General features: G+C 69.9%; 37 protein-coding genes, 1 tRNA gene and 1 pseudogene. 21 read left to right on the top strand and 18 right to left on the bottom strand.

The features are described from left to right. On the top strand, positions 1-522 hold a 522-nt coding region (locus AC5P09_RS22915), incomplete at its 5' end, for an FG-GAP repeat domain-containing protein (protein ID WP_493875677.1). A gap of 59 nt (positions 523-581) precedes the next feature. Here AC5P09_RS22915 and AC5P09_RS22910 read toward each other — a convergent pair. Both AC5P09_RS22910 and AC5P09_RS22905 read right to left on the bottom strand, forming a co-directional pair. Continuing rightward, positions 582-1,961 (bottom strand): MFS transporter, encoded by a 1,380-nt coding sequence (locus AC5P09_RS22910; protein ID WP_493875676.1) that lies wholly within the window; start codon positions 1,959-1,961, stop codon positions 582-584. 174 nt (positions 1,962-2,135) lie between these two features. Next, the gene (locus AC5P09_RS22905) at positions 2,136-3,068 is read right to left on the bottom strand and encodes an intradiol ring-cleavage dioxygenase (RefSeq protein WP_493875675.1); all 933 of its coding nucleotides are present in this window, start codon (positions 3,066-3,068) and stop codon (positions 2,136-2,138) included. A gap of 35 nt (positions 3,069-3,103) precedes the next feature. On the opposite strand from AC5P09_RS22905, the gene AC5P09_RS22900 reads away from it, so the two are divergent. Beyond that, a complete protein-coding gene (locus AC5P09_RS22900) occupies positions 3,104-3,313 on the top strand; it encodes a twin-arginine translocation signal domain-containing protein (RefSeq protein ID WP_493875674.1) in 210 nt (69 codons plus the stop codon). Here AC5P09_RS22900 and aspS read toward each other — a convergent pair. Further along, on the bottom strand, positions 3,231-4,994 hold the full coding sequence (gene aspS, locus AC5P09_RS22895) for an aspartate--tRNA ligase (protein WP_493875673.1): 1,764 nt from the start codon (positions 4,992-4,994) through the stop codon (positions 3,231-3,233). The genes AC5P09_RS22900 and aspS overlap by 83 nt on opposite strands. Positions 4,995-5,144: 150 nt before the next feature. Between aspS and AC5P09_RS22890 the strand changes: the two genes are divergently transcribed. Further along, a complete protein-coding gene (locus tag AC5P09_RS22890) occupies positions 5,145-7,277 on the top strand; it encodes a SpoIIE family protein phosphatase (RefSeq protein ID WP_493875672.1) in 2,133 nt (710 codons plus the stop codon). Positions 7,278-7,389: 112 nt separating this feature from the next. Then, a complete protein-coding gene (locus tag AC5P09_RS22885) occupies positions 7,390-8,316 on the top strand; it encodes a BRO-N domain-containing protein (RefSeq protein ID WP_493875671.1) in 927 nt (308 codons plus the stop codon). 88 nt (positions 8,317-8,404) lie between these two features. Here AC5P09_RS22885 and AC5P09_RS22880 read toward each other — a convergent pair whose 3' ends face one another. Both AC5P09_RS22880 and AC5P09_RS22875 read right to left on the bottom strand, forming a co-directional pair. Next, positions 8,405-9,376, bottom strand: coding sequence for a pirin family protein (locus AC5P09_RS22880; RefSeq protein WP_493875670.1), 972 nt, complete (start codon positions 9,374-9,376; stop codon positions 8,405-8,407). A gap of 127 nt (positions 9,377-9,503) precedes the next feature. Beyond that, on the bottom strand, positions 9,504-9,977 hold the full coding sequence (locus AC5P09_RS22875) for an SseB family protein (RefSeq protein ID WP_266436507.1): 474 nt from the start codon (positions 9,975-9,977) through the stop codon (positions 9,504-9,506). A 233-nt stretch (positions 9,978-10,210) separates the two neighbouring features. On the opposite strand from AC5P09_RS22875, the gene AC5P09_RS22870 reads away from it, so the two are divergent. The 4 genes from AC5P09_RS22870 to AC5P09_RS22855 all read left to right on the top strand — a co-directional run bounded on the left by AC5P09_RS22870 (position 10,211) and on the right by AC5P09_RS22855 (position 14,749). Beyond that, positions 10,211-11,053: an intradiol ring-cleavage dioxygenase gene (locus AC5P09_RS22870; RefSeq protein WP_493875669.1), complete on the top strand. Its 843-nt coding sequence runs from the start codon at positions 10,211-10,213 to the stop codon at positions 11,051-11,053. A 126-nt stretch (positions 11,054-11,179) separates the two neighbouring features. Then, the gene (locus tag AC5P09_RS22865) at positions 11,180-13,006 is read left to right on the top strand and encodes an acyl-CoA dehydrogenase (protein WP_493875668.1); all 1,827 of its coding nucleotides are present in this window, start codon (positions 11,180-11,182) and stop codon (positions 13,004-13,006) included. Positions 13,007-13,105: 99 nt separating this feature from the next. Beyond that, a complete protein-coding gene (locus tag AC5P09_RS22860; RefSeq protein ID WP_493875667.1) occupies positions 13,106-14,398 on the top strand; it encodes a M18 family aminopeptidase in 1,293 nt (430 codons plus the stop codon). A gap of 99 nt (positions 14,399-14,497) precedes the next feature. Next, entirely contained in the window at positions 14,498-14,749 is a 252-nt protein-coding gene (locus AC5P09_RS22855) for a DUF6458 family protein (protein WP_493875666.1), read from the top strand. A 161-nt stretch (positions 14,750-14,910) separates the two neighbouring features. On the opposite strand, the gene AC5P09_RS22850 is transcribed toward AC5P09_RS22855, so the two are convergent. Beyond that, the gene (locus AC5P09_RS22850) at positions 14,911-15,363 is read right to left on the bottom strand and encodes an ATP-binding protein (RefSeq protein WP_493875665.1); all 453 of its coding nucleotides are present in this window, start codon (positions 15,361-15,363) and stop codon (positions 14,911-14,913) included. A 227-nt stretch (positions 15,364-15,590) separates the two neighbouring features. Between AC5P09_RS22850 and AC5P09_RS22845 the strand changes: the two genes are divergently transcribed. Together AC5P09_RS22845 and AC5P09_RS22840 are read left to right on the top strand one after the other, a co-directional pair. Then, positions 15,591-16,436 (top strand): helix-turn-helix domain-containing protein, encoded by an 846-nt coding sequence (locus AC5P09_RS22845; RefSeq protein WP_493875664.1) that lies wholly within the window; start codon positions 15,591-15,593, stop codon positions 16,434-16,436. Positions 16,437-16,446: 10 nt separating this feature from the next. Then, positions 16,447-16,644 carry a DUF397 domain-containing protein gene (locus tag AC5P09_RS22840; protein WP_493875663.1) on the top strand — a complete coding sequence of 66 codons (198 nt, stop codon included), beginning with the start codon at positions 16,447-16,449 and terminating at the stop codon, positions 16,642-16,644. Positions 16,645-16,889: 245 nt separating this feature from the next. On the opposite strand, the gene AC5P09_RS22835 is transcribed toward AC5P09_RS22840, so the two are convergent. From AC5P09_RS22835 to AC5P09_RS22825, 3 genes are all read right to left on the bottom strand, one after another. Beyond that, on the bottom strand, positions 16,890-20,165 hold the full coding sequence (locus AC5P09_RS22835) for a GH92 family glycosyl hydrolase (RefSeq protein WP_493875662.1): 3,276 nt from the start codon (positions 20,163-20,165) through the stop codon (positions 16,890-16,892). Positions 20,166-20,444: 279 nt separating this feature from the next. After that, positions 20,445-20,828, bottom strand: coding sequence for a hypothetical protein (locus AC5P09_RS22830; RefSeq protein WP_493875661.1), 384 nt, complete (start codon positions 20,826-20,828; stop codon positions 20,445-20,447). Positions 20,829-20,957: 129 nt separating this feature from the next. Continuing rightward, the gene (locus AC5P09_RS22825; RefSeq protein ID WP_493875660.1) at positions 20,958-21,344 is read right to left on the bottom strand and encodes a cupin domain-containing protein; all 387 of its coding nucleotides are present in this window, start codon (positions 21,342-21,344) and stop codon (positions 20,958-20,960) included. Between the two features lie 52 nt (positions 21,345-21,396). On the opposite strand from AC5P09_RS22825, the gene AC5P09_RS22820 reads away from it, so the two are divergent. Both AC5P09_RS22820 and AC5P09_RS22815 read left to right on the top strand, forming a co-directional pair. Beyond that, the gene (locus AC5P09_RS22820; protein WP_493875659.1) at positions 21,397-22,395 is read left to right on the top strand and encodes a helix-turn-helix domain-containing protein; all 999 of its coding nucleotides are present in this window, start codon (positions 21,397-21,399) and stop codon (positions 22,393-22,395) included. Positions 22,396-22,402: 7 nt separating this feature from the next. Continuing rightward, positions 22,403-22,897 (top strand): LURP-one-related/scramblase family protein, encoded by a 495-nt coding sequence (locus AC5P09_RS22815; protein ID WP_493875658.1) that lies wholly within the window; start codon positions 22,403-22,405, stop codon positions 22,895-22,897. 172 nt (positions 22,898-23,069) lie between these two features. On the opposite strand, the gene AC5P09_RS22810 is transcribed toward AC5P09_RS22815, so the two are convergent. After that, positions 23,070-23,864: a carbon-nitrogen family hydrolase gene (locus AC5P09_RS22810; RefSeq protein WP_493875657.1), complete on the bottom strand. Its 795-nt coding sequence runs from the start codon at positions 23,862-23,864 to the stop codon at positions 23,070-23,072. 178 nt (positions 23,865-24,042) lie between these two features. On the opposite strand from AC5P09_RS22810, the gene AC5P09_RS22805 reads away from it, so the two are divergent. Beyond that, on the top strand, positions 24,043-24,867 hold the full coding sequence (locus AC5P09_RS22805; RefSeq protein ID WP_493875656.1) for a maleylpyruvate isomerase family mycothiol-dependent enzyme: 825 nt from the start codon (positions 24,043-24,045) through the stop codon (positions 24,865-24,867). Positions 24,868-24,908: 41 nt separating this feature from the next. Here the strand turns inward: AC5P09_RS22805 and AC5P09_RS22800 are convergent, their stop codons facing one another. Beyond that, positions 24,909-26,210, bottom strand: a complete 1,302-nt coding sequence (locus AC5P09_RS22800; RefSeq protein ID WP_493875655.1) for an MFS transporter — start codon at positions 26,208-26,210, stop codon at positions 24,909-24,911. Further along, positions 26,207-26,857, bottom strand: a complete 651-nt coding sequence (locus AC5P09_RS22795) for a GntR family transcriptional regulator (RefSeq protein WP_493875654.1) — start codon at positions 26,855-26,857, stop codon at positions 26,207-26,209. Before AC5P09_RS22795 ends, AC5P09_RS22800 begins: the two co-directional genes overlap by 4 nt. A 222-nt stretch (positions 26,858-27,079) precedes the next feature. Here AC5P09_RS22795 and AC5P09_RS22790 point away from each other — a divergent pair, with 222 nt between their 5' ends. The 4 genes from AC5P09_RS22790 to AC5P09_RS22775 all read left to right on the top strand — a co-directional run bounded on the left by AC5P09_RS22790 (position 27,080) and on the right by AC5P09_RS22775 (position 31,111). Continuing rightward, positions 27,080-27,994: a D-alanyl-D-alanine carboxypeptidase family protein gene (locus AC5P09_RS22790; protein WP_493875653.1), complete on the top strand. Its 915-nt coding sequence runs from the start codon at positions 27,080-27,082 to the stop codon at positions 27,992-27,994. A 71-nt stretch (positions 27,995-28,065) separates the two neighbouring features. Beyond that, positions 28,066-28,599 carry a GNAT family N-acetyltransferase gene (locus AC5P09_RS22785; RefSeq protein ID WP_493875652.1) on the top strand — a complete coding sequence of 178 codons (534 nt, stop codon included), beginning with the start codon at positions 28,066-28,068 and terminating at the stop codon, positions 28,597-28,599. An 82-nt stretch (positions 28,600-28,681) separates the two neighbouring features. Beyond that, positions 28,682-28,753, top strand: a tRNA-Gln gene (locus AC5P09_RS22780). Between the two features lie 3 nt (positions 28,754-28,756). Further along, complete coding sequence (locus AC5P09_RS22775) at positions 28,757-31,111, top strand: hypothetical protein (RefSeq protein ID WP_493875651.1); 2,355 nt, start codon at positions 28,757-28,759, stop codon at positions 31,109-31,111. A 62-nt stretch (positions 31,112-31,173) separates the two neighbouring features. Here the strand turns inward: AC5P09_RS22775 and AC5P09_RS22770 are convergent, their stop codons facing one another. From AC5P09_RS22770 to pdhA, 3 genes are read right to left on the bottom strand one after another with little or no spacing between them, the layout of a single operon-like run. Beyond that, positions 31,174-32,613 carry a dihydrolipoamide acetyltransferase family protein gene (locus tag AC5P09_RS22770; RefSeq protein WP_493875650.1) on the bottom strand — a complete coding sequence of 480 codons (1,440 nt, stop codon included), beginning with the start codon at positions 32,611-32,613 and terminating at the stop codon, positions 31,174-31,176. A 10-nt stretch (positions 32,614-32,623) separates the two neighbouring features. After that, positions 32,624-33,589 carry an alpha-ketoacid dehydrogenase subunit beta gene (locus tag AC5P09_RS22765; protein WP_493875682.1) on the bottom strand — a complete coding sequence of 322 codons (966 nt, stop codon included), beginning with the start codon at positions 33,587-33,589 and terminating at the stop codon, positions 32,624-32,626. A gap of 46 nt (positions 33,590-33,635) precedes the next feature. Next, the gene (gene pdhA, locus AC5P09_RS22760) at positions 33,636-34,826 is read right to left on the bottom strand and encodes a pyruvate dehydrogenase (acetyl-transferring) E1 component subunit alpha (protein ID WP_493875649.1); all 1,191 of its coding nucleotides are present in this window, start codon (positions 34,824-34,826) and stop codon (positions 33,636-33,638) included. Positions 34,827-35,203: 377 nt separating this feature from the next. Here pdhA and AC5P09_RS22755 point away from each other — a divergent pair. Further along, positions 35,204-35,290: pseudogene (locus tag AC5P09_RS22755) on the top strand (DNA-binding response regulator); the annotation flags it as partial. A 152-nt stretch (positions 35,291-35,442) separates the two neighbouring features. Then, the gene (locus AC5P09_RS22750; RefSeq protein ID WP_493875681.1) at positions 35,443-36,465 is read left to right on the top strand and encodes a phosphotransferase; all 1,023 of its coding nucleotides are present in this window, start codon (positions 35,443-35,445) and stop codon (positions 36,463-36,465) included. A 98-nt stretch (positions 36,466-36,563) separates the two neighbouring features. On the opposite strand, the gene AC5P09_RS22745 is transcribed toward AC5P09_RS22750, so the two are convergent. Next, entirely contained in the window at positions 36,564-38,144 is a 1,581-nt protein-coding gene (locus AC5P09_RS22745) for a protein kinase domain-containing protein (RefSeq protein ID WP_493875648.1), read from the bottom strand. A gap of 334 nt (positions 38,145-38,478) precedes the next feature. Between AC5P09_RS22745 and AC5P09_RS22740 the strand changes: the two genes are divergently transcribed. After that, entirely contained in the window at positions 38,479-40,122 is a 1,644-nt protein-coding gene (locus AC5P09_RS22740) for a protein kinase domain-containing protein (protein WP_493875647.1), read from the top strand. Positions 40,123-40,252: 130 nt separating this feature from the next. Here the strand turns inward: AC5P09_RS22740 and AC5P09_RS22735 are convergent, their stop codons facing one another. Further along, the gene (locus tag AC5P09_RS22735) at positions 40,253-40,798 is read right to left on the bottom strand and encodes a bacterial proteasome activator family protein (protein ID WP_493875646.1); all 546 of its coding nucleotides are present in this window, start codon (positions 40,796-40,798) and stop codon (positions 40,253-40,255) included. Positions 40,799-40,944: 146 nt separating this feature from the next. Between AC5P09_RS22735 and AC5P09_RS22730 the strand changes: the two genes are divergently transcribed. After that, positions 40,945-41,526, top strand: a complete 582-nt coding sequence (locus AC5P09_RS22730) for a hypothetical protein (RefSeq protein ID WP_493875645.1) — start codon at positions 40,945-40,947, stop codon at positions 41,524-41,526. A 4-nt stretch (positions 41,527-41,530) separates the two neighbouring features. Here AC5P09_RS22730 and AC5P09_RS22725 read toward each other — a convergent pair whose 3' ends face one another. Continuing rightward, complete coding sequence (locus AC5P09_RS22725; protein WP_493875680.1) at positions 41,531-42,511, bottom strand: NAD(P)H-quinone oxidoreductase; 981 nt, start codon at positions 42,509-42,511, stop codon at positions 41,531-41,533. Between the last annotated feature and the right edge of the window lie 200 nt (positions 42,512-42,711).

Raw genomic sequence — 42,711 nt, 5'->3', positions numbered from 1 at the left:
AAGCCGTCGACGTCGTACACGACTCTCTCCAGCAGCGGCTGGAACCAGTACGACGTGCTGACCGCGCCCGGTGACGTGAGCGGCGACGGCCGCCCGGACCTGATCGCGCGCAACACCTCGACCGGTGCGGTGTACCTCTACAAGGGCACGAGCACCGGCAAGCTGTCCGCCCGCGTGAAGCTCTACGACAACTGGAAGACGTACAAGAAGATCGTGGGCGTCGGCGACCTCAACGGCGACGGCATCGGCGACCTCCTCGCCCAGGACAAGGCCAACACCCTGTACCGCTACTACGGCAAGGGCAACGGCACCTTCGGCGCCCGCACCAAGCTCTTCGCGAACTGGGGAGGCTCGTACAACGCGATCGTCGGCGTCGGCGACCTCACCGACGACGGCAGGGCCGACCTCGTCTCCCGCGACACCAGCGGCAACGTCTGGCGCAACAGCGGCGACGGCAAGGGGTCGTTCGGCGGACGGGCGAAGATCGCGACCGGGTGGAGCGGCTACAAGTCCCTGTCCTGAACGGTTGGTTGTGCATGCAGGCGCCCGGGGTGTGTTCGCCCCGGGCGTCTTCGCGCGTCTCAGGAGACGACAGGGCGCTGTGCGCTCGCCTCCTGCGGATCCTGCGGATCCTGCGGATCCTGCGGGGTCCGCGCCAGGGCGTCGGGCGTCCCGCGGGTGTTCCTGACGTAGATCACTCCGAGCACCGCTAGCAGGGACGCGGCGGAGAGTGTGTACAGGCCGCCGTTCGTGCTGCCGGTCGTGTCCTTGAGGTAGCCGAAGAGGGTGGGGGAGACGAAACCGCCCAGGTTTCCGATGGAGTTGACCACGGCCAGACCCGGTGCGGCGATCTTCAGGTCGAGTCCGGACTGGGCCATCGGCCAGTACAGGGTGGCCGCGCACTTCCCGCCGACCGCGGCGAGCGTGAGGGCGGCGAGCCCGAACCAGGGAGAGCCCAGAGTGGCGAGGAAAGTGCCCACGGCCGACAGGACCAGGGCGATCGCCAGATAGGGGCGGCGGTCGGGGGCCTTGTCGGTGAAGTGGCTGACCGTGTACATCGCGATCACGGCACAGATCCACGGTACGGCCGTGAGCAGCCCGACCTGGAAGGGCGACAGCCCGCCGATGTCGTCGACCAGGCTCGGCAGCCAGAAGGTGATCGCGTACCCGGTGAGGGCCATCGCGAAGAAGACGCCGGTCAGCAGGGCGACCTGGGGGTGGAACAGGAGCTTGAGCCGCGAGACCTTCGGGGCGCGGCTGCGGGCCTCCTTGTCACGGTCGACGGCCGCGGTCAGCGCCGCCTTCTCCTCCCGTGTGAGCCAGCGGGCGTCCTCGATACGGGAGACGAGGAAGAACCCGGCGATGAACCCGACGAGGATCGAGAAGGCGCCCTCCAGCGCGAACATCCAACGCCAGCCGGCGAATCCGCCCGCCCCGTGCAGTTCGAGCAGCGCCCCGGTGATGGGACCCGTCACGATGTACGCCGTCGCCGAACCGCCGAGGAAGATCGCACTCGCCCGGCCCCGGCTGGAGTCGGGGAGCCACTGGGTGAAGTAGAGGAGCACGCCGGGGAAGAAACCGGCCTCCGCGACGCCGAGGAGGAAGCGGAGGGCGTAGAACATCGCGACGTTGTGGATGAAGCACATCGCCACGATCACCAGACCCCAGGTGATCATGATCCGGGTCAGCCAGACCCGGGCACCGAACCGCTCCATGAGCATGTTGCTCGGCACCTCGAACAGCGCGTACCCGATGAAGAACAGGCCCGCGCCGAGACCGTACGCGGTGGCACTCACCCCCACATCGGCCCGCAACTCGTCCTGGACGAAGCCGACGTTCGTCCGGTCCATCTGGTTGACCAGCAGCATCAGAACCAGGATCGGCAGCATGCGGCGCAGGAACTTGCCGACCGCTCGGCGTTCGGCGTCGGGTGTCACGACTTCTGACACGACTTCTGACATCGTTGTCTCCCTCGTGTGCACATACGTGAACTTCAATCACGTACGCGGGCACTGGGGGACGTTACGGAGGCTGATCTTCCGGGTCAATGGGTTGAGCAGATGTTCATGTACGCGAACGCGAACACGAGCAACTGGGGCAGCCCATTGACCCGGGGTGGGATCAGGGAGGCGGGATCAGGTGCCGTCGTTCGTCTCGTCCGGCGCGACGCCCATCGTGATGGTGCCCAGGACGCCCTTGGCGATGTTCTTCTTGTCGTACTTCAGCTTGAGGAGACCGCCCGTGGTGCCGCTCTGGTCGTAGATGGTGTCCTCGGTGAGCGTGGTGCGCTCGGTGGTACTGGTGGAGTACGGCTCGACCTCGGCGGAGGCGAGCACGGACTCCTCGTCGAAGAAGAACTGACCGGTGTGGCAGGCGTGCCCGCCCTCGTAGCCGGCGTCGGTCCACTCGCCGTCCACGTGCACCTTGGTGTGGATGTGAACACAGCGGCCGCGGTACCAGCCCGGGAAGACCGTCTTGAAGGTGACCCGGCCCTGCTTGTCGGTCTTCCACGTGCCGCGCAGATAGCGCTCGTCGTCGGTGGGCTCCTGGTGGACCCCGCCGGTGCCGCCGGTCGGCGCGCCCGACGGGGGCTCGCCGGTGGGCGTGCCACTCGGCGTGCCCGAGGGGGCGTCGGTGGGGGCGGTGCCGCCACCGCCGGCCGACGAACTCTCATAGCCGGAGTAGATGCCGAGCGCGTCGCAGTGCCAGATGTCGACGGCCGCGTTCGCGATCGGCTTGCAGGTCTCGGAGTCGATCACCTTGAGGGTGAGGGTGAGCGGGATGCCCTCCTTGTCCTCAGTGATGTCCTGGCGGATCTTGTCGGCGTCGATGTAGTAAGGACCCTCGGTGGTCTCCGAGGTGAGCTGGTAGCAGACCTCCGCGCCGGTGGCGGTGCTGCTCGCGGAGGCGGTGGCCGCCTTCCCGCTCTTCTCACCCGCGAAGGCACCCGCGGCGACGGCGCCGCCGACACCCACCGCCGCGGCCGCGCCCGCTCCGGCCACGACCACCTTGCGACGCGTCAGATCCCGCTTGTGTTTCGGCCCTTGGGCCGTCTGGTTTCCCGTCATGGACAGGGAAGTTAGGTAAGAAGGCTGTCAACGGCGTGGGAGAGGACTGTGGTTTGCCAAGCCACCGCGAGGGGGCCGGAAACCTACGGTGTCCGGAAACCGAGGGGCCCGGAAACCGACGTCGGTTTCCGGGCCCCTCGCGAAGAGAACTACTGAAGAGAACTACTTCGGCTGCGGCTTGCGCACCGACAGGTGCAGCTCCCTCAGCCGCGCCTCCTCCAGCTCCGTCGGCGCGCCCATCATGAGGTCCTGGGCGTTGCCGTTGAGCGGGAAGGCGATGGTCTCGCGGATGTTGGGCTCGTCGGCCAGCAGCATGACGATGCGGTCGACGCCGGGGGCGATGCCGCCGTGCGGCGGGGCGCCGAAGCGGAACGCGCGCAGCATGCCGGCGAACTTCTCCTCGACGGTCTCCCGGTCGTAGCCCGCGATCTCGAACGCCTTCAGCATGATCTCCGGCTCGTGGTTCCGGATCGCGCCGGAGGACAGCTCGACGCCGTTGCAGACGATGTCGTACTGCCAGCCCAGGATGTCCAGCGGGTCCTGGGTCTCCAGGGCCTCCAGACCGCCCTGCGGCATGGAGAACGGGTTGTGCGAGAAGTCGATCGCGCCGGTCTCCTCGTCCTTCTCGTACATCGGGAAGTCGACGATCCAGCAGAACCGGAAGACGTTCTCCTCGAAGTGCCCGGCGCGCTTCGCGGCCTCGACCCGCACCGCGCCCATGATCTTCGAGACCTCGTCGAACTCGCCCGCGCCGAAGAACACGGCGTGACCGGCGGCCAGCGACAGCCGCTTGGTCAGCTCGGCGACGTTCTCCTCGGTGAGGAACTTCGCGATCGGGCCGGTCAGCGAGCCGTCCTCGGCCACACGCACCCAGGCCAGGCCCTTGGCGCCCTGCGAGACCGCGAAGTCACCGAGCTGGTCGAAGAACTTCCTCGGCTGCGCGGAGACGTCCGGCACCGGCAGGGCACGTACGTGCTTGCCGGCGAAGGCCTTGAACTCCGAGCCCTCGAAGATGTCGGTGATGTCGACGAGCTCGAGCTGGGCGCGCAGGTCCGGCTTGTCGGAGCCGTACTTCAGCATCGCCTCGCGGAACGGGATGCGGGGGAAGGGGGACGTCACGTGACGGCCGTTCCCGAACTCCTCGAAGAGCTCGGTCATGAGCTTTTCGATCGGCTGGAAGACGTCCTCCTGCTCGACGAAGCTCATCTCGACGTCGAGCTGGTAGAACTCGCCCGGCGAGCGGTCCGCGCGGGCGTCCTCGTCGCGGAAGCAGGGCGCGATCTGGAAGTAGCGGTCGAAGCCCGAGATCATCAGCAGCTGCTTGAACTGCTGCGGGGCCTGGGGGAGGGCGTAGAACTTGCCCGGGTTCAGGCGGGAGGGAACGACGAAGTCGCGGGCGCCCTCGGGGGAGGTGGCGGACAGGATCGGCGTCGCCATCTCGTTGAAGCCCAGCGCCGTCATCTTGTGCCGGATCGCCGAGATGACCGACGTACGCAGCAGGATGTTGCGGTGCATGCGCTCGCGGCGCAGGTCCAGGAAGCGGTACTCCAGACGCCGCTCCTCGTTGACCCCGTCCTCGGTGTTGATCGTGAAGGGCAGCGGGGCCGCCGCGCCGAGCAGCTCGACCTCGCCGACCTCGACCTCGATCTCGCCGGACGGAAGGTCCGGGTTCACGTTCTCGGTTCCACGTGAAACAACCTTGCCGTCTACACGTACCGTCGACTCCTTGGACACCTTGTCCAGAGCCTCGTACGCCGGGGTGCCGGGGCGGGCCACCAGCTGCGTGATGCCGTAGTGGTCGCGCAGATCGATGAAGAGGATGCCGCCCAGGTCGCGCCGATTGTGCAGCCAGCCGCTCAGCCGGACGTCGGTGCCGACGTCAGAGGCGCGGAGCTCGCCGCAGGTGTGGGACCTGTACCGATGCATCGTCGTTCATCCAGCCTTCGCTGATCGGGGATCTCCGGGGCCCGGTGCCCGGACTTCCCAAGGGTACCGGCCACCCCACGATCGACTCCCCACCATTAAGAGCCCGGTGATCAGTGGCACTCCTCGTCCTCGTCTTCTTAAAGTGGGTCAATGCGCACTGGCGAGCCTCTGCCCGCCGTGGGGGAGGTTCTCGCCGCCCTCGCGACCGGCCTGTGGCACTGGGACACCGCCACGGGACTGGTCACGGTCGACACCGAGGCAGCCCGGCTGCTCGGGCTGCCCGCCGAGGAGACCGTCCTCACGGAAGCCCAGACCCGGGCCCGGCTCCACCCCGTCGACTGGAACGAGATCACCGGAGTGATCCAGCTCGCCGTCGCCGAGGACACCCTCGCCGAAGTGCGCGTCCGGATCATGGACGACCAGGGGCAGGTCGTCCGCGTCGTCCGCAGCCGCTCCAAGCCGTCCTTCGACCCGGTGAAGAAGGTGTACGAGCTGATCGGCACCCTCCAGGAGGTCACCGAACCCAGGCCCGGCACGCCCGCCGGACGCACCGCCGTCACCGGCGACTGGCGCCGCTCCCGCGAGGCCTTCCTGCTGGACGCGGGCCGCGCCCTGGCCGAGGCCCGCTCCACGACCGAGGTCCTGCGGGTCGCCGCCGGCCTGTCCATGCCCGGCTTCTCCCCGGACGGCCTCGCCGTCTTCGGCGTCGAGGGCGACCGCCTGACGATCATCGGCCACCACGGCCACCAGCCCGGCGACGAGAGCCCCTTCTCCCACATGGCCCTCGCCACGGACTACCCCGCCGCCGAGGTGGTCCGCACCGGCCGCGCCGTCTACCTCTCCTCCCCCGACGACTACAGGTCCCGCTACCCCGTCACCTGGCCGCTCGCCCAGCGCTTCGGCCGCCAGTCCTGGGCGTTCCTGCCCCTGACGGTGGCCGGCCGCACGATGGGCGCGTGGATGGCGGCCTTCGCGTATCCGGTGGCGTTCACCCCGGACGAGCGGTCGGTCCTGACCACGGTGGCCCGCATGCTCGCGCAGGCCCTCTCCCGGGCCGGGGTCGCGGAGTCGGAACGGGAGCTCACGGACGGCCTGCAACGCTCGATGCTGCCCACCCTCGGCCCCCAGATACCGGGCATGAGCGTCGCCGCGCGGTACGTCCCCACCGGCGGCGGCCTCCAGGTCGGCGGCGACTGGTACGACATGATCCCCCTGCCGGGCGGCCGCTTCGCCCTGGTCATCGGCGACGTCCAGGGCCACGACGTCCGCGCCGCGGGCCTGATGGGCCAGCTCCGCATAGCGCTCAGGGCGTACGCCTCCGAGGGCCACCGCCCCGACGCGGTCCTCTCCCGCGCCTCCCGCTTCCTGCACGGCATGACGTACGGCGACACAGAGGCCACCGACCTCCGCTTCGCGACCTGCCTCTACGTGGAGGCCGACCCCACGACCGGCATCCTGGACGTCGCCCGCGCCGGCCACCCCGACCCCGCGATCCGCATGGCGGACGGCACGGTCCTGACCCGCCCCACGGCCGGCGGCCTCCCCCTGGGCATCGACCCCGACGCCGACTACCCCACCACCCGGATCACCCTCGAACCCCGCGAGACCCTGCTGCTGTGCACCGACGGCCTCATCGAGACCGGCGGCCACGACATGGAGACCGGCTGGAAGCGCATCCGCACGATCCTGGAGGACCACAAGGGCGACCTGGAGGCCCTCGCCGACGCCCTGGTCCAGGCCGTGCACGGCCCCTCCTCCCACCACACCACCGGCCCACTGGCCGACCGCCGCGAGGACGACATAGCCGTCCTGCTGCTGTCCCGGCAGGGCGAGGGCACCGGCGACCCCGTCGTCGTACGCCCCCCGGTCCGCCGCACGATGCTCTCGGTGGCCCAGGCGGAACCGGAACGGGTCGCGGTGGCCCGGCAACAACTGCGCGAGCTCCTGCACGACTGGGCATCGGCGGACCAGGTGGACTCGGCGGTCCTGCTGCTCTCCGAGACACTGACCAACGTCCTCGTCCACACCGACGCCGACGCCCTGCTGCTCGCCGAGGTACGGGGCGACCCGGGCGAACGCCGGATGCGCGTCGAGGTAACGGACACCAGCGACGACCTCCCGCACAAGCGCAGACCGGGAGAGCTGGCGTCGTCCGGACGCGGACTGGTGCTCATCGAACTGCTCGCCGATGTGTGGGGGGTGGATCCGCGGGGCGAAGGGAAGAGCATCTGGTTCGAGCTCTGGGAGGCGACGGGGGAGGCGTCTGCGGACGGGACGTCATAGAGAAGGTACCTGTGCAGAATCGATGCGTCTGTCCACGTTCGGATGAACATCCTTGCTATTGACGCGAGTTGTTCCCACGCCTGCCTATTTTCCGAGGCGGAGGTGATGCTCGATGTACGAGCAGAAGAACACCCCGCCGGACCAGTCGGCGGGACAACGTCAGGACGCGATCGACATCAACGACTTCGTGTTCGCGGCCACGGGGGCGCGGGTGCGGAGGCTGACCATGCCGGACGGGACGCACTGGTTTCCCGCGGTGGATGTCTGCAATCAGTTGGGGTACACCAACCCTCGCAAGACTCTGCAGGACCATGTCCCCAAAGAGCACCGAGACATTCTCGAGACAGTAACTGGAGGTTACGCTCTCAGCATTCCTGCAGGTCGGGAGTGGCGACGAGACATGAACGTCGTGGACCTCCAAGGCCTGATCCGCTTGGTGAACGGCTGCACCAAGCCGGAGTCCCAGCCCTTCAAGGCGTGGGTCTCCGAAGTCATCGCCACCATCCAGCGCGACGGCTCCTACTCCCTGGAGCCTTCTCCCGCACCACTGGCCCACCCCGGCGGCTCCGCCTACCTCATGCCCCAACAGGTCGCCGACGCCATCATGCGGCTCGAAGAGCGGAACCTTCATGCGGACGAGATGCTGGCTGCCTCTGCGGGGGAGCGCAACGAACTGCTGCGGCGGATCGGCGAGGGCCAGGACAGGATGGTCGACGCACTGCGCGACCTGACCGAGGCCCTCAGGCAACCCCGCGCCGACTCCCGGCCCGCCGCAGCATCCGAGTTGACGCACCAGCAACTCCTCGCCACCTGGAAGGCGAGGAACCTGATCGTCACCGACGACGTCCACATGGTGGCCGCCTGCCTCGCTCCCGCCCTGGTGCAAGGCAGCGCCCGCTACCGGGTCGAGGAGATCGCCAACCGCACGGGACTGCCGTACGAACGCGTCCACGACTGCCTGCGGATGCTCATCAGGCGGGGCTGCGTACGGCAGGTCGGCTGCGCTCCGGACGGCGCGCCGGTCTACGTGCTGCCGTAGCACCACCCCACGCCGCAAGACAGGCCCGAAGCCGCAAAACGAAGTTGCGGCTTCGGGCCTGCTCGTAGCGTACTCAACCACCGGGCCCTTACAGGCCACCCTCGGACATCCCGTGCACGGCGGGGATCGTTCCCAGCCGCCCTTTCTGGAAATCGTCGAACGCCTGCTGCAGTTCCTCACGGGTGTTCATCACGAACGGCCCGTAGTGCGCCATCGGCTCACGGATCGGCTGACCGCCCAGGAGGACGACTTCCAGGTCCGGTGTGTTGGAGTCCTGCTTCTCGTCCGCACGGACCGTCAGCGAGGAACCCGCCCCGAACACGGCCGTCTGACCGAGGTGGATCGGACGCCGCTCCGCGCCCACCGCGCCCCGCCCCGCCATGACGTACGCCAGACCGTTGAAGTCCTCCCGCCACGGCAGGGTGATCTCCGCACCCGGCGCCAGTGTCGCGTGGATCATCGTGATCGGCGTGTGCGTGATGCCGGGACCGGCGTGGCCGTCCAGCTCGCCGGCGATGACCCGCATCAGGGCGCCACCGTCATGGGACGTGAGCAGCTGGACGTTGCCGCCGCGGATGTCCTGGTACCTCGGCGCCATCATCTTGTCCTTGGCGGGGAGGTTCACCCACAGCTGCAAACCGTGGAACAGCCCTCCGGACATGACCAGAGACTCCGGCGGCGCCTCGATGTGGAGCAGACCCGAACCGGCCGTCATCCACTGGGTGTCGCCGTTGGTGATGGTGCCGCCACCGCCGTTGGAGTCCTGGTGGTCGAAGATGCCGTCGACGATGTAGGTGACGGTCTCGAAGCCGCGGTGCGGGTGCCAGGGAGTGCCTTTCGGCTGGCCCGGCGCGTACTCCACCTCACCCATCTGGTCCATCATGATGAACGGATCCAGATGGCGGTAGTTGATCCCGGCGAACGCACGGCGCACCGGGAAGCCCTCACCCTCGAAACCGCTCGGCGCGGTCGTGACGGCGAGCACGGGACGGGCCGCGGCGTCTGCGGGCGCGGTGACGCGCGGCAGCGTCAGCGGGTTCTCGACGGTCACTGCAGGCATGTCGGTACCTCCTTGGTGCGTCCAGTTTAGTTGAGCATTGAACTTTCTGCCACCCGGAACAGAGAAAGCCCGGAGGGCATTCCCTCCGGGCTCTCGTCGGTAGGCGTCAGCCGTACACCCTGCGCACTCAGCCGTACATCCGCCGCATCGCGAACTCGACCATCTGCTCCACGGCCTTCGCGTCGAAGACCATGCGGTGCTCGCCCTCCATGTCGAGGACGAAGCCGTAGCCGGTCGGCAGCAGGTCGATCACCTCGGCGCCGGTGATGACGAAGTACTTGGACTCCTTGCCCGCGTACCGGCGCAGCTCCTTGAGCGAGGTGAACATGGGGATCACCGGCTGCTGGGTGTTGTGCAGGGCGAGGAAGCCGGGGTTGTCGCCGCGCGGGCAGTAGACCTTGGAGGTCGCGAAGACCTGCTGGAAGTCCTCGGCGGACAGCTGCCCGGTGGTGAAGGCCCGCACCGCGTCCGCGAGCGAGGGCGGGGACGGCTCGGGGTAGAGCGGCGGCTGCTGGCCGTAGCCGCCGACGCCGCCGGACATGGGCTGCTGCGGCGGGGCGTACCCCTGCTGTGCACCGACGTTCTGGTCGTAGCCGTACATGGGCGCAAGAGTACCGAGATCGACCGAGGGGCGGGCCGGTACGGGGCGGGCCGGTACGGGGTGGGTCGGTACGGGGTGGGTCGGTTCGGTGCGGGGTGGGTCGGCAAACCGACAGCGAATCGATAGTGACTTGACAGTCCGCGGCCTGGTGTTCTCGCGGCCACCGCTCATAGCGTCTGCCATGTCAGATAAAAGCGCCCACGAGACGGCACCGCACGGGCAAGGGGACAGCCATGCACGGACACCACGGCGACGAGGTCCACGAACACGACAGGGGACTCTCCTACGACCTTCCTGTCCTCGCCCGCCGCCGGATGATCCGGCTGATGGCGGGGGCGAGCCTGATTCCGCTGGTGGGCTGCACGTCGGAGGAGGACACCTCGGCGTCCTCGTCACCGTCGTCCTCCCCGTCGACCGAGTCGTCGTCCTCCTCGTCGCCCGTTCAGTGCGAGACGATCCCCGAGGAGACCGAAGGCCCCTTCCCCGGCGACGGCTCCAACGGCGTGAACGTCCTGCGGGAGAGCGGTGTCGTCCGCAGCGACATCACGCGGAGCTTCGGCGACTCCGCGGGCGGCACCGCCGAGGGCGTACCCCTGACGATCACGCTCACGGTGGTGGACGCCGCCTCCGGCTGCGGCACCCCCAAGAAGGGCGCCGCCGTCTATATCTGGCAATGCGACCGGGAGGGCAGGTACTCCCTGTACAACGACGGCGTGACGGACGAGAACTACCTGCGCGGCGTCCAGGAGGCGGACGACCAGGGCCAGGTCACGTTCAAGAGCATCTTCCCCGGCTGCTACCCGGGCCGCTGGCCGCACGTCCACTTCGAGGTCTACGGCAGCCTGGCCGACGCCACTGCGGCCAGGTCGATCACGAACACCTCGCAGCTCGCGCTGCCGAAGAACGTGAGCGACACGGTGTACGCCACCGACGGCTACAGCCAGAGCGGGACGAATCTCAGCGAGCTCTCCCTGGAGTCGGACAGCGTCTTCAGCGACAGCCACGACCAGCAGCTGGCGACGGTCACGGGCAGCGTCGGCCAGGGGTACACCGCGACGCTGACGGTGCCGGTGTGACCTGTCACAGATACCGGATCGGGGTTGCTTCTTATTACCGGCGGGTAGCATCATCGGTAGCTACTTGTTGGTATGTGAACTAGGTGCGAGGTCAGTCCCTCGCCGATCCTCTACGGAGCCGTCGCCATGGGGCACTACAAGTCGAATCTCCGCGACATCGAGTTCAACCTCTTCGAGGTCCTCGGGCGCGACAAGCTGTACGGGACCGGACCGTTCGAGGAGATGGACACCGAGACCGCGAAGAGCATCCTCGAGGAGTTGACCCGCCTCTCGGAGAACGAGCTGGCGGAGTCCTTCGCGGACGCCGACCGCAACCCGCCGGTCTTCGACCCGGAAACGAACACCGCGCCGGTACCGGCGACGTTCAGGAAGAGCTACAAGGCCTTCATGGACTCGGAGTACTGGCGCCTCGGCCTGCCCGAGGAGATCGGCGGTACGACCGCTCCCCCGTCCCTGATCTGGTCGTACGCGGAGCTGATCCTCGGCTCGAACCCGGCCGTGTGGATGTACTCCTCCGGCCCGGCGTTCGCCGGGATCCTCTTCGACGAGGGCAACGACGTACAGAAGAAGATCGCGCAGCTCGCCGTGGAGCGGACCTGGGGTTCGACCATGGTGCTCACCGAGCCCGACGCGGGCTCCGACGTGGGCGCCGGCCGCACCAAGGCGATCCCGCAGGAGGACGGCTCCTGGCACATCGAGGGCGTCAAGCGCTTCATCACGTCCGGTGAGCACGACATGGAGGAGAACATCCTCCACTACGTCCTCGCCCGCCCCGAGGGCCACGGCCCCGGCACCAAGGGCCTGTCCCTCTTCCTCGTCCCGAAGTACCTGTTCGACTTCGAGACCGGCGAGCTGGGCGAGCGCAACGGCGTGTACGCGACGAACGTCGAGCACAAGATGGGCCTCAAGGCCTCCAACACCTGCGAGATGACCTTCGGCGACCAGCACCCCGCCAAGGGCTGGCTGATCGGCGACAAGCACGACGGCATCCGCCAGATGTTCCGGATCATCGAGTTCGCACGGATGATGGTCGGCACGAAGGCGATCTCCACGCTGTCGACGGGCTACCTGAACGCGCTGGAGTACGCCAAGGAGCGCGTCCAGGGTCCCGACCTCGCGAACTTCATGGACAAGACCGCGCCCAAGGTCACCATCACGCACCACCCGGACGTACGCCGCGCGCTGATCACGCAGAAGGCGTACGCGGAGGGCATGCGGGCTCTCGTCCTCTACACCGCCTCGATCCAGGACGCGATCCAGGTCAAGGAGGCGGAGGGCGAGGACACCTCGACGGAGCACGCGCTCAACGACCTGCTCCTGCCGATCGTCAAGGGCTACGGCTCCGAGAAGGGCTACGAGCAGCTCGCCCAGTCCCTGCAGACCTTCGGCGGCTCCGGCTTCCTGCAGGAGTACCCGATCGAGCAGTACATCCGCGACGCCAAGATCGACACCCTGTACGAGGGCACGACCGCGATCCAGGGCCAGGACTTCTTCTTCCGGAAGATCGTCCGCAACCAGGGCGCGGCGCTGAACTCGCTCGCCGAGGACATCAAGAAGTTCCTCGCGCTGGGCACGGGCGGCGAGGAGCTGGCGGGCGCCCGCGAGCACCTGGCCAAGGCGGCCGTCGAGCTGGAGGCGATCGTCGGCCTGATGCTGACCGACCTCGCGGCGACCGAGCAGGACGTCAAGAACATCTACAAGGTGGGTCTGAACACGACCCGTCTGCTGATGGCCTCCGGTGACGTGGTCGTCGGCTATCTGCTTCTCAAGGGCGCCGCGATCGCCGCCGAGAAGCTGGAGACGGCCTCCGCCAAGGACAAGGCGTTCTACACCGGAAAGATCGCCGCGGCGAAGTTCTTCGCGGCCAACGTCCTGCCGGGCGTCACCCTGGCCCGCAAGATCGCCGAGGGTGCCGAGCTGGACCTGATGGAGCTGGACGAGGCCGCGTTCTAGGACACATCAGACCAGCCGTACACAGCTCCACATCGTCCACACGAGGGCCCGCTCCGCATCGCCGGGAGCGGGCCCTCGTACGTCGTTAAGGTGAACCCCATGAGCGCACCCTCCCGCTTCGACCGCGGCCACACCGACGACCTCATGTCCTTCCTCACGGCGAGCCCCTCGCCGTACCACGCGGTGGCCAACGCGGCCGAGCGCCTGGAGAAGGCCGGATTCCGACAGGTCGCGGAGACGGAAGCGTGGGACGGGACGACAGGCGGCCGGTACGTGCTGCGCGGCGGGGCGATCGTGGCGTGGTACGTGCCCGAGGGCGCCGAGCCGCACACTCCCTTCCGGATCATCGGCGCGCACACCGACTCGCCGAACCTGCGGGTCAAGCCGCGGCCCGACACGGGGGCGCACGGGTGGCGGCAGGTGGCCGTGGAGATCTACGGCGGTCCGCTGCTGAACTCGTGGCTGGACCGCGATCTGGGCCTGGCGGGCCGGCTGACCCTGCGGGACGGTTCGACGCGGCTGGTGAACATCGACCGGCCGCTGCTGCGGGTGCCCCAACTCGCCATCCACCTGGACCGTTCGGTGTCGTCGGAGGGCCTCAAGCTCGACAAGCAGCGCCATTTGCAGCCTATCTGGGGGCTCGGCAACGACGTCCGGGACGGCGATCTCATCGCCTTCCTGGAGGAGGAGACGGGGATCGGCGCGGGCGAGGTCACCGGCTGGGACCTGATGACGCACTCCGTGGAGGCGCCCGCCTACCTGGGCCGGGACGGCGAGCTGCTCGCCGGGCCGCGCATGGACAACCTGCTGTCCGTGCACTCCGGCGTGGCCGCGCTGGCGGCGCTCGCCGGGGGCGACCTGCCGTACATCCCCGTCCTCGCCGCCTTCGACCACGAGGAGAACGGCTCGCAGTCGGACACCGGCGCGGACGGACCGCTGCTCGGCAGCGTGCTGGAGCGTTCGGTGTTCGCGCGCGGAGGATCGTACGAGGACCGGGCGAGAGCCTTCGCGGGGACCGTCTGTCTGTCCTCCGACACGGGCCACGCGGTCCACCCCAACTACGCGGAGCGCCACGACCCGACGCACCACCCGCGCGTCAACGGCGGCCCGATCCTGAAGGTCAACGTCAACAACCGCTACGCCACGGACGGTTCGGGGCGGTCCGTCTTCGCCGCCGCCTGCGAGAAGGCGGACGTGCCGTTCCAGACCTTCGTCTCCAACAACTCCATGCCGTGCGGCACGACGATCGGCCCGATCACCGCGGCCCGCCACGGCATCATGACCGTCGACATCGGCGTGGCCATCCTGTCGATGCACAGCGCACGGGAGTTGTGCGGCGTCGACGACCCGCATCTGCTGGCGAACTCGCTGGTGGCGTTCCTGGCGGGCTAGGTTCCGGCCTCCAAGGGTTCCGCCCGGCATGGGGGTTGACAACCGGGGTACTCGCAGTCACGGACCGGATCGACCGGACCGGACAGGGAGGCGACACTCATGGGCCTCGGCGGGTGCATCATCCTCATCGCCGCGGGAGCCATCCTCACGTTCGCGACCGACTGGGACATGCAGGGGGTCAACCTCGATCTCGTCGGCATCATCCTGATGGTCGTCGGACTGATCGGCGTCAGCACCTTCAGCAGCATCGCGCGGCGCAGGCGCGTCGTCATGCCGCCCAGCACACCGGTCATCGAAGAGGAACGGCACCACAGCAGGCGGAACGGATACAGCGACGGCTACGGCGTCTGACCGGTATGCGGACATGACGCATCGACAGAAAGCCGACCCACCCCAATAGGGGCATACGCACTGGAGCGGCACAGGGCGCGAGGGCTCCGCGACGGCGGGGCCGAGTTCGAGGGTGCGGGACAGATCGGTTCCCGCACCCTCGCGCCTTTGCGTTGAGCTGATCATGGTGCCGCGGGGAGTCGTACGGGCGGGTGCGGGTCTACGGGCAGGTCGAACCACACCGCCTTGCCCTCCGGGTGCGGATGCTCGTGCCCGCCGTACGGGATGTCCGGGCCGTGACTCCAGCGGCCCTCGGTGACGGCGTCCACCAGACACAGGCCCCGTCCGCCGCCCTGCTCCCACATCTCCGTGGTCAACTCCCTTATCACCGGTGGGTTTTCGTCCCCGTCGTACACCACCACCCGCAGCCGCCCCTCCTCCACCGCCAGCCACAGCACCGTGCTGTCGCCCTTCGCGTGCACGCAGGCGTTGGTGACGAGTTCGGAGGTGCAGAGAATCGCGTCGTCGACGAGGGTGCCGTCCAGTTCCAGGGTGCGCAGGACGGTGGCGACGAAGTCGCGGGCGATGTGGGGCGACGTGTCGAGGGGTGGGCAGATGAGGGTGTACGAGGGCATGGGGCATCAACTCCGGTGGGTGAGGGGGATTGCGCGAGCCCGGCCGCGTTGCTGTCCGGCGCCCCGGTGTCGATGGTCGGGGTGGCACTTCCAACGGGAGGTGGGCGTGCGGGAGTTGCGGATGAGTGACCGCGGGGGCACTCTCCGTGAGATACGTTACGACCGTAGCGGCTCAGCCTGATACGCCTCAACCGGTCTGGAAAAGTACGACGAACGAGGAGGACGCCATGCCGCCGAGGGTCAACCCCACTGCCCGACAGGGCAGACTCGGTGCTGAACTGCGCAAGCTGCGCGAGGCGGCAGGCATCGAGTCGCGGGATGCCGCCGCCTTCCTCGGCGTGAACCAGACCCAGATCAGCCACATCGAATCCGGCCGGTTCGGAATCAGCGAGCAGCGGCTGCGCAGATTGGCCGGCTTCTACGAGTGCGGCGACAGCCAACTCGTGGACGCATTGGTCGAGATGGCGGTGCCGCGGTTCAAGGGCTGGTGGGAGGAGTACCGGGGCGTACTGCCTCCTCAGGCGCTCGACCTTGCCGAGTTGGAGCATCACGCGTCGTACGTCCGCGTATTCGAGGTGGTGCACATCCCCGGAGTCCTCCAGACCGAGGAGCACGCCCGTGCGGCCTCACTCTTCGTCGAACCCAGCCTTCCGGAGGAGGACCGCGAAGCCAGCGTCTCGTTTCGGATGCGGCGTCGACAGGTGCCGGAGTTGGGCACACCGTACGACGTCGTCATCCACGAGGCCGCGCTGCGCATGCGCGTCGGCGGTTCCGATGTCACCCGCGTCCAGCTCGAACACCTGCTTGAGGCGTCCGACTCGAAGTCGTTCACCCTTCGCGTCATCCCCTTCTCCGCCGAGGGTTTTGCGGGGGCCGGCTACCCCATGCAGTACGTTGGCGGAGTCGTGCCCCAACTCGACACCGTGCAGATCGACACGACCCACGGCGCCGAGTTCATCGACGCCACAGCACGGCTGAACCGCTACCGAACCCTCTTCGAGAGCATCGACAAGGCAGCCCTTCCGCAGGATGCTTCCCTCGACCTCATCCGCCGTATCGCACAGGAACTGTGAAGGAACCCCCGTGCCCGAAACCCTCCACTGGCAGAAGTCGTCGTTCTCCGGAGGCGGCTCCGACACCAACTGCCTGGAGATAGCCGCCACCCCCACCACCCTCCACCTCCGCGAGAGCGACACCCCGGCCACGATCCTCTCGCCCACCTCAACCGCCCTGAACGCCCTGCTCACGGCAGTGAAACGCGCCGCGACGTCCCGTCGGTGACGGCACAGTCGCACGCTGGCAATCAGACGGATACGGCGTTCCGCTGGGCCGTGTCCTGGCCGGCGCCAACCGGCACGTGATCGCCAGGCTCCCCTTCGGGAAAGCGGCCCGCACCGTTTCCGCCGGAATCTCCTGCGGCCCGCCCGGCCTCATCGACATCCGTAGCCCCCGAACGACAACGTCGGTCCCCAAGACCACAACCGGATCTTGGAGACCGACGTCACGCGAGCCCCCGGCTCAGGCCCTCAGGCCGTGGCCAGGCCGAACACGTGCATCCTGCCGCCGCTCGTGCTCGTCGGCAGCGTCACGCTCGCCAGCGTCTTGCCCGCCGTCAGGGTGATCGGCACGGTCGCGAACACGTACGTGTCCACGTCGTCCTTGCCGCCTCCGGAGAGCCGGTACGCGCTGCGCACGGCGACGGTGTTGCCGTAGGACGGATTCTGCCCACCGCCGCCGAGCGTCCAGTCGCTGAATCCGACCGTCACCTGCTGGGTGCTCCCGTCGGTGTACGTCAGCGTGAGCGTGCCGGTGCTCGCGCCGTTGCTCGCGCTGCCCAGCAGGGCGAGCTTCGTGGCCCCCGCCGAGCTGCCGGGCACGTCAAGGACCTGGTCGTCGCCGCCGGCCACGATGTTGTCGGGGTCCCCGGGGTTCACCTTCGGCCAGGTGAAGCTGAAGTCCCCGCTGGTCACCGTCGAACCGGGCGTGACCTTCTGGTCGGCCAGGGCCTTGGCCGAGTAGCTGGCGCCGCCGCCGTCGAAGTCGCCCGTCGGATCGCTGTCGTCGGCGGAGATCCCGTTGTTGTCGAGGTACCACAGCACGCTCCCGCGCGGGGCGACGGTGACGGCGAGCGACGCCTTCGCGACCGCCGTGCCGGAGGCGTCCTTCAGCGTCAGCGGGACCGTGTGGAAGCCGTTGTCGGCGCCCGCCGCGGCCGTCACCGTGAACGTCGCGGTGCCGGTGCCGCCCGCTCCCGGCACGGCGACGTCGCCGTCCGCGGGAGTGACCGTCAGGCCGTCCGGCGGGGCGGCCGTCCAGTGCAGGGTGCTGTCCTCGTCGCGCAGCGACCGCACGGTGACGGTCACCTTCCCGGAGGTGTCCCCGGGCTGCACGCGCACGCGTGCGGGGCCGACACCGGTGAAGTACGGCTGCTCGCCCTGCCGGAAGGAGGGCGGCGCGTCGCCCGCTGCACTGCCCCAGGAGGTGTTCGCCTCGGTCCCCAGGCTGTAGTCCAGGGTGCCGCCGTCGGCGACGAAGGACTCCGGCAGCCAGGCGCGGTCGCTCGCCTTGCCGTTCACCTTCAGGGACTGCACGTAGTACTTGTCCGCCGAGGCGCCGGGCGCGTTCACGGTGATCGTCTGTCCGCTGCCCCGATGGATGGTGATCTTCGAGAACAGCGGGCTGGCCAGGACCATTTCGGCACGGCCGGGCACCTGCGGATACATGCCGAGCGCGCCCCACACGTACCAGGCGGACATCGTGCCCAGGTCGTCGTTGCCCACCAGACCGTCGGGACCGGGTCCGTAGAGGGTGTTCAGGGCGCGTCGTACGACGTCCTGCGTGCGGTACGGGGCGCCCGCGTAGGCGTAGGCGTACGGGGAGTTCAGGGACGGCTCGTTGCCCAGGAAGGCGTACGGCTCGTGGGGGCCCGCGTTCAGCTTCGTGAAGAAGGTGTCCAGCCGCTTCACGGCCGCCTTGTCACCGCCCACCGCGCGGAAGAGCCCCTCCAGGTCGTACGGCACCATCCACTGGTACTGGGCGCCGTTGCCCTCCATGTACGAGCTGGAGTCCGCCGGATCGTACGCGTCCAGGAAGGAGCCGTCCCGGTTGCGCGGCTGGATGGAGTCGTTGGCCGGGTTGAACAGGTTCTGCCAGTTCTGCGCACGGCCCATGAACTCGGCCTGGGTGGAGGTCTGGCCGAGCCGCCCGGCGAGCTGCGCGATGCCGAAGTCGGCGGTCGTGTACTCCAGGGTCGTGGAGGGGTCGCCCGGCAGGTAGCCGAGCTTCTTGTAGTCGGCGAGCCCGTACCGTTCCACGTACCGCGCGCCGGACGGCTGCACCGTCGTGGCGCCCTTCACCATGGAGGCGAGCGCGTCCTTCGCGTCGAAACCCGTGGCCCCGAAGGCGTACATGCTCGCCAGGATCGAGTGGTACGGGTCGCCGTTCATGACGCCGTTGAAGTCGTTGTTCACCGACCAGCGGTCCCATACGTCGCCCGCCTGGTGGGCCTGGTTGTACATCGACTGCGCGATGTCCCCGGCCTCCTTGGGGGCGAGCAGCGCCAGGAGCTGCACTTCGGAGCGGTAGATGTCCCAGCCGGAGAAGTTGGCGTACTGGACGTGCCCCTTGGCCACCTGGTGGACCCGTCCGTCGAAGCCGATGTACTGGCCGTCGGTGTCACTGAAGACGTTCGGCTGGATCAGCGAGTGGTACAGGGCGGTGTAGAAGGTGGTCCGCTGCGCGTCGGTGCCGCCTTGGACGCGGATCTGGTTCAGCCGCTCGTTCCACGCCGCACGCGCGCGTGCGGCCACATCGTCGAACCCCAAGGACCCCTGCTCGGCCTTCGCGTTCGCCGCGGCGCCGTCGACACTGACGTACGACAGGCCGACCTTGACGCCGACCGAGCGGTCCCGGGCGGTGTCGAAGGTCACGTACGCGCCGGAGCCGGGCCCGGAGACGCTGACGGACTTCTGCTCCACCTTCTCGTCGGCCGTGTCACCCGTCGCCGCGTCGGTCTTGTCCATGTCGACCTTCGGGCGCGCGGTGCCGCGCACGCTCTCGTCGCCCGGGGTGACGGAGTCGTTGTGCCAGGTGCCCACGGAGGCGAAGGGGCGGTCGAAGGTTGCCGAGAAGTACACGCGGTAGCGGTTGATGCCGCCGCAGAACTTTCCGCTCGCCACGTAACCGCTGATCGTACGGCGGTCCTCGCTGATGGTGGCCTGTGCGTCGTTCGCACCGCCGATCGATCCGGAGACGTTCACCAGGAGCGAGGCGGTCTTGTCGCCCTCCGGATAGGTGAACCGCCCCGCGCCCGACCGCTGCGTGGCGGCCAGTTCGACCTTCGTTCCGGAGTCGAGCGTGACGCCGTAGGAGCCCGGCGAGGCCTTCTCGTCGTCGTGCGAGAAGCCGTCCAGGTAGCGGTCGGGGTCGGTGGCGGGGGAGGTGGTGACCTGCCCCGAGTACGGCATGAAGGGCAGGTCCTGGGCGCCGTAGCAGCCGGCACCGGACAGGTGGGTCAGGCTGAAGCCGCGGATCTTGTCGTCGTCGTAGAGGTAACCGCCCGGCTGGGAACGGTCGGTGTCCGGGCTCCACTGGACCATCCCGAACGGGGCGACGGCCCCCGGGAACGTGTTCCCGGCACCGCCGCCGGTACCGAAGTCGGGCCCGCCGGCTTTCGTACCGACGAAGGGGTTCACGTATTGGGCGAGGTCGGTGGTGCCACCGCCGTCGGCCACGGTGTCCGCCGGGGCCGCCTGCGTCGGCACGGACGCGCCGAGGGTGACGAGGGCGGCCCCGATGGCCACGGCGGCAAGAGAGAGTCCCGCGCTCGCACGCGGGCGCGGGCGCGGGCGCGGGATGAGTGTGCGTGGGGGGTGCATAAGGCGAGGCGCCTTTCGTCGAACGCCTTTGCGGGCACGTTTGGACCCGCAAGTCATGGGCATCCAATCGGCTTTGCGGACATAAGGGCGTGATCGACATCAAGATGCACATGGTGCGCTCCGTTTCGTCGCGGGCCTGCCGTTTTCTGCGTGTTCGGTGAAGGGTCCGGTGATCATGTGACGTGTGGGCCTGTAGTTGGCCGTTCACTGTCCGGCTGCGCGTGGTCGGGACACACCGCGCCCGATCCGCACTCGGCTGTCGCGCCCCGCCGGCCCCGGCCGGGCCGTCAGCTCCTTCGCCGTCGCCCCCTGTCGCCACTGCGGCACAACCGACGTCGGGACCGGGGCCTTCACCCCCGCCGACACCCCGACCAGGACCTCCGGCGGGCGGGGAACCGGCGCGTCTGCGACCTCGACGGAAGCGGCCAGGGCCTCGGCGAGCTCCACCCGGGCGATCACCCGGCGCTCCAACACCGCCTCCACCGCGCCGAGTTCAGCAAGAATCCGCTCCGCTTCCGCACGAAGCTCCTCTGCCCGCACCCGGGCAGCAGCCTCCCGGGCCTCCAGCAACCCCATCACCGATGCCACCGGTCATCCCCACATCGCCGAGAACGAACGGATCGCCCGATCCCCGCAACGACACCGCAACCATGCCTGACCAGTGGAAAGTCACCGATCACAGCCGGAAGGACAACAGCTTCTCTTCCGCGCGGCCCCTTAGGAGAGCGCGTGCCCCGTCGTCGCGTCCACGTGGTCCGGCACCTCGTCGTGGCGGTCGCCGACGGTGAGGGTGCCAGTGGGTTCGAAGACGAGGATCGCGGTCGCCTCGGGGGCGTACGGCTTGTGTTCCGTGCCGCGCGGGACCGTGAAGAGCGAGCCCTTGGGGAGGACGACCGTGCGTTCGCCGTCCGTCTCCCGCAGAAAGATGTGCAGCTCGCCGTCGAGGACCAGGAAGAACTCGTCGGTGTGGTCGTGGACGTGCCAGACGTGCTCGCCCTCGACCTTCGCGACGCGTACGTCGTAGTCGTTGACGGACGTGACGATGCGAGGGCTCCACAGCTCGGTGAAGGAGGCGAGGGCGGCGGACAGCGCGATGGGTTCCATGGGCTCATCGTGCGGGGTGCGAGGTTCACCGTACGAGTGCTAGAAATCGCACATGACGCAAGGATCCTCTCAGCGCCCTCACCGGGTGGCCGTGATCGTCGACGAGGGCACGAACCCCTTCGAGGTCGGTGTGGCCACCGAGCTCTTCGGGCTGCCGCGGCCCGAACTGGGGCTGGAGAACCCGCCGTACGAGGTGACGTTGTGCGCGCCCGCGCCCGAGGTGCGGATGAACCACGGCTTCTTCACGCTGACCCGGGTGCCCGGCCTGGACGCCATGGACGACGCCGACACGCTCGTCGTGCCCGGGCGCCCGGACAACGTCGTGCCGCGCGGCGCCGCCGTACTCGACGCGATCCGGCGCACGCACGCGCGTGGAGCCCGCGTCATCAGCCTGTGCACGGGCAGCTTCGCGCTCGCCGAGGCCGGGCTGCTGGACGGGCGGCGGGCCACGACCCACTGGCTGTGGGCGGACTCGTTCCGGGAACTGCACCCCAAGGTCGTGCTGGAGCCGGACGTGCTGTTCGTGGACGAGGGCGACATCCTCACGGCCGCGGGCAGCGCCGCCGCGCTCGATCTCGGGCTGCACATCTGGCGCCGGGACCACGGCGCCGAGATCGCCAACGCGGTGTCCCGGCGGCTCGTCTTCGCCGCCCACCGGGACGGCGGGCAACGGCAGTTCGTGGAGCGGCCGGTGCCGGACGTACCCGACGAGTCGCTGGGGCCGCTGGTGGCGTGGGCGCAGGAACGGTTGGGGGAGCCGCTGACGGTGGCGGACCTGGCGGCGCGGGCGGCGGTCTCGCCGGCGACCCTGCACCGGCGCTTCCGCGCACAGCTCGGGACGACCCCGCTGGCCTGGCTGACGGGGGAGCGGGTGGCGCTCGCCTGCCGGCTGATCGAGCGCGGGGAGGAACGGCTGGACGTGGTGGCCGCCCGGAGCGGCCTGGGGACGGCCGCGAACCTACGCGCGCGCGTGCGGCGCGAGACCGGCCTCAGTCCGTCGGCCTACCGGCGGCGTTTCGGACCGGCCGCCGGGGAGGCGGTGAGGGTATGAGGACGGTATGAGATTCCTCGTACGCGACCGGCTCCTCGGCATCGGTGACGACTACTGGATCGAGGACGACCGCGGCAACAAGGTGTTCCTCGTCGACGGCAAGGCGATGCGGCTGCGGGACACCTTCGAGCTGAAGGACACGCAGGGGCGCGTCCTCATCGACATCCGCCAGAAGATGTTCGCCCTGCGCGACACGATGGTGATCGAACGGGAGGGCGAACCGCTCGCCACGATCCGCCGCAAGCGGCTGTCACTGCTCCGCAACCACTACCGGGTGGCCCTGGCGGACGGCAGCACGGAGCTGGACGTCAGCGGCAAGATCCTCGACCGCGAGTTCGCCGTCGAGTACGACGGCGAACTCCTGGCCGTCATCTCCCGCCGCTGGCTCCACGTCCGGGAGACCTACGGCGTGGACGTCGTACGGGAGGACGCGGACCCGGCGCTGCTGATCGCGGTGGCGGTCTGCGTGATCCACCTGGCGGAGAAGGAACGGGAGGACTGACGCCTCCGCCGCCGGGCGTGAGACTCAGCCGTCCGGGCGTGAGACTCAGCCCGTCCGGCGTTTGAGGACGAGGCCCTTCAGGCCGAAGCGGGGGTCTGGGGGCGCAGCCCCCAGGGACGGGACGGGAAGGGGCGGAGGGGGCGAAAACCCTGGCGCGCACCACAGCCCACCTTCACCGACGCGGCACCGCCACCCCGAGCACCCGGTCCTTCAGCGCCGGGAACTGCTCGCGGGTCGTCGCGACCTTCCCGGGGTCGAACTCCACCGTGAGGACCTCCTCGTCGGCCCCCGCCTCCCCCAGCACCTCACCCCACGGACCGACCACGATCGAGTGACCCGCCTGCGGAACTCCGGCGTGCGTCCCGGCCGTTCCACACGCGAGCACGAACGCCTGGTTCTCCACCGCCCGCGCCTGAGCCAGCAGCGTCCAGTGCGCCCGGCGGCGCTCCGGCCAGCCCGCCGGGACGACCAGGGTCTCGGCACCGGCGTCGACGAGACCGCGGAAGAGTTCGGGGAAACGGAGGTCGTAGCAGGTCGCCATGCCGACGGTCGTGTCCGGCAGGCGCACCGTCACCAGCTCCGCACCCGCGCCCATCAGCACGGCCTCGCCCTTGTCGAAGCCGAAGCGGTGGATCTTGCGGTAGGAGGCCGCCAGATCGCCGGAAGGAGAGAAGACGAGGGAGGTGTTGTAGAGGGTCCCGTCCGGGGCGCGCTCCGGAATCGAACCGGCGTGCAGCCACACGCCCGTGTCGCTCGCCGCCTTCGCCATGGCCTCGTACGTCGGCCCCTGAAGCGGCTCGGACTCGCCCGCGAACTCCTCGAACGCGAATGCCCCGGTGGTCCACAACTCGGGCAGGACGACCAGGTGGGCGCCCGCCTGATCCCGTACCAGCGAGGCCACACGCCGCCGACGTGAGTCGACCGATTCGCCCTCGTCCACGGCGATCTGGATCAAAGAGGCGCGCACACTACCACCGTCCTGGCATTCGAGACGTCCACACGGGCCTACGATCGTCACACGAAAGCACTGCCAGCGTGCCTCACAGCAGCGTAACTTAGCGTCCCAAGACACCCGCTGACAGCCACCTCCCGCAGGCAACGCCGCCGCAACCGCCCGAGTACCGACCGCCGAGGGGTCCCGTTCCGTGAGTCTGCATCCCACTCTCCAGCCCTACGCCGACGCCTGGACCCACTCCATCGAAGCGATATCCGAGCTGGTGCAGCCGCTCGTGGAGGGTGAGTGGAACCGACGAACGCCGTGCCCCGGCTGGTCCGTCCGTGACATCGTCTCCCATGTCATCGGCCTGGACTGCGAGATGCTCGGCGATCCGCGCCCCATCCACACGCTGCCGCGCGACTTGTTCCACGTCACCAACGAGCACCAGCGCTACATGGAAATGCAGGTCGACGTCCGCCGTCACCACACGGCGCCGGAGATGACCTCCGAGCTGGAGTACGTGATCATCCGTCGCAACCGCCAGCTGCGCAACGAGTCCCGTGACCCCGGCAAGAAGGTGCGCGGCCACGTCAGCACCGAGGTCACCCTCGAAGAGGCCATGCGCGATCACGCGTTCAACGTGTGGGTGCACGAGCAGGACCTGCGCGCCGCCCTCGGCCGTCCCGGCAACCTCGACTCCCCGGGCGCGCACATCGCTCGTGACGTGCTGCTCGCCGCGCTCCCCGACATCGTGGCGGTCAAGGCCGAGGCTCCCCGCAGCTCGGCGATCGTCTTCGACGTGCACGGGCCCATCGAGTTCCTGCGCACGATCCGCATCGACATCCAGGGGCGCGGCACCCTCGAAACGGTCCCCGCGCTCGGCCCCGCCGCCACGCTCACCCTCGACTGGGAGACGTACGTCCGCCTCGCCTGCGGCCGTGTGACGCCGGAGGCGGTCGCGGACCGGGTGAAGGCGGAGGGGGATCCCGCACTGACGGGGGCGATCCTGCGGAACTTCAGGGTGACGCCGTAGGGACCTTGTCCCAACCGAGTCGGGTGGTGGGTGGGCAGGCCTCACGCAGGAACGTGCACAGTCTCCACCCGACTGGCGACCAACCGCTCCCGCTCCCTGCGCGCCGCCCGCTTCCGCAACCGCAGAATCTGACTGACGCCCACCGCCTGCAGCACGAACACCGAGGAGAACGCGACCCCGTAGTCGTCCCCGGTCGCATCCAACAACACCCCGATGGCGAACAGGGTGGTCATCGACGCGACGAAGCCCCCCATGTTCGTGATCCCGGACGCGGTGCCCTGCCGCTCCGGCGGATTCGCCGGCCGGGCGAAGTCGAAGCCGAGCATGGAGGCGGGGCCGCAGGCGCCGAGCACCGTGCACAGCACCACCAGCAGCCACATCGGCGCGTGCTCGCCGGGCCAGGACAGGGTCACGGCCCACATCAGCGCCGTCGCCCCGACGGTCCCCAGCGCGAGCGGCAGCCGCGCCTCGTGATGCCGGGCCACGACCTGCCCGTACACCAGTCCGACGACCATGTTGGACAGCACGACGAGCGTCAGCAGCTCCCCCGCCGCGGCCCGCGACAGCCCCTGCGCCTGGACCAGGAACGGCATGCCCCACAGCAGCAGGAACACCATCGCCGGGAACTGGGTCGTGAAGTGCACCCACAGCCCGAGCCGGGTCCCCGGCTCCCGCCAGGACGCGGCGATCTGCCGCCGTACGTAGGCCGCCCCCTGGTGCGGGAACGGCTCCGGCTCGTGCCCCTTGGGGTGGTCCTTCAGGAACAGCAGGAGCAGCACGAAGACGACGACCCCGGCGAGCGCGCTGCCCGCGAAGGCCGCCGTCCAGCCGATGCCGTGCAGCAGCCGTGCCAGTACGAGGGTGGAGACCAGGTTGCCCGCCATGCCGGCCAGCCCGGCGAGCTGCGCGATCATCGGTCCGCGCCGGGCCGGGAACCAGCGGGTGCCGAGCCGCAGCACGCTGATGAAGGTCATCGCGTCCCCGCAGCCGAGCAGCGCGCGCGAGGCGAGGGCCATGCCGTACGACGGCGAGAAGGCGAAGCCGAGCTGTCCGGCCGTGAAGAGGACGACCCCCAGGCCCAGCACCTTCTTCGTGCCGAGCCGGTCCACCAGCAGGCCGACGGGGATCTGCATGCCCGCGTAGACGAGGAGCTGGAGGATCGAGAAGGTCGACAGCGCGGAGGCGCCCACGTGGAAGCGGTCGGCGGCGTCAAGGCCGGCGACACCGAGGGACGTACGGAAGATGACGGCGACGAAGTAGACGGAGATGCCGATGCCCCAGACGGCCATGGCGCGCCGTCCGCCCGGCGGGTCACCCGGCAGGGTGACCGACGTCGAGCTCATCGGACCTCCCCCCGCGCCAGGTGGGAGAACCAGTCGACGTGCCGGTGGACGATGCCGACGGCGGCGTCCGCGTCCCCGGAGCGCAGGGCGTCGAGGATCTCCTCGTGTTCGACGAGGGTCTTGGCGATGCGGTCGGGGTGGGAGTGCAGGACAGCGACGCCCATGCGCAGCTGGCGGTCGCGGAGTTGGTCGTAGAGGCGGGAGAGGATGGCGTTGCCGCCGCTGCGGACGATCTCGGCGTGGAAACAGCGGTCGGTGACGGCGGCCCCGGCGAGGTCTCCGGCGGCGGCCTGTTCCTTCTGCCGGGCCAGCAGTTCCTCGAGTCGTTCGATGAGTGCCGCGGAGGCCGGTACGGCCTTGCGCGCCGCGTGTTCCTCGACCAGCAGCCGGGTCTCGACCACGTCCTTGATCTCCTGGGCGGAGACGGGCAGGACGAGCGCTCCCTTTTTCGGGTAGAGCTTGATCAGCCCCTCCACCTCCAGCCGCAGCAGCGCCTCGCGCACCGGCGTGCGGGAAACCCCCACGGCCTCGGCGAGCTCGCCCTCGGTCAGCAGGGTGCCGCCCTCGTAGCGGCGGTCCAGGACACCCTGTTTGACGTGGGAATACACACGGTCGGCGGCGGGCGGGTGCTTGACGGCCAGGCTCATGCCCACAGCTTAGATACAACACGTACGCATGATGGCGACCGTCCAGCATCCGGACGTCGGCCGAACCGGAGCGCCAACCGCCGGCAAAGAACGGGAACCCGCCCCAGCGGCCGCACAACCTTCTGTGCTAGTTACGAGTCACACACCTGCGGCCCCACCTTCTTCGCACACGTCAACTCGGCCGCATTTTCAGGGGCATTCGACAAAATCGGGGTATCTCAGTTGATAACCGGCATCAAGGACGGCTTCCGGGTTGTCCGCTTCCGCCGAGCCGCCGCCGTCACCGTGACCGCAGGCGCCATGCTCGCGTCCGGAGCCCTCACCGCGGCACCCGCGCAGGCCGTCACCGCGCCCACGATCGTCGCCAAGGGCGGCTACGTGATGAACAACGCGAACGGCGCGGGGCTGTACGGCAAGGCCGCGAACACCAAGCGCTCCACCGGCTCCACCACGAAGATCATGACCGCCAAGGTCGTACTCGCGCAGTCGAACCTCAACCTCGACGCCAAGGTCACGATCCAGAAGGCGTACAGCGACTACATCGTGTCGAAGGGCGCCTCCTCGGCCCGCCTGATCGTCGGCGACAAGGTCACCGTCCGCCAGCTGCTGTACGGGCTGATGCTGCCGTCCGGCTGCGACGCCGCGTACGCCCTCGCCGACAAGTTCGGCTCGGGCACGACGCGTGCGGCGCGCGTGAAGTCGTTCATCGGCAAGATGAACACCCAGGCGAAGAGCCTCGGCCTGACGAACACGCACTTCGACTCGTTCGACGGCATCGGCAACGGCGCGAACTACTCGACGCCGAAGGACCTGACGAAGCTCGCCAGCAGCGCGATGAAGAGCACCACGTTCCGCACGATCGTCAAGACGAAGTCGTACACCGCCAAGACGATCACCAAGACCGGCAGCACCCGCACCATGCCGACGTGGACGAACACCAACACCCTCCTCGGCAGCTACAGCGGCACGATCGGAGTCAAGACCGGCTCCGGTTCCGAGGCCGGGTACTGCCTGGTCTTCGCCGCCACCCGCAACGGCAAGACGGTCATCGGCACGGTCCTCGCCTCCACGAACGCCACCCAGCGCGCGACGGACGCGAAGAAGCTCATGAACTACGCCTTCGCCAGGCTCGGCTGACCCAGACCTTCGTCAACCGGCCGACATGTTTGAGTAAAGGGCCCCTCGCCTTCGGCGGAGGGCCCTTCACCATGTCGGCCGTGACCACTCCCGGGACCATCCTCCGCCCCGCGCGCCCCGCCGACCTGGACGCCATCACCGACCTGCACACCGAGGCCCGCACCGCGTACTACCGCGCGGGCGGCTACTCGGGCGCGGAACTCACCTCCGCCGAGGCCTGGTCACAACGCCGGGCGGCCTGGGAGCGCGCCGTCCGGGACGACACCCGAAGGGTGCTGTGCGCGCTGCGGGGCGAGGAGTTGGCGGGCGTCGCGGCGATGGGCCCGCCGCTCGACACCGACCTGGACGCCACGACCGTAGGACAATTGCACCAGATCCATGTCCGCCCCGACTGCTGGGGACAGGGCGTCGGCGGCCGGCTCCACGCCGCCTACGTCCGTTTCCTGCGCGAGGCGTCCCTGCACACGGGGGTGCTCGAAGCCTGGGAACGCAACCGCCGGGCCCACGCCTTCTACGCCCACCACGGCTGGCACCCGGACGGCCACCGCAGACCCGGCCCCGCCGACGCGGACTACGTGCGGCTGCGCATCGACGTCTCCACCTGATCGCCAACCACGGCAGGCACCCCGCGCGCCCGTCCCAAACCCGGTTGTACGGGCACCCGTTCGGCGTCTAGCGTCGGGGCATCGGCGTGTAGCTCAGCAGGAGAGCACCGGGCTCTGGACCCGGAGGGCGCGGGGGCGGAACCCGCCACGTCGGCTTATGAAGGACGACGCTGACAAGCAGCACTTCGTGGGGACGGCAAGCTCTTCGTACCCGTCGGCCCAGTTGGCCAAGGCATTCCGGACCGCGCTCACGCACCAGGACGCCGACACCCGCCTCCGCGCGGAGAAGCGGCAGGGGCAGTGGCGGGCCGTCCTCGCGGGCATGGCCAACGGGCTCCTGAAGGTCGGATCGCGTACCCCGGTGAAGGGGTTGCCGGCCTGGGTGACTCCCGAGGTCGTACGAGGCGGCTTCGTCACCGGAGCGGCGAGCGCCGGAGGACCGCTTCAGGAGTACGAGGCCGAGGCAGCCCGCCGGGCGGGCGTGGCCCAGGACCGGGGCGCGCTGTTCGCGCACGCCCTCACCGACGACGGGCTCGAGGAGCTGTACGGGCTGCTGGACAGCGGGCGGTACGAGGTGACCGTCCCGGAGGAGGCCGCGCTGCTCACCGCGGCCTGGCTGACGCGTGCCGGGCAGGTGGACGCCGCTCTGGAACTCGTCGTGGAACTGGCGCCGTTCGCGGGACGGCTGCGCTTCACTCCCCGCCCGGCCGGACGGCCGGCGCCCGATCCCGCTGCGGTACACCGGAAGACCGTCGCCGATGCGGGCGGCACCCTGGCCCGGCGACGCCCCAACAAGGCCGTCGAGACACAGCGCGAGGCCCTTGCGGTCTGGCAGCCGTTCGGGGACGAACTGCTCGTCCACTGGCTGGAGACCGCCGAGGACGGCAGGGTGCTGACCCGCACACCGGACGAGGCCTGGGTCGAGCGGGGAGCGGAGCTGCTGCGCCGCTACCGCCGGCTCGCGACGGACCACACGTACTGCGCCAAGCACCGCGACCCCAAGGAGAACCTGGGGATTCTGCGGGGCGCGCTGGAGGAGACGGTCGCCGGACGGCCGCTGGACGCGCGTCGGCTCGGGCTGCTGCGGCACGCCGTCGCGTCCATGGTGCGCAGGCGTGGGCTGCCCGGCGCCGAGCGGCACACCTCGCTGCGCCGCGAGCAGGCGGCCCAGGCGGCGCTGCCCTCACATCACGCGCTGGCCCAGCTGGTACTGCGCCGCCTCTCCGGGCTGCCGCAGGAGGCGGGGGTCGCCGAGGTAGCCCCGCTCGTCGCTCCCGTGAGCGGGCGGGAGGCACGGGAGACGGGGCTGCCGGCCGGGGCGGCGATACCCGCGGGCGTCCGGCAGACCGTCGAGGCCGCGCTGAGCGCGCCCATCGACACGCTCGTGGAGCGCGGTGTCGTGCCGTCCGCCGAGGTGCTCGCGGAACTCGTACCGCAGTTGGTCGCCGTGACCACCGCCCAGGCGTACCCGGACGAGGCGCTGCGGACCCTCGCGGCGGCGAACTACCGGGCGTTCCGCAACCGCCGTTCGCTGCTGCTGCTCAACCTGGAGCGGCAGGTGCGGGTGGAGGAGCTGCCCTGGGTACGGGCGATCGCCCCGCAGCGTGCCGGCGTCGAGGCGGGTGAGGCCTCGGCCGCCGCCCTGCGTCAGCTGGGCGAGCTGGCCGTGCAGGCGTTTCCCGGCACCGTCCTGCCGAATCCGCTCGTCCGCGAACTCGGCGTACTGGCCCGCCAGGCCGAACTCGGCGCGCCGCTGGTGGAGGAGCTGGCCGCGGACATCTTCATGGGCACGTTCAGCCCGAAGTTCCTCACCGCGGCCCGGGTCGCGGCGGAACTGCTCGGCGGTGGCTCGCTCTACGAGCGGTACTACGCCATCGACTACCGGGCCGTCCGCAACCTGGCGATCGTCGAGGCCGGTCAGTCGCTGACGCGGTCGTACGGGGCCCGGACGTCCCCGGGCTTCGCGAAACTGTGCGTGGAGCGGGCCGGTCTCTCCGGTTCGGCGTACGGGTCGGTGGCCGAGAACGGCATGGTGATCGAGCAGGCGCAGATCCTCACCACGCACAATCTGGCCGCGCTGGTCCACCGGGCCGGTGTCAGCCCGGCCCTGGGCTGGGAGGACCTGGCCCGGCGCTGCTTCGTCACCCTGTGCCGCCTCACCGCCCGGGTGCAGGCCAATCCGCGGCCGCTGAGCACGATCAAGGACGCGGCCTACGCATGGCGGCAGATGCTCTTCCACCTGTCCCTGTGCACTCCCCAGGAGCAGACGCGCACGCTGACCTGGCTGACCGAGGAAGCCGCCCGCCACCCCGACCACGTGAGAGCCCGACTGTCCCCCGCCCTCACCGGGCTCCTCCAGGTCGCGGAGGGCGGCTCGCCGGACGAGGGCGACGGCCGACGGCTCCTCGGCTGGAGCACGGGCGGGCACTGGATGCGAGGGGACCGGGAAGACCGGGAAGACCGGGAAGACCGGGAAGACCGGGAACTTCACGGAGACCAGGAGACCTGGTGAGTGACCGGGCCCGGTGAGGCAGAGGCCGCGCACCCCCTCCGGGATGCGCGGCCCTCGTCCCGCTACGCCCAGGTGATCAGCCGCTTCGGCTGTTCCAGGATCGCCGCCACGTCCGCGAGGACCTTCGAGCCCAGCTCCCCGTCCACCAGGCGGTGGTCGAAGGACAGGGCCAGGGTCGTGACCTGGCGCGGCTTCACCTTGCCCTTGTGGACCCAGGGCTGGAGCTTGATCGAGCCGACCGCGAGGATCGCGGACTCGCCCGGGGGGAGGATCGGCGTGCCCGTGTCGACGCCGAAGACGCCGACGTTGGTGATGGTCACGGTGCCGCCCTGCATGGCGGCGGGGGACGTCTTGCCCTCCCTCGCCGTCGCCACCAGCTCGCCCAGGGACTCCGCCAGCTGCGGCAGGGTCTTGGTGTGGGCGTCCTTGATGTTCGGAACGATCAGACCGCGCGGGGTCGCGGCCGCGATGCCCAGGTTGACGTAGTGCTTGAGCACGATCTCCTGGTTGGCCTCGTCCCAGGACGCGTTGACGTCCGGGTTGCGCCTGATCGCGACCAGCAGGGCCTTGGCGATCAGCAGCAGCGGGTTGACCCGCAGGCCCTGCATCCCGTGTTTCTCGGGGGCCCGCTTGATCTCCTCGACCAGCTTCATGGTGCGGGTCACGTCGACCGTCACGAACTCCGTGACATGCGGGGCCGTGAAGGCCGAGCCGATCATCGCCGCGGCCGTCGCCTTGCGGACGCCCTTCACCGGGATGCGGGTCTCGCGGGCCGCGTCGTACGACGCCACGGGCACCGCGGCGCGGGCGGGGGCGGCGGACGTGGGTGCGGACGTAGGTGCGGGCTCCGCGACCGGGGCCTGTGCCTGCGTCACCGGCTCGGGCGCCGGTGCCGCCGCCGCGTGCACGTCCTCCCGCGTGATGATGCCGTCCGGGCCGGACGGGACCACCGTCGCCAGATCCACGCCCAGGTCCTTGGCCAGCTTGCGCACCGGGGGCTTGGCAAGGGGGCGCTGCTTCGCCGGCGCGGCGGAACCGTGCCCGTTCAGCTCCGCCTGGATCGCCGTCGAGGCCTCCTGGGCCGGGATCTCCGGGCCCTTGCGGGGGCGGCGCTTGGTGGAGGAGGTCGCCACGCCGTACCCGACGAGGACCGGCTGGCGGCCCGAGCCCGCCGACTTCGGCTCCTCGGGCTTCGCCTCCACCGCGGCGGGCGCCGACGCCTGTGCGGGAGCCGCACCACCGCCCGACACGTCCACCGCGATGATCGACGTGCCCACGTCCACCGTGGTGCCCTCGCCGAAGTGCAGTGCCCGTACGACTCCGTCGTAGGGGATCGGCAGTTCCACCGCCGCCTTCGCCGTCTCGACCTCGCACACCACCTGGCCGTCGGTCACCGTGTCGCCCGGCTTGACGTACCACTTGAGGATCTCGGCCTCGGTGAGCCCCTCGCCCACGTCCGGCATCTTGAACTCGCGTACGGACGCATCCGTCATCGTCGTCACGACCCTCTCCTCAGTACGCCAGGGCACGGTCGACGGCGTCGAGTACCCGGTCCAGGCCCGGCAGGTACTCCTCCTCCAGGCGGGCCGGCGGATACGGGGCGTGGTAGCCGCCGACCCGCAGCACCGGGGCTTCCAGGTGGTAGAAGCAGCGCTCGGTGATCCGGGCGGCGATCTCCGCGCCCGAGCCGAAGAACACCGGTGCCTCATGGACCACCACCAGGCGGCGGGTCTTCTCCACCGAGGTCTGGATCGAGTCGAAGTCCAGGGGAGACACCGAGCGCAGGTCCAGGATCTCCAGGGACCTGCCCTCCTCGGCGGCCACGTCGGCGACTTCCTTGCAGAGCTTCACCATGGGGCCGTAAGCGGCGAGGGTGAGGTCCGTGCCCTCGCGGACGACCTGGGCCTTGTGCAGCGGGCCGGGGATCGCCTCCGTGTTCACCTCGCCCTTGTCCCAGTAGCGGCGCTTGGGCTCGAAGAAGATCACCGGGTCGTCGCTCTGGATCGCCTGCTGCATCATCCAGTAGGCGTCCGACGGGTTCGACGGGGAGACCACCTTCAGGCCCGCCACATGCGCGAACAGCGCCTCCGGGGACTCCGAGTGGTGCTCCACCGCGCCGATGCCGCCGCCGTACGGGATCCGGACGACGACCGGCATCTTGACCTTGCCCAGCGAGCGCGCGTGCATCTTCGCGAGCTGCGTGACGATCTGGTCGTACGCCGGGAAGACGAAGCCGTCGAACTGGATCTCCACCACCGGGCGGTAGCCGCGCAGGGCCAGGCCGATCGCCGTGCCGACGATGCCGGACTCGGCGAGGGGGGTGTCGATGACCCGGCTCTCGCCGAAGTCCTTCTGCAGGCCGTCCGTGACGCGGAAGACGCCGCCGAGCTTGCCGACGTCCTCGCCCATGATCAGGACCTTGGGGTCCGTGTCCAGGGCCGTGCGCAGCGATTCGTTGATCGCCTTCGCCAGCGCCATGGTCTTGACCGGCGTGGAGGTCGTGGAAGTCATCGTCTCGGCCATCTCAGTTGTCCCCCTCTGCGGCGGCGAACGACGCCTGGTAGGCGGCGAACTGCGCCCGCTCCTCGTCCACCAGCGCATGCCCGTCCGCGTACGCGTGCTCGAACAGGGCGAAGTGGTCCGGGTCCGGCATGGCACGGACCGCTTCGCGCACTCGCCTGCCCAACGCCTCGCTCTCGGCCTCGAGTTCCGCGAAGAATCCCTCGTCCGCGTGGTTTGAGGCCTCCAGGAAACGGCGAAGGCGCAGGATCGGGTCCTTCGCCTCCCAGGCGGCCCGCTCGTCGTCGTGGCGGTAGCGGGTGGGGTCGTCGGAGGTGGTGTGGGCGCCCATGCGGTACGTGTACGCCTCGACCAGCGTCGGACCCTCGCCGCCGCGGGCGCGCTCCAGCGCCCACTTGGTGACGGCCAGGCACGCCAGTACGTCGTTGCCGTCGACGCGGACGCCCGGGAAGCCGTAGCCCTGTGCGCGCTGGTAGAGCGGGACGCGGGTCTGCTTCTCGGTGGGCTCGGAGATCGCCCACTGGTTGTTCTGGCAGAAGAAGACCACGGGGGCGTTGTAGACCGCGGAGAAGGTGAAGGACTCCGCGACGTCGCCCTGGCTGGAGGCGCCGTCGCCGAAGTAGGCGATGACCGCCGAGTCCGCGCCGTCCTTGGCCACGCCCATCGCGTAGCCGGTGGCGTGCAGGGTCTGCGAGCCGATGACGATCGTGTAGAGGTGGAAGTTGTTGCTGTTCGGGTCCCAGCCGCCGTTGTTCACGCCGCGGAACATGCCGAGCAGGTTGGACGGGTCCACCCCGCGGCACCAGGCGACGCCGTGCTCGCGGTAGGTGGGGAAGACGTAGTCGTCGTCGCGCAGGGCCCGGCCGGAGCCGATCTGGGCGGCCTCCTGGCCGAGCAGCGACGCCCACAGGCCCAGCTCACCCTGCCGCTGCAGGGAGGTGGCCTCGGCGTCGAAGCGACGGGTGAGCACCATGTCGCGGTACAGGCCGCGAAGCTCGTCGGGGGTGATGGCGGCGACGAACTTGTCGTACTCGGCGCTCTTGACGCGCTTGCCCTCGGGCGTCAGCAACTGGACGAGTTCGGGCTCACCACTTGGCGATTTCTTTGCGGTCGGGCGCTTGCCGGCCGTGCTTTTCGCACCGGTCGTACCTGCGCTGCGTCGCGGTGTGCGCGCGGCAGTGCTCTCCACGGTCACGTGTGCTCCTCCGTCGGTCCGGCTACCCGGGTTCGCCGGGCGCCAGTGCGGCTCACCTGGGCCCTCCGGACGCACGGGGTGGGTGCGGCTCGTTCGGGAACAGGCGTGACAGGTGCCCCGGCGAGCGCCCTGCAATAGGCACGTTACCCAGTGCTCCACATTTCTGTGAAACCCCTTCTGACCTGCGATTTTGCTTGGATTTCCAAGTAAATCGAGAAATCGGGCACCATCCCTGGTCACAGCCTTGCAGGGGGCCGGAACAACGGCACGTTATCTCGGTGACCCAGGTCACGGGAAGAGTCTCCCCGAAGCGGGCCTCGCGCACGCGCATGACACCGACCGCGTGCGCGAAGAAGGAAAAATCAGGGTATTTCTTCGTGGTCGGCGAGGCGGGCACGGCCGCCGACACGCTGGTACGGGTTCCGGCCACCCGGCCCGACGTCGCGGTCCTCGACGTACGGCTCCGACAACCTGAGTTTCGCCCCGGCCCGGCCCGGAAAGCCACTTCCAGCACATCCCGTGATCGAAAGCGACTGTCTGTGACAACCCGCAGCTCAGGGGCCTTGATCGTGCCCTAGCATCGGGCAGCGTGCCGCGCTCTTGTGTACCACCCCTGCTGCCCCACGCGCCCCCGCTGGGCGCCCTCCTCAGCCAGTACGCCGCCGGGTCCGCGCTCACCTGTGAGCCCGTCGACCAGGGGCTGCTCAACCGCGGCTACCGGCTCTGTACGACCCGCGGCCGCTACTTCCTCAAGCACCACTTCGACCCCGAGACCGCCGCCCCCGCCGCGATCGCCCGCCAGCACCGGGCGACCCAGTCCCTGGCCGACCTGGGTATCCCGGTCGCACCCCCGCTGACCGGCCGCGACGGACGCACGGTCGCCGTCGTCGGCGGGCACGCCTACGCCCTGCACCCCTGGATCGACGGCCGGCACCGCCACGGCGGCCAGCTCACCCCCGCCCAGTGCGAACGGCTCGGAGCGCTGCTGGGGGTCGTCCACGCGAGCCTGGAGCGCGTGATGCACAGGCACGCGCGGGCGCGCACGGAATCGGTGGAGTCCGGGGAGCCGCCCGAGACGGCCAAGGCGGCCGACACCTTCGCCCTCATCGACGACCTGCTCGCCCACGTACGCCGCCACCGCCCCGCCGACTCCTTCGACGAACTGGCCCGCCACCGGCTCCTGGAACGGCGCGCGCTCCTGGAGCAGCACGCCGACCGGCGTCCGCCGCGCGGCGGTTCGGTGGGCTGGGTACACGGCGACTTCCACCCGTTCAACCTGCTCTACAAGGGGGACGCCCCCGCCGCGATCGTCGACTGGGACCGGCTCGGCGTGAAGCCCCGCGCCGAGGAGGCCGTACGCGCCGCCGCGATCTTCTTCGTACGGCCCGCGGGGGCCCTCGACCTGCCGAAGGTACGGGCGTACGCGCGCGCGTACCGGCGTGCGGCCGGCGCCACGCCCTCCGAACTCGCCGCGGCCGTGCACCGGGTGTGGTGGGAGCGCCTCAACGACTTCTGGATGCTGCGCTGGCACTACGAGCGCGGCGACACCCGCGCGGACCCCCAGTTCCCGGCGGCCTCGGCGCTCGCGGTGTGGTGGACGCGGGAGTACGACGCGGTGTGCGACGCGTTTACGGACTGAGTCCCGGATCCCGGAGAGGGCTCTGAACGAGCACGCGCGCGTGGAGCCCGTTTCCGGGCCGCACGCGCGCGTGGATGCCTGTGAGGTGCAGGCGACGATCAGCCTCCGGTGGTCCCGCCGTTGCCCGTGACGCCCCCGACGGTCTCGCCGGTCGGGTCCGTGGTCGTCGGGTCGTCCGTCGGCTCGGTGGTCGTCGGGTCGTCCGTCGGCTCGGTGGTCGTCGGGTCGTCCGTCGGCTCGTCCGTCGGCTCCTCGGTGAACGACTGCGACGGCGTGGCGGAAGGCGTGTACGACGGCGTCCACTCCGAGCCGGACCCCGTGCCCGTGCCGTCGTCCGTGGACGTGTCGGTGGGCTCGTCGGTGGGCTCGTCGGTCGGCGACTCGCTGGCCGTCTGGTTGTCGGTGGTCTGCGAGGTGGTCGGCGACGGAGTGGTGTCGGTGCCGCCGCCGTTCCCGTCACCGCCGTTGAGCGCGAGCGCGACGCCCGCCGCGATGGCGATCACCGCGAGGACGGCGAGGATCCACAGCTTGCCGCGGCCGCCGCCGCCCCGGTTGCCGCGTCCCTCGAAGCCGCCGTCGTCCCCGCCGCCGTAGCGGTTGGGGAGTATCGGCTGCGGGATCTGTGTGGTGCCGGAGGAGTCGCCGCCGGGGTGCTGCATGAGCGCCGTGCCCGCCATGCCCGCGGCGGGCGTGTGCCGACCGTCGTGCGTGGCGACGGGTCCGGTGTTCCAGGTGCCGGTGTGGCCGCCCTGCTCGTAGAGCATCTGCAGGCCGTACTGGATCAGCCCGCGCATCTCCTCGGCCGTCTGGAAACGGTCGTCCGGCTCCTTGGCGAGCGAGCGCATGACAAGGCCGTCGAGCTCCGGGGGAACGGCGTCGGAGACCTCGGACGGAGGCGTCGGGATGTCCTGGACGTGCTGGTAGACGACCGACAGCGGGGTCTCGCCGGTGAACGGCGGGCGCAGCGCGAGGAGTTCGTAGAGGAGGCAGCCCGTGGCGTACAGGTCGGAGCGGTGGTCGACGGCCTTGCCGAGCGCCTGCTCCGGGGAGAGGTACTGCGGGGTGCCCATGACCATGCCGGTTTGAGTCATCGTCGTGGAAGCGCCGTGCAGGGCGCGGGCGATGCCGAAGTCCATCACCTTCACGGCGCCGTTCTCGGTGATGATGACGTTGGCCGGCTTGATGTCGCGGTGCACGATGCCGTGCTGGTGCGAATAGGCAAGCGCCTCCAGCACACCGGAGACGATGATCAGCGCCTGCTCGGGGCCGGGCGCCTCGGCGTTGAGGAGCAGGTCGCGGATCGTGCGTCCCTCGACGATCTCCATCACGATGTAGGGGACGGACTGGCCGCCCACGAAGTCCTCGCCGGAGTCGTACACGGCGACGATCGCGTGGTGGTTGAGCCCGGCGACCGACTGGGCCTCGCGCGTGAAGCGGGCCTTGGAGACGGGGTCCTCGGCGAGGTCGGCGCGCAGCAGCTTGACCGCCACGGTGCGTCCGAGCCGCACGTCCTCGGCCGCGAAGACCTCGGCCATGCCGCCCCGGCCGAGTCTGCGGGTCAGCCGATACCGGCCGTCCCCGACAAGTCCGCCATTACCCCACAGTTCCGGCGCATCTGACATCCCGCCGCCAGTCGCCTCGGGGTCGGACGGGCCCTGAGCGCGCTGCTGCTGTGCCATCAGTCCTCGCCGTCGTTTCTGCCCGCGGTGCGCGCGGTGTTGTTACGGTCTCCGTCGGCCACGCTACAGCCTCCGCGCAAGCCTCCGGTCCGGGAAGACCCCGGGGACCGGCCCGTGACGGACCGGCCATCAAACCCGTAGTACGTGCAGACGTGCAAATCCTGTGTACCGGCCGTACGTCCGCTGTAACGCTTGCGCGACCTTTCTTTCGCGTACGGTCACGGAACGGGCACCGCGCTTGACGTGTCAGTGCCCTCCGGCAGACTTGGCCGGGAATAGCACTTTGGATCAATGGCACGCACGGCGCCTGAAGGCCTACGGGGGACGCAGAGACATGAGCCAGGACGGCGCACACGGCCAGTACGCGGGGCGGGCGCTCGCCGGCGGCCGCTATCAGCTGCGCGACTTGCTCGGCGAAGGCGGCATGGCCTCGGTGCACCTCGCCTACGACGCCGTGCTCGACCGCCAGGTCGCGATCAAGACCCTGCACACCGAGCTGGGCCGCGAACAGGCCTTCCGCGAGCGCTTCCGCCGCGAGGCCCAGGCCGTGGCCAAGCTCACGCACACCAACATCGTCTCGGTCTTCGACACCGGCGAGGACGCGCTGGACGGCACGACGATGCCGTACATCGTCATGGAGTACGTCGAGGGCCAGCCGCTCGGCTCGGTGCTGAACGCGGACGTACGGCAGTACGGCGCGATGCCCGCCGACAAGGCGCTGAAGATCACCGCGGACGTGCTCGCCGCGCTGGAGATCAGCCACGAGATGGGGCTGGTCCACCGCGACATCAAGCCGGGCAACGTGATGATGACCAAGCGCGGCGTCGTCAAGGTCATGGACTTCGGCATCGCCCGCGCCATGCAGTCCGGTGTCACCTCGATGACCCAGACCGGCATGGTCGTCGGCACCCCGCAGTACCTGTCGCCGGAGCAGGCGCTGGGCCGGGGCGTCGACGCCCGCTCCGACCTCTACTCCGTCGGCATCATGCTGTTCCAGCTGGTGACCGGTCGGCTGCCGTTCGACGCGGACTCGCCGCTGGCGATCGCGTACGCGCACGTGCAGGAGGAGCCGGTGGCTCCCTCGTCGATCAACCGCGCCCTGCCGCCGGCGGTGGACGCGCTGGTCGCCCGCGCATTGAAGAAGAACCCGAACGAGCGTTTCCCGAGCGCCGAGGCCATGCGCGACGAGTGTCTGCGGGTGGCCGCGTCCTTCCAGGCCGCCGCCCCGAGCATCGTCCCGGGCGCGCCGACGCAGAGCGGCTCGGGCGTCGGCTCCGCGGTGTTCCCGCCGGTCGACCAGGCGACGCCGGGGCCGATGGGCAGCGTGCAGACGCCGTACCAGCAGGCTCCGACGCCGAATCCGTACGGCACCCCGCACCCGTCGGCGCCTTCTCCGGCGTACGGCTATCCGCAGCAGGCCGGCTACCAGACGCCCGGCCCGGCCGGGTACGCGCCGCAGCACGCGTCGACTCCGCCGCCGTACAACCTCACGCCCCAGACCGCCCAGACGTCGTCCTCCGGCGGCGGCAAGGGCAACAAGCCGGTGATCATCGGCTCGATCGTGGTCTCGCTGCTCGCGGTCGGCGGGCTGATCGTGGCGCTGGTGATGAACAGCGGCCGGGAGGAGGCGAGCGGCGACAGCGGCCCGACGGTGTCGGCGTCGACGTCGACCAAGGCGGCGGGCTACCGCGGCCCGGACACGACGAAGGTGATCGAGAAGACCGAGTGCACCGAGCCGGAGGAGTCGTACAACGACCCCGACCAGGTGCGAATGCCGGACTTCACGTTCAAGAACTGGGACTCGGTCCTCGCCTGCCTCCAGGCCGCCGGGTGGAACTACGACCCGACCCGCGTGGACGAGAACACCTACGGCGAGGACACGGTGATGAAGCAGTACCCCACGGCGGGGACGGACTTCGACCCGAAGAACCCGCCGGAGATGCAGTTCGACGTCTCCACGGGCAACCCGCCGTCGTGACGTGAACTCGCGATGTGAGCACGTGACGCTGAGTTTGTGACGCTGAGTTTGTGACGCTGAGTTTGTGACGTGAAGGGGCCCGGCAGCTTCGGCTGCCGGGCCCTTTTCGTCCGTGGTGGTGTCTGCGGGGTTACAGGTACGGCCCGCCCGAACGGCCGCCCGCGCGCAGGTCCTCGCCGCCCTCCTCGTGGCCGCCGACGCCCGGCGGGAGGGCGCGGCGCATCTGCTCCAGCTGGGCACGCGCGGCCATCTGCTGGGCGAACAGGGTGGTCTGGATCCCGTGGAAGAGGCCCTCCAGCCAGCCGACCAACTGGGCCTGCGCGATACGCAGTTCCGAGTCGCTCGGGGTGGCCTCGTCCGCGAACGGCAGGGACAGCCGCTCCAGCTCCTCGACGAGCTCCGGGGCCAGCCCGTCCTCCAGCTCCTTCACCGAGCTGGCGTGGATCTCCTTGAGCCTGACCCGACTCGCCTCGTCCAGGGGAGCCGCGCGCACCTCTTCAAGGAGCTGCTTGATCATGCTTCCGATCCGCATGACCTTCGCCGGCTGCTCGACCATCTCCGTCACGGGAACCTCGCGGGAGTCCTCGTCTCCTCCACCGCCGAGAGCCATCCCGTCCTGGCCAACGACCAGGATCTGGGGATTCTCCGGCGACCGTTCGTTCCTCGGCATCTCCATGCCGCCATTCTCTCGCACCCGTACATCTCACCACCGTGGTGCCCCCGGTAAGGGCTGATCCACCGTTTACGGAGGCTCGGCCTTGACATCGATCCTCTGGAGCAGCCTGGAATGCCAGGATCGTGGGTGAATGTCAGGCTTGGTCCGTGACTTCATGGCTGCGCTCGTTGCGCGTGACGGCGGTGCTGATCGTGGTGGGGGCGGGGGTGGTGGTGCTGCCGCCCGGGGGCGAGTGGGCGTACGCGGTGTCCGCCTCTCCCGCTCCCGCCTCCTCACCTTCTGCATCCGCATCCGCATCCGCTTCCCCGTCCCCTTCCCCTTCCCCCTCCGCATCCGCCTCGGCCAAGCCCTCCCGGGCCGGGAGCCGCCCGGGTGAGGGACGCCAGCGGCCGGGGCGGCGGGACGAGGCGGAGCAGGCGGAACCGGTGGACACGGAAGCCGCGGTGCCGGAGGACGAGGGGGCGGCGGACGCCGACGAGGACGCGGACGCCGGCCTGGACGGCGGGACGGACGGGGACTCCACCGCCGTACCGGAACCGCCGCGCGGAACCGCTGCCGAGACCGCTGCCGTGCCCCCCGCACAGCCGCGGCGGCCCGCGAAGAAGACCGTCGCCCACCCCGCCGAGCCCGCACTGCGGATCGTGCCCCTCGGCAGCGGGCTGATCCTCGTCGGGCTCGGGCTGGGGCTCGCCTTCGTGGCGCTCCGGATACGGCGGAGCGCCGCCTGAGGCGTTACGACGTGACGAGCAGGACCTTTCCGATGTGGCCGCTCTCCTCCACGACCCGGTGCGCGGCGGCCGCGTCACTCATCGGAAGCTCGCGGTCGACGATCGGACGGACGTGACCGGCGTCGAGCAGCGGCCAGACATGCTCGCGTACGGACGCGACGATCGCCGCCTTCTCGCCCAGCGGGCGGGCGCGCAGGGAGGTCGCGCTGATCGCGGCGCGCTTGCCCAGAAGCGCGCCGATGTTCAGCTCGGCCTTGATGCCGCCCTGCATGCCGATGATCGCGAGCCGGCCGTTCACGGCGAGCGCCTTGACGTTGCGGTCGAGGTACTTGGCACCCATGTTGTCGAGGATGACGTCGGCGCCTGCCCCGTCGGTGGCCTCCTTGATCTCGGCGACGAAGTCCTGCTCGCGGTAGTTGACCAGGATGTCGGCGCCCAGTTCGGCGCAGCGCTCCAGCTTCTCCCTGCTGCCGGCCGTGACGGCGACCTTGGCACCGGCGGTCTTGGCGAGCTGGATCGCCATGGTGCCGATGCCGCTGGAGCCGCCGTGCACGAGCAGGGTCTCGCCGGGCCGGAGGTGGGCGATCATGAAGACGTTCGACCAGACCGTGGCGACCACCTCGGGCAGCGCGGCGGCCGGCTTCAGGTCGACGCCCTTGGGCACGGGCAGCAGCTGGCCGGCCGGGACGACGACCTTCTCGGCGTAGCCACCGCCCGCGAGCAGCGCGCACACCTCGTCGCCGACGCTCCAGCCGGAGACACCCGGGCCGGTCGCGGCGATCCGTCCGGAGCACTCCAGGCCGGGGTAGGGGGAGGCGCCGGGCGGCGGGTTGTAGAAGCCCTGCCGCTGCAGTATGTCGGCGCGGTTGACGGCACTGGCCGCCACCTCGACCAGCACCTCGCCCTCGCCGGGCACGGGATCCGGGACCTCGTCCCACACCAGCGCCTCGGGCCCACCAGGTTCGGGAATCGTGATCGCATGCATGAAGGGGACGCTACCCGTCGGTCGTTGGTCGGACCCTCGTCGGTCCTCGGGTCGGTCCTCGGGTCGGTCCTCGGGTCGGTCCTCGGGCCGGTCCTCGGCCGGTCCTCGGCCGGTCCTCGGCCGGTCCTCGGGTCGGTCCTCGGGCCGGTCCTCGGGCCGGTCCTCGGGCCGGTCCTCGGGCCGGTCCTCGGGCCGGTCCT

The sequence above is a fragment of the Streptomyces sp. a15 genome, from assembly GCF_059026085.1.
This window is presented reverse-complemented; position numbering and strand designations above follow the sequence as displayed.

Excerpts from the sequence above, each read along its gene's own strand:
- AC5P09_RS22910 (WP_493875676.1), bottom strand. The coding sequence starts at position 1,961 with ATGTCAGAAGTCGTGTCAGAAGTCGTGACACCCGACGCCGAACGCCGA.
- AC5P09_RS22905 (WP_493875675.1), bottom strand. The coding sequence starts at position 3,068 with ATGACGGGAAACCAGACGGCCCAAGGGCCGAAACACAAGCGGGATCTG.
- aspS (WP_493875673.1), bottom strand. The coding sequence starts at position 4,994 with ATGCATCGGTACAGGTCCCACACCTGCGGCGAGCTCCGCGCCTCTGAC.
- AC5P09_RS22890 (WP_493875672.1), top strand. The coding sequence starts at position 5,145 with ATGCGCACTGGCGAGCCTCTGCCCGCCGTGGGGGAGGTTCTCGCCGCC.
- AC5P09_RS22885 (WP_493875671.1), top strand. The coding sequence starts at position 7,390 with ATGTACGAGCAGAAGAACACCCCGCCGGACCAGTCGGCGGGACAACGT.
- AC5P09_RS22880 (WP_493875670.1), bottom strand. The coding sequence starts at position 9,376 with ATGCCTGCAGTGACCGTCGAGAACCCGCTGACGCTGCCGCGCGTCACC.
- AC5P09_RS22875 (WP_266436507.1), bottom strand. The coding sequence starts at position 9,977 with ATGTACGGCTACGACCAGAACGTCGGTGCACAGCAGGGGTACGCCCCG.
- AC5P09_RS22870 (WP_493875669.1), top strand. The coding sequence starts at position 10,211 with ATGCACGGACACCACGGCGACGAGGTCCACGAACACGACAGGGGACTC.
- AC5P09_RS22865 (WP_493875668.1), top strand. The coding sequence starts at position 11,180 with ATGGGGCACTACAAGTCGAATCTCCGCGACATCGAGTTCAACCTCTTC.
- AC5P09_RS22860 (WP_493875667.1), top strand. The coding sequence starts at position 13,106 with ATGAGCGCACCCTCCCGCTTCGACCGCGGCCACACCGACGACCTCATG.
- AC5P09_RS22855 (WP_493875666.1), top strand. The coding sequence starts at position 14,498 with ATGGGCCTCGGCGGGTGCATCATCCTCATCGCCGCGGGAGCCATCCTC.
- AC5P09_RS22850 (WP_493875665.1), bottom strand. The coding sequence starts at position 15,363 with ATGCCCTCGTACACCCTCATCTGCCCACCCCTCGACACGTCGCCCCAC.
- AC5P09_RS22845 (WP_493875664.1), top strand. The coding sequence starts at position 15,591 with ATGCCGCCGAGGGTCAACCCCACTGCCCGACAGGGCAGACTCGGTGCT.
- AC5P09_RS22825 (WP_493875660.1), bottom strand. The coding sequence starts at position 21,344 with ATGGAACCCATCGCGCTGTCCGCCGCCCTCGCCTCCTTCACCGAGCTG.
- AC5P09_RS22820 (WP_493875659.1), top strand. The coding sequence starts at position 21,397 with ATGACGCAAGGATCCTCTCAGCGCCCTCACCGGGTGGCCGTGATCGTC.
- AC5P09_RS22815 (WP_493875658.1), top strand. The coding sequence starts at position 22,403 with ATGAGATTCCTCGTACGCGACCGGCTCCTCGGCATCGGTGACGACTAC.
- AC5P09_RS22800 (WP_493875655.1), bottom strand. The coding sequence starts at position 26,210 with ATGAGCTCGACGTCGGTCACCCTGCCGGGTGACCCGCCGGGCGGACGG.
- AC5P09_RS22795 (WP_493875654.1), bottom strand. The coding sequence starts at position 26,857 with ATGAGCCTGGCCGTCAAGCACCCGCCCGCCGCCGACCGTGTGTATTCC.
- AC5P09_RS22785 (WP_493875652.1), top strand. The coding sequence starts at position 28,066 with ATGTCGGCCGTGACCACTCCCGGGACCATCCTCCGCCCCGCGCGCCCC.
- AC5P09_RS22775 (WP_493875651.1), top strand. The coding sequence starts at position 28,757 with ATGAAGGACGACGCTGACAAGCAGCACTTCGTGGGGACGGCAAGCTCT.
- AC5P09_RS22765 (WP_493875682.1), bottom strand. The coding sequence starts at position 33,589 with ATGGCGCTGGCGAAGGCGATCAACGAATCGCTGCGCACGGCCCTGGAC.
- AC5P09_RS22745 (WP_493875648.1), bottom strand. The coding sequence starts at position 38,144 with ATGGCACAGCAGCAGCGCGCTCAGGGCCCGTCCGACCCCGAGGCGACT.
- AC5P09_RS22740 (WP_493875647.1), top strand. The coding sequence starts at position 38,479 with ATGAGCCAGGACGGCGCACACGGCCAGTACGCGGGGCGGGCGCTCGCC.
- AC5P09_RS22735 (WP_493875646.1), bottom strand. The coding sequence starts at position 40,798 with ATGGAGATGCCGAGGAACGAACGGTCGCCGGAGAATCCCCAGATCCTG.
- AC5P09_RS22725 (WP_493875680.1), bottom strand. The coding sequence starts at position 42,511 with ATGCATGCGATCACGATTCCCGAACCTGGTGGGCCCGAGGCGCTGGTG.